Origin of the sequence: Mesorhizobium zhangyense (assembly GCF_011045115.1) — a bacterium.
GTDB lineage: Bacteria > Pseudomonadota > Alphaproteobacteria > Rhizobiales > Rhizobiaceae > Mesorhizobium_M > Mesorhizobium_M zhangyense.
The window spans coordinates 1-57671 of sequence record NZ_JAAKZG010000020.1 but is presented as its reverse complement, the minus strand read 5'-3'; the positions used below and the strand labels follow the sequence as shown (position 1 = coordinate 57671).

51 protein-coding genes and 1 tRNA gene (1 of these 52 running past the window's edge) are annotated in these 57671 nt (G+C 61.7%); 26 read left to right on the top strand and 26 right to left on the bottom strand.

The window, feature by feature from the left end; all coding sequences use genetic code 11:
* From leuA to G6N74_RS27755, 4 genes are all read left to right on the top strand, one after another.
* Positions 1-1528, top strand: partial view of a 2-isopropylmalate synthase gene (gene leuA / locus G6N74_RS27770; RefSeq protein ID WP_165121243.1) — the 3' portion only. The gene continues 134 nt to the left of window position 1, outside the view; the window shows 1528 of its 1662 coding nt (coding positions 135-1662); its start codon lies beyond the left edge, outside the window; the stop codon is at positions 1526-1528.
* Positions 1529-1674: 146 nt separating this feature from the next.
* A complete protein-coding gene (locus G6N74_RS27765; protein ID WP_165121237.1) occupies positions 1675-3462 on the top strand; it encodes a tetratricopeptide repeat protein in 1788 nt (595 codons plus the stop codon).
* An 88-nt stretch (positions 3463-3550) separates the two neighbouring features.
* Complete coding sequence (locus G6N74_RS27760; protein WP_165121236.1) at positions 3551-4309, top strand: alpha/beta fold hydrolase; 759 nt, start codon at positions 3551-3553, stop codon at positions 4307-4309.
* A 110-nt stretch (positions 4310-4419) separates the two neighbouring features.
* Positions 4420-5028: a hypothetical protein gene (locus tag G6N74_RS27755; RefSeq protein ID WP_165121235.1), complete on the top strand. Its 609-nt coding sequence runs from the start codon at positions 4420-4422 to the stop codon at positions 5026-5028.
* On the opposite strand, the gene G6N74_RS27750 is transcribed toward G6N74_RS27755, so the two are convergent.
* The gene (locus G6N74_RS27750) at positions 5029-5955 is read right to left on the bottom strand and encodes a metallophosphoesterase family protein (protein WP_165121234.1); all 927 of its coding nucleotides are present in this window, start codon (positions 5953-5955) and stop codon (positions 5029-5031) included. It lies immediately after the preceding gene.
* Positions 5956-6008: 53 nt separating this feature from the next.
* Here G6N74_RS27750 and G6N74_RS27745 point away from each other — a divergent pair, with 53 nt between their 5' ends.
* On the top strand, positions 6009-6509 hold the full coding sequence (locus G6N74_RS27745) for an NUDIX domain-containing protein (RefSeq protein WP_165121233.1): 501 nt from the start codon (positions 6009-6011) through the stop codon (positions 6507-6509).
* Here G6N74_RS27745 and G6N74_RS27740 read toward each other — a convergent pair whose 3' ends face one another.
* The gene (locus G6N74_RS27740; protein WP_165121232.1) at positions 6510-7499 is read right to left on the bottom strand and encodes a glutathione S-transferase family protein; all 990 of its coding nucleotides are present in this window, start codon (positions 7497-7499) and stop codon (positions 6510-6512) included.
* Between the two features lie 269 nt (positions 7500-7768).
* Here G6N74_RS27740 and G6N74_RS27735 point away from each other — a divergent pair, with 269 nt between their 5' ends.
* The 6 genes from G6N74_RS27735 (at position 7769) to G6N74_RS27710 (ending at position 12625) form a co-directional block, all read left to right on the top strand.
* A complete protein-coding gene (locus tag G6N74_RS27735; protein ID WP_165121231.1) occupies positions 7769-8314 on the top strand; it encodes a GNAT family N-acetyltransferase in 546 nt (181 codons plus the stop codon).
* A 127-nt stretch (positions 8315-8441) separates the two neighbouring features.
* A complete protein-coding gene (locus G6N74_RS27730; protein ID WP_165121230.1) occupies positions 8442-9203 on the top strand; it encodes a 3-hydroxyacyl-CoA dehydrogenase in 762 nt (253 codons plus the stop codon).
* Between the two features lie 12 nt (positions 9204-9215).
* On the top strand, positions 9216-10364 hold the full coding sequence (locus G6N74_RS27725; RefSeq protein WP_165121229.1) for a CaiB/BaiF CoA transferase family protein: 1149 nt from the start codon (positions 9216-9218) through the stop codon (positions 10362-10364).
* 35 nt (positions 10365-10399) lie between these two features.
* The gene (locus G6N74_RS27720; protein ID WP_165121228.1) at positions 10400-11170 is read left to right on the top strand and encodes a HugZ family pyridoxamine 5'-phosphate oxidase; all 771 of its coding nucleotides are present in this window, start codon (positions 10400-10402) and stop codon (positions 11168-11170) included.
* 155 nt (positions 11171-11325) lie between these two features.
* A complete protein-coding gene (locus G6N74_RS27715) occupies positions 11326-11676 on the top strand; it encodes an ArsR/SmtB family transcription factor (protein WP_165121227.1) in 351 nt (116 codons plus the stop codon).
* A gap of 145 nt (positions 11677-11821) precedes the next feature.
* Positions 11822-12625, top strand: coding sequence for a TrmH family RNA methyltransferase (locus G6N74_RS27710; RefSeq protein ID WP_165121226.1), 804 nt, complete (start codon positions 11822-11824; stop codon positions 12623-12625).
* Between the two features lie 6 nt (positions 12626-12631).
* Here G6N74_RS27710 and G6N74_RS27705 read toward each other — a convergent pair whose 3' ends face one another.
* Positions 12632-13786 carry a coiled-coil domain-containing protein gene (locus tag G6N74_RS27705; RefSeq protein ID WP_165121225.1) on the bottom strand — a complete coding sequence of 385 codons (1155 nt, stop codon included), beginning with the start codon at positions 13784-13786 and terminating at the stop codon, positions 12632-12634.
* Positions 13787-13877: 91 nt separating this feature from the next.
* A complete protein-coding gene (locus G6N74_RS27700) occupies positions 13878-14414 on the bottom strand; it encodes a DUF1134 domain-containing protein (protein ID WP_244538086.1) in 537 nt (178 codons plus the stop codon).
* 373 nt (positions 14415-14787) lie between these two features.
* On the opposite strand from G6N74_RS27700, the gene chpT reads away from it, so the two are divergent.
* Positions 14788-15417, top strand: a complete 630-nt coding sequence (gene chpT / locus G6N74_RS27695) for a histidine phosphotransferase ChpT (RefSeq protein ID WP_091918307.1) — start codon at positions 14788-14790, stop codon at positions 15415-15417.
* A 210-nt stretch (positions 15418-15627) separates the two neighbouring features.
* A complete protein-coding gene (locus tag G6N74_RS27690; protein WP_165121224.1) occupies positions 15628-15993 on the top strand; it encodes a response regulator in 366 nt (121 codons plus the stop codon).
* 57 nt (positions 15994-16050) lie between these two features.
* Here the strand turns inward: G6N74_RS27690 and ctrA are convergent, their stop codons facing one another.
* Positions 16051-16746 (bottom strand): response regulator transcription factor CtrA, encoded by a 696-nt coding sequence (gene ctrA / locus G6N74_RS27685; RefSeq protein WP_091918305.1) that lies wholly within the window; start codon positions 16744-16746, stop codon positions 16051-16053.
* Between the two features lie 452 nt (positions 16747-17198).
* On the opposite strand from ctrA, the gene G6N74_RS27680 reads away from it, so the two are divergent.
* Together G6N74_RS27680 and bla are read left to right on the top strand one after the other, a co-directional pair.
* Positions 17199-17576 carry a flagellar export protein FliJ gene (locus G6N74_RS27680; protein ID WP_091918304.1) on the top strand — a complete coding sequence of 126 codons (378 nt, stop codon included), beginning with the start codon at positions 17199-17201 and terminating at the stop codon, positions 17574-17576.
* A 177-nt stretch (positions 17577-17753) separates the two neighbouring features.
* Positions 17754-18635 (top strand): class A beta-lactamase, encoded by an 882-nt coding sequence (gene bla, locus G6N74_RS27675; RefSeq protein ID WP_165121223.1) that lies wholly within the window; start codon positions 17754-17756, stop codon positions 18633-18635.
* Positions 18636-18667: 32 nt separating this feature from the next.
* Here bla and G6N74_RS27670 read toward each other — a convergent pair whose 3' ends face one another.
* Positions 18668-19072: a winged helix-turn-helix transcriptional regulator gene (locus G6N74_RS27670; protein ID WP_165121222.1), complete on the bottom strand. Its 405-nt coding sequence runs from the start codon at positions 19070-19072 to the stop codon at positions 18668-18670.
* 93 nt (positions 19073-19165) lie between these two features.
* Here G6N74_RS27670 and G6N74_RS27665 point away from each other — a divergent pair, with 93 nt between their 5' ends.
* Complete coding sequence (locus G6N74_RS27665; RefSeq protein WP_165121221.1) at positions 19166-20089, top strand: NADP-dependent oxidoreductase; 924 nt, start codon at positions 19166-19168, stop codon at positions 20087-20089.
* Between the two features lie 66 nt (positions 20090-20155).
* Here the strand turns inward: G6N74_RS27665 and sciP are convergent, their stop codons facing one another.
* Positions 20156-20431 (bottom strand): CtrA inhibitor SciP, encoded by a 276-nt coding sequence (sciP, locus tag G6N74_RS27660; protein WP_006203587.1) that lies wholly within the window; start codon positions 20429-20431, stop codon positions 20156-20158.
* Between the two features lie 275 nt (positions 20432-20706).
* Between sciP and mnmA the strand changes: the two genes are divergently transcribed.
* Entirely contained in the window at positions 20707-21897 is a 1191-nt protein-coding gene (gene mnmA, locus G6N74_RS27655; RefSeq protein WP_165121220.1) for a tRNA 2-thiouridine(34) synthase MnmA, read from the top strand.
* A gap of 63 nt (positions 21898-21960) precedes the next feature.
* Here the strand turns inward: mnmA and G6N74_RS27650 are convergent, their stop codons facing one another.
* Positions 21961-22914, bottom strand: coding sequence for a Gfo/Idh/MocA family protein (locus G6N74_RS27650; protein ID WP_165121219.1), 954 nt, complete (start codon positions 22912-22914; stop codon positions 21961-21963).
* A 237-nt stretch (positions 22915-23151) separates the two neighbouring features.
* Between G6N74_RS27650 and G6N74_RS27645 the strand changes: the two genes are divergently transcribed.
* A tRNA-Met gene (locus G6N74_RS27645) sits at positions 23152-23228 on the top strand.
* 297 nt (positions 23229-23525) lie between these two features.
* Here the strand turns inward: G6N74_RS27645 and argE are convergent.
* From argE to G6N74_RS27595, 11 genes are all read right to left on the bottom strand, one after another.
* A complete protein-coding gene (gene argE, locus G6N74_RS27640; RefSeq protein ID WP_165121218.1) occupies positions 23526-24689 on the bottom strand; it encodes an acetylornithine deacetylase in 1164 nt (387 codons plus the stop codon).
* Positions 24690-24773: 84 nt separating this feature from the next.
* The gene (locus G6N74_RS27635) at positions 24774-26771 is read right to left on the bottom strand and encodes a pyridoxamine 5'-phosphate oxidase family protein (protein WP_165121217.1); all 1998 of its coding nucleotides are present in this window, start codon (positions 26769-26771) and stop codon (positions 24774-24776) included.
* A gap of 47 nt (positions 26772-26818) precedes the next feature.
* Complete coding sequence (locus G6N74_RS27630; RefSeq protein ID WP_165121216.1) at positions 26819-28453, bottom strand: ABC transporter ATP-binding protein; 1635 nt, start codon at positions 28451-28453, stop codon at positions 26819-26821.
* Entirely contained in the window at positions 28450-29280 is an 831-nt protein-coding gene (locus G6N74_RS27625) for an ABC transporter permease (RefSeq protein ID WP_165121215.1), read from the bottom strand. The genes G6N74_RS27630 and G6N74_RS27625 overlap by 4 nt, the downstream gene beginning before the upstream one ends.
* A gap of 11 nt (positions 29281-29291) precedes the next feature.
* The gene (locus G6N74_RS27620; RefSeq protein ID WP_165121214.1) at positions 29292-30269 is read right to left on the bottom strand and encodes an ABC transporter permease; all 978 of its coding nucleotides are present in this window, start codon (positions 30267-30269) and stop codon (positions 29292-29294) included.
* On the bottom strand, positions 30269-31468 hold the full coding sequence (locus tag G6N74_RS27615; protein WP_165121213.1) for an amidohydrolase: 1200 nt from the start codon (positions 31466-31468) through the stop codon (positions 30269-30271). The genes G6N74_RS27620 and G6N74_RS27615 overlap by 1 nt, the downstream gene beginning before the upstream one ends.
* A 125-nt stretch (positions 31469-31593) precedes the next feature.
* Positions 31594-33171, bottom strand: a complete 1578-nt coding sequence (locus G6N74_RS27610) for an ABC transporter substrate-binding protein (protein ID WP_165121212.1) — start codon at positions 33169-33171, stop codon at positions 31594-31596.
* A 65-nt stretch (positions 33172-33236) separates the two neighbouring features.
* Positions 33237-33368 carry a hypothetical protein gene (locus G6N74_RS31305; protein WP_281354044.1) on the bottom strand — a complete coding sequence of 44 codons (132 nt, stop codon included), beginning with the start codon at positions 33366-33368 and terminating at the stop codon, positions 33237-33239.
* Positions 33369-33538: 170 nt separating this feature from the next.
* A complete protein-coding gene (locus G6N74_RS27605; protein WP_165121211.1) occupies positions 33539-34312 on the bottom strand; it encodes an enoyl-CoA hydratase/isomerase family protein in 774 nt (257 codons plus the stop codon).
* A gap of 1 nt (position 34313) precedes the next feature.
* Positions 34314-35555 (bottom strand): CaiB/BaiF CoA transferase family protein, encoded by a 1242-nt coding sequence (locus G6N74_RS27600; protein ID WP_165121210.1) that lies wholly within the window; start codon positions 35553-35555, stop codon positions 34314-34316.
* 113 nt (positions 35556-35668) lie between these two features.
* The gene (locus G6N74_RS27595) at positions 35669-36559 is read right to left on the bottom strand and encodes a hydroxymethylglutaryl-CoA lyase (RefSeq protein WP_165121209.1); all 891 of its coding nucleotides are present in this window, start codon (positions 36557-36559) and stop codon (positions 35669-35671) included.
* A gap of 181 nt (positions 36560-36740) precedes the next feature.
* Between G6N74_RS27595 and G6N74_RS27590 the strand changes: the two genes are divergently transcribed.
* The 3 genes from G6N74_RS27590 to G6N74_RS27580 all read left to right on the top strand — a co-directional run bounded on the left by G6N74_RS27590 (position 36741) and on the right by G6N74_RS27580 (position 41070).
* Entirely contained in the window at positions 36741-38693 is a 1953-nt protein-coding gene (locus G6N74_RS27590; protein ID WP_165121208.1) for a helix-turn-helix domain-containing protein, read from the top strand.
* Between the two features lie 101 nt (positions 38694-38794).
* A complete protein-coding gene (locus tag G6N74_RS27585) occupies positions 38795-40093 on the top strand; it encodes a hydroxymethylglutaryl-CoA reductase, degradative (protein ID WP_312857936.1) in 1299 nt (432 codons plus the stop codon).
* A 353-nt stretch (positions 40094-40446) separates the two neighbouring features.
* A complete protein-coding gene (locus tag G6N74_RS27580) occupies positions 40447-41070 on the top strand; it encodes a GntR family transcriptional regulator (RefSeq protein WP_165121206.1) in 624 nt (207 codons plus the stop codon).
* A gap of 18 nt (positions 41071-41088) precedes the next feature.
* On the opposite strand, the gene G6N74_RS27575 is transcribed toward G6N74_RS27580, so the two are convergent.
* From G6N74_RS27575 to G6N74_RS27550, 6 genes are all read right to left on the bottom strand, one after another.
* Positions 41089-41940, bottom strand: coding sequence for a serine hydrolase (locus G6N74_RS27575; protein WP_165121205.1), 852 nt, complete (start codon positions 41938-41940; stop codon positions 41089-41091).
* A 91-nt stretch (positions 41941-42031) separates the two neighbouring features.
* Entirely contained in the window at positions 42032-43603 is a 1572-nt protein-coding gene (locus tag G6N74_RS27570) for an ABC transporter substrate-binding protein (RefSeq protein ID WP_165121204.1), read from the bottom strand.
* Between the two features lie 80 nt (positions 43604-43683).
* The gene (locus G6N74_RS27565) at positions 43684-45294 is read right to left on the bottom strand and encodes a dipeptide ABC transporter ATP-binding protein (RefSeq protein ID WP_165121203.1); all 1611 of its coding nucleotides are present in this window, start codon (positions 45292-45294) and stop codon (positions 43684-43686) included.
* Positions 45291-46103: an ABC transporter permease gene (locus G6N74_RS27560; RefSeq protein ID WP_165121202.1), complete on the bottom strand. Its 813-nt coding sequence runs from the start codon at positions 46101-46103 to the stop codon at positions 45291-45293. Before G6N74_RS27560 ends, G6N74_RS27565 begins: the two co-directional genes overlap by 4 nt.
* A gap of 4 nt (positions 46104-46107) precedes the next feature.
* A complete protein-coding gene (locus G6N74_RS27555; RefSeq protein WP_165121201.1) occupies positions 46108-47052 on the bottom strand; it encodes an ABC transporter permease in 945 nt (314 codons plus the stop codon).
* 13 nt (positions 47053-47065) lie between these two features.
* The gene (locus G6N74_RS27550; RefSeq protein ID WP_165121200.1) at positions 47066-48199 is read right to left on the bottom strand and encodes a C45 family autoproteolytic acyltransferase/hydrolase; all 1134 of its coding nucleotides are present in this window, start codon (positions 48197-48199) and stop codon (positions 47066-47068) included.
* Positions 48200-48838: 639 nt separating this feature from the next.
* Here G6N74_RS27550 and G6N74_RS27545 point away from each other — a divergent pair.
* Together G6N74_RS27545 and G6N74_RS27540 are read left to right on the top strand one after the other, a co-directional pair.
* Complete coding sequence (locus G6N74_RS27545) at positions 48839-49357, top strand: hypothetical protein (protein ID WP_165121199.1); 519 nt, start codon at positions 48839-48841, stop codon at positions 49355-49357.
* Positions 49358-49515: 158 nt separating this feature from the next.
* Positions 49516-49890: a COG4315 family predicted lipoprotein gene (locus tag G6N74_RS27540; protein ID WP_165121198.1), complete on the top strand. Its 375-nt coding sequence runs from the start codon at positions 49516-49518 to the stop codon at positions 49888-49890.
* A gap of 72 nt (positions 49891-49962) precedes the next feature.
* Here G6N74_RS27540 and G6N74_RS27535 read toward each other — a convergent pair whose 3' ends face one another.
* Positions 49963-51306 (bottom strand): trimethylamine monooxygenase, encoded by a 1344-nt coding sequence (locus tag G6N74_RS27535; protein ID WP_165121197.1) that lies wholly within the window; start codon positions 51304-51306, stop codon positions 49963-49965.
* 251 nt (positions 51307-51557) lie between these two features.
* On the opposite strand from G6N74_RS27535, the gene G6N74_RS27530 reads away from it, so the two are divergent.
* From G6N74_RS27530 to G6N74_RS27520, 3 genes are all read left to right on the top strand, one after another.
* Complete coding sequence (locus tag G6N74_RS27530) at positions 51558-53927, top strand: trimethylamine N-oxide demethylase (RefSeq protein WP_165121196.1); 2370 nt, start codon at positions 51558-51560, stop codon at positions 53925-53927.
* 150 nt (positions 53928-54077) lie between these two features.
* Complete coding sequence (locus G6N74_RS27525; RefSeq protein WP_165121195.1) at positions 54078-55280, top strand: HPP family protein; 1203 nt, start codon at positions 54078-54080, stop codon at positions 55278-55280.
* 267 nt (positions 55281-55547) lie between these two features.
* Positions 55548-57254, top strand: a complete 1707-nt coding sequence (locus G6N74_RS27520) for a trimethylamine N-oxide permease (protein WP_165121194.1) — start codon at positions 55548-55550, stop codon at positions 57252-57254.
* Positions 57255-57671: the final 417 nt, after the last annotated feature.

Sequence of the window (57671 nt, the reverse complement as noted above, 5' to 3'; positions counted from 1 at the left end):
CGACCCGATGGGTCACGACCGCAAGGTGCGCATGTTCAAGCTGCTCGTCGACATGGGTTTCAAGGAGATCGAGATCGGCTTTCCCTCGGCCTCGCAGACCGATTTCGACTTCGCCCGCTGGTGCATAGAGGAAGGCGGGGTGCCCGACGAAGTCGACCTGCAGGTGCTGGTGCAGTGCCGGCCCGAGCTGATCACCCGCACCTTCGAGGCGCTCCAGGGCGCGAAAACGCCGATCGTGCATTTCTACAACTCCACCAGCGAGTTGCAGCGCCGCGTCGTCTTCGCCAAGGATGTCCCAGGCATCAAGCAGATCGCCACCGACGCCGCCAAGATGATCACCGACATGGCGGCAAAGGCCGGCGGCGACTTCCGCTTCCAGTATTCGCCCGAAAGCTTCACCGGCACCGAGCTGGAAGTGGCGCTGGAAATCTGCAACGCCGTCACTGAGATCGTGAAGCCGACGCCCGAGAACAAGCTGATCATCAACCTGCCCTCGACGGTCGAGATGTCGACGCCCAACATCTATGCCGACCGCATCGAGTGGATGATCCGCCATCTCGACAACCGCGAGAACCTGATCATCTCGCTGCACCCGCACAACGACCGTGGCACCGGTATCGCCACCACCGAACTCGGCCTGCTGGCCGGTGCGGATCGCGTCGAAGGCACGCTGTTCGGCAATGGCGAGCGCACCGGCAATGTCGACATCGTCACGCTGGCCCTCAATATGTTCACGCAGGGCGTCGACCCGGAACTGGACTGCTCCGACATCAACCGCATGAAGGACGTCTACGAGTATTCGAACCAGCTGAAGATTCCCGAGCGCCACCCCTATGTCGGCGAACTGGTCTATACGGCGTTTTCGGGATCGCATCAGGACGCGATCAACAAGGGCATGAAGGCGATCAAGACCGCCAACAAGCCGTTGTGGGAAGTGCCCTATCTGCCGATCGACCCGCAGGATGTCGGCCGCAGCTACGAGGCCATCATCCGCATCAACTCGCAGTCCGGCAAGGGCGGCATCGCCTATGTGCTCCAGGCCGACTATGGGCTGCATCTGCCGCGCCCGCTCCAGGTCGAGTTCAGCCAGGACATCCAGGCGATCACCGACTCCGAAGGCAAGGAAGTCTCGTCGAACCGCATCCACGAGCGTTTCCTCGAACGCTATGTCGACCAGCCCGGCGCGCGGCTGAAATTCGTCGACCACCAGACCTTCCCGGACACCGAGGTGAAGGGCCGGCGCATCGTCGAGGCGACGATTATCGACCAGGGCAAGGAGGTGACGATTTCCGGCACCGGCAACGGTCCGGTCGACGGTTTCGTCGATGCCCTTTCGCGCCATATTGGCGTGTCTTTGTCGGTGCTCGACTATTCCGAGCACTCGATCCAGCGCGGCTCCAACGCTTCGGCCATCTGCTACATGGAGATGGAGCATCCGGGTGGGCGGATTTTCGGTGTCGGCATCAACACCAACATCGTCGCCGCCTCGCTCGAGGCCGTGGTGTCGGCAGCCAACCGCGTGGTGTGATCGTCCACCGCAATTAACCATGCCGCGCCTTGCCCGGGGATATCGGGCAAGGCGAAGGCATCCCGAATTCTGCGTACTTGTGAGTTGACGCAAGCACGCTATGATTGAGTTCCATAACGGCGCCGCTCTCAAAAAAGGTCCGACGCTTGCCCCAGAATAAGCCTGCTGCCCCCGCAGTGCTCGAAACGCTTGAGAAGCTTCTCGCCAGCGAGACCTTTGGCCGTTCGGAACGCGCGCGCAAACTGCTGCGCTACCTGGTCGAACAGGAGCAGGCCGGCCGTGCGGACCGCCTGAAGGGCTTCGCGATCGCGGTCGACGTCTTCGGCAGGGATGCCGGCTTCGATTCATCGGCTGACGCCGTGGTCCGGGTGCAAGCCGGCCGCCTGAGGGAGCTTCTGGGGCAGTATTTCGCCACCGAAGGCGCAGCCGACCCCATCCGCATCACCATTCCGCGCGGCAGCTACGTTCCCGCCTATGAAATCGCATTTGATGCCGAGGCAAAACTCGCTCCGAAAATCCCACCGCTGGACGAGCCGATCGTCCTTGCGCAACCGCAGAAAATCCAGGCCGATACACCACCGGCAGATGCCGGCCAGCCGCCGGCTTTCATCGCTGCCACCCAGCCTTTGCCTCCAGCGTCGCAGGTCATGCGGCACCTCTGGTTCTTTTGGGGAGCCATGGCGGTCATCATCGCCATGCTCGGTTTCCTCGTGTTTCGCATAACCGAGCCGGCAACGCTGGATGACGTTGCAGCACTGGCGGGCACTTCTTTCACCGAGACCGGCAGCATCACAAAATCGTCCGTGATCGAGGCCCTGCCGCCCGTCTACATCACCAACACTTCGGAAGATGCCGACGCAACACGGGTCGCGACGGTGCTGCGGGCCGGGCTTTCCGGCTTCGACACCGTCGACTTCATCGCCAAGGATGTTCCGGGCGGCGCAGGCCCCGTCAATCCCAACCAGTTCGTCTTCAACGTATCACCGGGCACATCGGACGGAACGGTGGCGGTCGAGTTGCAGCACAGCGGCACCGGAAAAATCCTCGTCAGCCGTACTCTTTCGTCCGAGGACCTCGATCCAAAGGTGCTTGATGACCGCATCGCCGACATATTGAGCGCCACGATACCCGTCTCCGGGGCGATTTACGGCTTCATCGACCAGAACGATACCGATACCGGGCTCACGCGCTGCCTGCTGCTCAACGACAATTACTATCTCGACCAGACCCCGCAGAAACACGAGGAAGCCTATCGCTGTTTCGAACAACTGCTGGCTGAAAATGCCAAATCGCCGCTGATCTACAGCGAACTGGCCTCTCTCCATCTGGAAGCAGTCACCGACCACCACCCCTACCCGCCCGGCGCAACCGCCGAACAGGCTCTGGCGCTGGCGCATCGCGGTGTCCTGACCGGACCAACCAGCCCCTATGCCCACCGCTCCTACGGCTTCCTGAATTCGCGCGTCGGCGACCCGACCGAAGCCATCCGCTTTATGCGCAAGGCCTATGAGCTCAACACCTATGATCTCAGCATGGCAGCCGCCTATGGCTATGCGCTGATCTTCTCAGGCAATTACACTGACGGCGCGCCCATTATGGAGCACGCCGTCGAGGCCTCCAGCGCCCATCCAATGTGGTGGGACTATGGGCTCTTCTTGGCCAAGCTCATGACCGGTGACATGGAACGGGCGGCACGCGCCACGGAATCATTAGCGGCAACGAAAAAATCGCATTATCTGGCCGCGCGCCTGATAGCTGCCAGTGTCTCAGGCAAAACCGAACAGGCCAAGGCGATCGCAACCGAACTCGCCGTCGATTTCCCCAAGTTCGCCGCCGATCCACGTCCTACGTTCGAGAAAGCCAACTATCCCGCCGACCTGACGGAAAAGCTCGTCAATGCGCTGCGCGCGGCAGGGCTCGGCGGGTCAAGCTGAACCAAAGCAGCGCCCGGATCGTCGACAATCACTTTTTGCAGCGGCAGTGCCGCCGCAAAAAACAGTCCTGCCGGAGAGATCGCTTCAGATGACCCAACAGCTTTTCGCCGCCGAGACAGGCACCGGCTCCCGCGTTGTCGTGCTTATCCATGGCTTCGGCGGGTTCCATGGCATTTGGGATCGTATAGCGACCGAGCTTGCTTCGGAAAATCGCGTCATAGCTTATGACCTGCCCGGCCATGGTAGCTCGCTTGGCTGGCCCGACGCAGGGCCTGCAAAAATTGCCGTGCGCGCAATTCTTGCCGATCTCGCCGCGCGTAGCATCAAAAAGGCCCATCTCGTCGGCCATTCGATGGGCGGGGCGATTGCGGCATTGGCTGCCCTTTCCGACCCTGCCCGTATCGCCTCACTGACCTTGCTGGCTCCCGGCGGCTTCGGAGAAGAAATAGCCGGACCCTTGCTGCGCCGCTTTGCGGAGGCCAGATCGCAGGCCGAGATGCGCGACTGCCTCGATGCGATGTCGGGACCGGAATTTCACCCCGCAGACGATTCCGTCCTGGCACTGGAGACGGTGCGCAGCACGGACGGCCAGCGCGAAAAACTGATCGAAATCGCCGCCTCCATTACTGAAAACGACAGGCAGGGCGTCATCCCGCGCGAAATGCTGGCAAAGCTGACCATGCCGGTCGCAGTCGCCTGGGGAACGGAGGATTCGGTCTTGCCCTTCTCGCAGACTACCGGCTTGCCATCAGCCTTCAGGCTTTATCCCTTGCAAGGTGCCGGCCACATGCTGCCGGAAGAGGCACCTGAAACCGTGCTGGACATCATCCGCCGCACCATGGGCTGAACGGGTCGCGGACGGTCAAACCCGCCGAATTTGGCGCTGGAACAGATGCAATCCCACATTCGCTATGTTAAGAGTTCGTTAACGTAGCCGCGGGTTTGGAGCCACTGCCCATGAGCGATGCAGGGGAAAACGTCACGCCGATCGACCAGACGCACCGGCTTGCCGACGTCATTCGCGACGTCAAGAACGCCGCCGCCGACCGCGAGGATGTCGTCGTGGAGCTGCGCGAGGCGAGCCGCATGCGGCTCGATCTGCTGGCGCAGGAGCTGGCCCCCGTCTTTGCCGACGTTCCCGCCGATATCGACATGTTCGACTTTGCCGTGTCCTCCGGCCTGCAGCCGCGGCTGTGGATCGACGCCGTCAGCCATGTCGGCCTCGGCCGTGACCGCCGCACCTATCGCTTTCTCCACGACACGCGCATCGGCCGTGTGGTGCTTGCCGAATCCACCAGCATCAAGCCGGTTGCCGATCAGGTAACCCGCTACATCGCCGAGCGCATCGTCGAGCGTCAGCGCCTGATGGATGGCGGCGTCGGGCAGAGTTTTGCCCGCAGTGCGGATGTTGCCGAAGCGGCTCCCGCCCTTCGCACCTCCGGCTCCGACGGCTGGAGAACATTCTTTTCAGGACTTGGCATCATCACGGCCGGTGCGCTGGTCGGCGTTGCGGTTGCCGCCATCCTGTTCTGGGACCGCCTCTCCGCGATCAAGATTTCGTTCTGATCAGCGCCCAACGGTTTCGTGCGCATTGGTCAGGTCCAGCGCCATGATCTCGGACGGAGGCATTGCCGCACCGGTCAGACCGTGACGGCTGAGGCGAATATCCCATGCGCCCGCCTCGCCCGAAATATCGATGAGATTGTACTGCGCCGCAGGCTTGCTGCCGCCCGGTGCCTGGCCGGCGGCGGCGACGCCCACCACCGGCACGCGTGTCGACCCGCGCTTGCCGATCCAGAAGAGCGACGGCTCGTGCGAATGCCCGTGCAGCACCAGTTCCGCGCCGTGACAGGCGATGATCTTCTGGAAACGCCTTATGCCGAACAGGCGCTTGTGCTGGGCAACGGCGCTTCGCACCGGCGGGTGATGGATCATCACAACCCTGCACAGCCCGCGCTTGCCGGCATCGTCAAGCATGCTACCAAGCCTGTGAGCCTGCTCCTCACGGAAAAAGCCATTGGCCATGAAGGGTGCTGTCGCCCGCGCAGAGGAAACGCCGATCAGGGCGACCTGACCGCGCACGCGCAAATAGGGAAAACCATGACGGTCGACCGGCGCGTTCTGCCCATCGCCGGCCATCCACGGACCCCATGCGCGGCAGATTTTGTCGAAGGCGCCGGGCACATAGGCGTCGTGGTTTCCCGGCACCACCGAAACATCCTCCGGCTTGCCGACCATCTCAAGCCAAAGCTTCGCCAGCTCGATCTCGCCATCCAGCGCCAGATTGACGAGATCACCCGTCACCGCCAGATGGTCCGGATTCTTGGCCTTCAGATCGGACACGATCGCGTCGATCACGCCGTCATGAAGGTAACGGCGACGGTTGCGTTGCCAATTGACATAGCCAACCGCCCGCTTGGAGGCGAGTTCGCGATAGGTTACAGCGGGAAGAGGTCCCAGATGGATATCGGAAATATGCGCAAGCCTGAACATTCAACCCTTTTAGGATACGCGCTTGCAGCTTTCCAGAAGCCGGTTGCCGCAGGATGACAATCAGCGAGCGCGAAACGCAACAGGGAAAGAGCGCATGGGCGCGTCTGCGCTCCAACATCTTTCATTTCTATTTCCTGCTGCGCCGCCCGATGACGCTTGGCGTGCGCGGACTGGTCTACGACCGTGCGGAAAATGCCGTCTTTCTGATTCGCCACACCTATGTTCCTGGCTGGCAGCTACCGGGCGGCGGGGTGGAAACAAGCGAGATCATGGCCGACGCGTTGGCGCGCGAACTGGTCGAGGAAGGCAACATAGAGATCACCGCGCCGGCGGTGTTGAAATCCCTGCATTTCAACCGCCAGGCAAGTCGGCGCGACCATGTCGCCATGTATCTAATCGAAAGCTATCGGCAGACGTCGCCAAAACAGCCCGATTACGAAATCGCCGAGGCCGGCTTCTTCAAGCGCGATGCCCTGCCCTCTGAGACAACCCCGGCAACGCTGCGACGCATCGCCGAGGTTCTGGATGGCACGGAAGTGTCGCCTTACTGGTAATCAGGCAGCCTTCCTGAACCGGTTGCGGTCATGCGCCGCCAAATGATCGACCTCCGGCCCGACGGGAATTATGCGCGTCGGATTGATCGTGGCATGGCTGCCGTAATAATGCGCCTTGATATGCCGCATGTTAACGGTCTGCGCCACGCCGGGAACCTGGAAGAGATCGCGCAGGTAGTTCGACAGGTTCGGATAGTCGGCAATGCGCCTGAGATTGCATTTGAAGTGGCCGACATAGACCGGATCGAAACGCACCAGCGTGGTGAACAGCCGCCAGTCGGCTTCGGTCAGCCAGTCGCCGACCAGATAGCGCCGGCGTGACAGGCGATCCTCCAGCGTGTCGAGCGCGCCAAAGAGCTCCTTGAATGCCTCTTCATAGGCCTCCTGCGTCGTCGCGAAGCCGGCCCGGTAGACGCCGTTGTTGATCGCTGGATAGACGAGATCGTTGATCACATCGATCTCGCCCCGCAGCGCCTGCGGGTAAAGGTCGAGCGATGCGTCACCCCATTCATCAAAGGACGAATTCAGCATCCGGATGATTTCAGAAGACTCGTTCGAGACGATCGTCTGTTCCTTTTTGTCCCAGAGAACCGGCACCGTTACCCGGCCCGAATAGGCGGGGTCGGCCTTTGTGTAGATCTGATGCAGGAAGTCGAGGCCATAGAGCGTGTCGCCGGTGGCGCCATCGTCCGTCAGGAACGTCCAGCCTTTCTCGCCCATGAAATGGTGCACGACCGAAACGGAAATGACATCGTCGAGCTTTTTCAAGGCACGGAATATCAGCGTGCGATGCGCCCAGGGACAGGCGAGCGAGACATAGAGATGATAGCGGCCCGGCTCGGCCTTGAAGCCGCGTGTCCGCCCCGGCGCAGGCTTACCGTCGGCCGTGATCCAGTCGCGCCACCCCGATTGCTGGCGCACGAAGCGCCCGCCGGAATCCTTGGTATCGTACCAGCGATCCACCCATTTTCCGTCGACCAGCAGTCCCATGGCGATGCTCCTTTTGTGAAGCCCAATGTAGGGACCGAGGTGGCAGGCAGAAACCCTTGTTGTCTGAACAGTTCGTCAACGCGATCGTTTCATTGAAGAATTCCGGTGGACGGGGTCGAAATTTGATGGTAGCGGGTCACCTCAATGGCAACACACTTTGCACATATTCGGTTCGACCGACGACGAATGGGCGCCCGCGCTTAAACAAGCGCTGATTCCCGACCGCTGCCATACGCTGCGGATAGTCTCCTCGACCGGATGCAAAGACCATGACTCTCGCCGTGACCTACCTGCCGGAACTGCCGGCGCATGATTCTGAAATCGACGCGATCAATGAAGAGGCCTTTGGCCCGGGCCGCTTTGCGCGCGCCGCCTACAAGATCCGCGAAGGTGGCCCCCACGAACGCAAAATGTCCTTCGTCGCGACCTATGACGGCGCGGTGATTGCGTCGGTACGGATGACCTGGATTGCCGCCGGAGAAGGCCGCGCCTTGCTGCTCGGACCGCTTGCAGTGCGCCCTGCCTTCAAAAACATGGGCATCGGCCGCAAACTTGTAGCGATGTCAGTGGACGCCGCGAAGAAGGCCGGCGCGCCTTCGGTCGTTCTGGTCGGCGACGAACCCTATTATGGCCCGCTCGGCTTCAAACGTATCCCGCGCGGGCAGATAACGATGCCGCGCCCGGTCGATCTCGACCGGATTCTCGCAGTCGAAATTCAGCCCGGCGCTGTCGCGACGCTGACGGGTGAGGTTTGCCACGCCGACCTCGCGGGGCTCCAAATCGATTGCGTGGCCGAGCAAGCCTCCGTAGCATGATGTTGACATCCCGCTTCCGCGAAGGTGAAAACCCTGCGGAACGGTTTGATGTTGAAACAACGGCCCGAAGCATGAACCCGCTTCGGGCTGAAATTTATTTGCTTGGAATCCAGGAGGAAATTCGCCCATGAACCCCAACGGCCAGATAGCACTTGTCACAGGCGGCAGTTCCGGCCTCGGCGAAGCCACGGCACGGGCGCTTGCCGCACGCGGCGCAAAGGTCGGGGTTCTGGATATCAGCGTCGAGCGTGCGCAAAGGGTCGCGGGCGACATCGGCGGATATGCAGCCGAATGCGATGTCAGCAATGCCGAAAGCGCTGAAGCCGCCATTGCCGAGATAGCCGCGAAACTGGGCGAGCCGCGCATCCTCGTAAACTGCGCCGGCATCGCCATCGGCATGAAGACGGTCGGCAAGGACGGCCCTCATCCGCTCGACCTCTACCGCAAGGTGATCGAGGTCAATCTGATCGGCACCTTCAACATGATACGACTTTTCGCCGACCGCGCGGCCAAGCTCGATGCGCTGGAAGGCGGCGAGCGCGGCGTCATCGTCAGCACCGCTTCCGTCGCCGCCTATGACGGGCAGATGGGACAGGCCGCTTATTCCTCCTCCAAGAGCGGCATTGTCGGCATGACCTTGCCGGTAGCACGCGACCTCGCCCGCTCCGGCATCCGTGTGATGACGATCGCGCCCGGCATCTTCAAGACGCCGATGATGGCCGGCATGCCGCAGGAGGTGCAGGATTCGCTGGGTGCGGCGGTGCCGTTCCCCTCGCGCCTCGGCGAGCCTTCGGAATATGCCGCCCTTGCCCTTCACATCGTCGAAAACCAGATGCTCAACGGCGAAACGATCCGCCTCGACGGCGCGATCCGCATGGCGCCGAAATAGAGCCGGCAATCCATGACCGCGAAGCCGGGACCGCTTTCAGGCCTGACCGTCGTCGAGATGGCCGGGCTTGGTCCGGTACCGCTGGCCGGCCTCATCCTGTCGGAGATGGGTGCGGACGTCATCCGCGTCGAACGCCTGCGGACGGACCGGGCATTCCTGTCACTGCCGCCCGAATATGACCTCGACCGGCACGGCCGCGAAATCCTCCGCGTCGATCTCAAGCAGGCCCAAGGCGTGGAACTGGTGCTGCGCCTTGTCGAAAAGGCCGACGCGCTGATCGAGGGTTTCCGGCCCGGTGTCATGGAAAAGCTGGGGCTGGGGCCTAAGATCGCCTGCGCCCGCAATCCCGGCCTGATCTATGGCCGCATGACCGGCTTCGGCCAGACCGGACCCATGGCCCAGCGCGCCGGCCACGACCTCACCTATCTCGCTTATACCGGCATACTTCATGCCATCGGCCAGAAGGGCGGCAAGCCGGTGCCCCCGCTCAACCTCGTCGCCGATTATGGCGGTGGCACGATGTTCTTGATCACCGGAATTCTGGCAGCGCTGTTCGAGCGCTTCAAATCCGGCAAGGGCCAGGTCGTGGACGCCGCCATGGTCGACGGCACGTCCATGCTGGCGACGCCCCTCTTCGGCTTCATGGCCGCCGGGTTCTGGCAGGATCGCCGTGGCGAGAACCTGCTCGATTCCGGTGCGCCCTTCTACGACACCTACGAAACCGCCGACGGCAGGCACATCGCAGTCGCCTGTCTTGAGCCGCAGTTCTTCGCCGAGTTCTGCCGGCTGCTGCCACTCGACCAACGTTTCGCCAAGGCCCAATATGACAAGTCGCTTTGGGATGAGATGCGAGGAGCGATCACAGATCGCTTACGGATGAAAAGCCGCGATGAATGGAGTGCGCTGTTCGAAGACACCGATGCCTGCGTGGCGCCTGTCCTGTCGCTCAAGGAAGCGCCCCACCATCCGCACAACCGCGCACGGCAAGCGCATGTCGAGGCTGGTTCACTGCTACGCCCCGGCCCGGCACCACGATTTTCGCGCAGCGGCACGCAGGCAGCAATGCCCGTCGACAGCACACCCGCGACCATCCTCTCCCGCTTCGGTATTTCAGAGACCGAGATCGAGACCCTTGCCAAGGAAGGCATTGTCGGCAAATAAGTGGATATCGATAGTCATGATTTGGTGAGGACGGGGTGGAGACGAAAAAAGATGTCATTCGCGAAACGGACGCCGAGGCGATCACACTCGCCAAGACGCTGATCCGCACCGCGCGCCATGGTGCCATCGCCACCCTCGATCCCGAAACCGGCGCGCCGCTGGCAAGCCGTGTCGGCACCGCCACCGACGTCGATGGAACGCCGCTGATTCTGGTTTCGCTGCTTGCCGCCCACACCCGAGCGCTTATCGCCGATCCACGCTGCTCGCTGCTGCTCGGCCAGGCCGGCAAGGGCGATCCGCTCGCCCACCCGCGCATTTCGCTTTATTGCCGGGCAAGGCAACTGGAACGCGGCACACCCGCCCACGCCCGGGCGCAACGCCGCTATCTGAATAGCAATCCCAAGGCAGAACTCTATGTCGGCCTGGGTGATTTCTCGTTTTTCCGGCTGGAGATCGATGGTGCCAGCCTGAATGCAGGTTTCGGCAAGGCTTACAATCTGACGCCGGCCGATCTCTTGACCAACAGCCCCGCGCTTGAAGCGCTTGCCGACAGCGAGCAGTCGGCGCTCGACCACATGAATTCCGACCATCTCGACGCGATCGCGGTCTATGCCCGCCGCTATGCAAAGGCGGAGGGCGACGGCTGGATCGTCACCGGCTTTGACGCCGATGGTATGGATATTGCAACAGGCGACCAAATTCGACGTGTTTTCTTCCCGCGTAAGTTGACGGAAGCCGGCGAATTGAGAAAGATGCTTGTCGAAATGGCCAAGAGCGGACGTGAAGCAGATCACATACGGCGCTAGCTCTGGTCTTTAAGGAAGCAGCAGGGCCTCGAATTAGCAAAATTGCTTTTAGGCTTTGCTTTTTTAGAAATTGTTGGTTTCAGGTGAAACCGACGCGCGTTTCTCGACGTTATTGCCCCCATGACGTCGAGGGAAAAGTTACCGTGGGGGAAAGTATGACCGCCAATCCGCTTATCGATAATGCAGGAGCTGCAGCCACGCTGCTCAGCCTCTTGGGTAATGAGAAGCGTCTCGTCATCATCAGCCATCTGCTGGAAGGTGAAATGTCGGTCGGTGCGATTGCCGAGAAGGTTTCGCTCAGCCAGTCCGCACTCTCGCAGCATCTGGCGAAATTGCGCAGCATCGACATAGTCGAGACGCGGCGCGACCGGCAGATGATCTACTATTCATGCAATTCCGCCGCGGTGCGGCAATTGATCGGCACGCTCGATGGGATCTTCAACGGCGCAGACGAGGTCTACGAGAAATCCTACGCTCAGAGCCCGGCCCTCGCTCAGAAGTCTTGACCGGCAACGGTTGGCGCTCTTTAAGAAATCCATCGCTGGATCGCGGTGCGAACCCACAAGCGATCCAACACCTTGAATGAGCGTCGGAATATTTCGAAAGCCGGATTCCGCTTTGGTCCGATGCTCTGGCAGACTGACGAGCCCGATGGACCCGATTCGCATCGACGACCCCGCCGACCCTCGCGTCGCGCCTTACATGGACATTCGCGAACGCGATCTGGCCGGCCGGCAGGGCCGCTTTGTCGCCGAAGGCAAAGTCGTTCTCAACGTTCTGTTTTCAGCGCGGCGTTTCGAGGTGGAATCAGTTCTGCTGCTTGAAAACCGCCTCGCCGGCATGGCCGAAACACTGAAATCCGTTCCGGCCGATGTGCCGGTCTACGTTGCCTCCAGCGATGTTCTGGACGGCATCGCCGGCTTCCACATGCATCGCGGCGTGCTGGCGATAGGCCTCAAGCGGCCGCCCGAAACAATCGAGACGATTCTGGAAACCCTGCCGGAACGCGCATTGGTGGTGGTCCTGGTCGGCATCGCCAATCACGACAACATCGGCGCGATCTTCCGCAACGCCGCAGCCTTTGGCGCGGATGCCATCCTGCTCGACGAAACCTGCTGCGACCCGCTCTATCGCAAGGCGATAAGGGTCTCCGTCGGCGCAGCACTCAAAGTACCCTTCGCCGTCGCAAGCGAAACCGGTAGTCTTGTCGACACCCTCGGAAAACACGGCTTCGAGCAGATCGCCCTGTCGCCGCAGGGCACGGTCGACTGCCGCGACATGGCGCGGCCACAGCGGCTCGCTTTGTGGTTCGGCACCGAAGGCGAAGGCCTGCCGGAAAAGCTGATGCGGCGGCTGAAAACGGTGAAGATCGCCATGGCGGGCGGCTTTGACAGCCTGAACGTGGCGGCTGCGTCTGCAATCACCTTGCATCACTTCACCGACCATCGCGTTTAGGGTTGCTCAGTCCGCAGACGTCGCCGTCTGCAGTGCCCGCACGCGATCGGCAAGGCTGACCGTTCGGCCTGCACCCTCGCCTGTCTCGGCCGCCAGTGCCTTGGCAATCGGCGAATCGGGACCATCCAGCTTCGCCGCCAGATTGACCACATGGGCCGCCAGTTCGTTCATCTGCTCACGCAGCCTGGCGTTTTCGTCATCGTCGCCGGGGCTATCCGGCGACGCGGGAGTGGAATTTTCCGACTTCAGCCGCTTGTTCTCGCGCGCCAGCGTGGTCAGCCGCTCTTCCAGACGCTCGCGATCGGCTGACAATTTCGCCAGTCTTCTGTCGATATCGTCATCCGCGTCCGCATAGGCCAATGCCGATGCTTGCGAAGCTGTGCCGGCGGGCTCATTGCCCTTCGACGCATCACGCAGCCGCGCCAGTTCCCGCTCACGCCGTTCCAGCCTGTCGTCACGGTCGGCAAGCGTGGCGGTCAGCGTATCCACCTTTCTGGCAAGGTCGCCCGCCCGCTTCTTTTCCACCGTCAGGCCTTCGCGCGCTGTCCTGGTTTCAAGAGCCATGGCCTTGGCCTGCACGTCAGCTTCCTTGCGCTGCGCCTTCAGCTTCGACAACTCGCTGGTGAGCCTCTCAAGCTCGCTTTCCCGCGCCACCAATTCGATCTGGCGGCTGCTGGACGAAAAACTCGCCTCATCATACATGCGGCCAAGCTTTTCCAGTTCATCGGCGCTCATCGTGCTGGTGCCTTCAATCTCGGCAAGCCTTTCGCTGAGGCGCTTCAATTCCTCGTCGCGCTTGGCGAGATCGGCGGTCATGGCACCGACCCTCACCGCCAGCGCGTCATGCGCCTTGACCTTCGCATCGCGCTCGGCGGCAAACTTTTTGACCTGTTCCTGGGCGCGGCCGACATCGACGAGCTGCGACGCATTCTTTGCCTGCAGGCTTTCGGCCTTCATTTCCAACCGGCGAATCGACATCGCCGCTTCGGCGCGGATGCGATCCTTCTCGGCCTGGATTTCGCTTGGCGTCAGCGGCATCGAGCCTTCGATGCGCTTGCGCGTCAGGTTGACAGCCCGCCGCCAGGCAACCGGTGTGATCAGCACGGCAATGAAGCCGGCACACAGGAAGCCAAGCACAAAGAACAGGATGGACTGGATCACATTACACTATCCGTTGCCGGTGGGCTCCGCCCGCCCTCGGCCTATCTGCCACAGGGCGGTGTTCGGGGCAACGCAATGGTGGTCCGTATGCTTAAAACGGGTTCCACGTCGCCCGCTGGGTCAGCTTCAGATACCCCATATTGATGCCAAGCCGCGCACCGACACCGGTTCGCACCGGCACCAGCAGCATGTTGCCGTTCTTCATGACGTTGAAGCCGACGCCCGCAACGACATAGGCGGAACCTGCGACACCGCCAAAGCGGTTGTAGAGGTTGGAAACGTCATCGAGATTGTACACCAGCATCATGGTGCGCGAGCCTTCGCCGCCGAAATCCCAGCCCAGCGACGGACCCTGCCAGAACACTTTGTGATCACCCGCGTTCTTCGTGTAGAGCGAGCCTTCACCATAGGTGAGCCCGCCGATCAGCGCGCCGGAACCTTCCTCGCCGAGGATATAGCCGTTCGGCAGGCCGTAGGACGAGAATATCTTCTCGATCACCGTCGCCAGCCCACCGGATGTGGCGCCAAAGAAGCGATGGCCGGAGTCCACGATTTCCTGAGCGGAATATTCCTGAGCCCGCAAGGCCGATGAAGAAAAAGCCACGATGCTCGAAACGGCGAACATCATTGCGATCAGCCGGAACAGATTCCGGTTGTATAGTCGGGAAAACATGCTTCCAATCTCCGTCCGGGAGCACACTCGCCGACGCCTACTGCCTGTCGCGGCTCTTTGTTGGCCGCTTTCAGGGTCACTCACCCGCAAATTATGCCGTAATCCTTTTTCAACCATTAAGCTTTCACATGAAGATGGCGGTTCGAAGGCTGGCGACAGCGTTGGTGGCCGTGCAAACGCTGATTTTAAAGACGAAAATGCTGGAACTTTTCGCTGGCCGGACGATGCCTGTATGATCGCGGCCTGAGAGCCAGACGTGATTCGTTCGGGCTGGCGCGGTAGAACTGCTTCGCACTGATTCGTTAATTGATGTTAGGGATACCGTTCAATGTCCGATCTCTTCGCGCTGTCCGCACCAGATCTCGCTGCCCTGCTGTGCAGCCGCGTGTGCCATGACATCATCTCGCCCGTCGGCGCAATCAACAACGGGCTGGAACTGCTTGATGAAGGCGGCGCCGACGAAGACGCCATGAACCTCATTCGCGCCAGCGCCCGCAATGCCTCGGCGCGGCTGCAATTCGCCCGCATCGCCTTTGGCGCGGCAGGCTCGGCCGGAATGCTGATCGACACCGGCGATGCAGAAGCCGTGGCGACTGCCTTCCTGAAAAACGAGAAGCCGGAGTTGACCTGGACTGGGCGACGCGCACTGCTGCCGAAGAACAAGGTCAAGCTGCTGCTCAACCTGGTTCTGGTGGCCAACGCCGCGATCCCGCGTGGTGGCAAGATCGCCGTGACGCTCGACGATGTCGAAACCGAGCCGAAATTCACGCTCTCTGCAAGCGGGCCGATGCTGCGCGTGCCGCCGAAATTCCTCGAGCTTCATTCCGGCCACCAGCCGGAAGAGGCAATCGACGCCCACGCCGTCCAGCCCTATTACACATTGCTGCTGGCGCGCGAGGCAGGCATGACGATCTCCATCCACGCTACTTCGGACGAGATAGTCTTCACCGCCGCTTAGTTTCCGGCAGAAGCAGGTTTCGCACTGCTCCATTTCGGGGATCATGCGCTGAACGCGTATCCCTGAAACGCTTGGCTGCGGGGCCTAAGCCACTATTTTTACGAAAACTTTACCCAACGGATTTTCAGCTTTTTTACATCGCCGGGCTAACTTGCATCCGCACGGTCCGGTTCTCTGGCTCGCGCGGGGGATGCAAAGAGAGACGGGCTCATGAAACGCTGCATGTTCATCGACGATTCGAGCGTCATCAGGAAGGTCGCGAAGCGCATCCTGAGCGGCCACGACATGCTTGTGATCGAGGCCGCCACCGGCTCCGAAGCCATCGACATGTGCGCCGCCGACATGCCCGACATCATCGTCGTCGACGGCGCGCTTCCCGATATGGCGAGCGCCGACGTGATCCGCCGTATTCGCGCCATCGACAGCCCGGTCACGCCGAGGATCGCGATATGCCTGGTCGAGTTCGACATCGGCGCGATCATGCGTGCCAAGCGCGCCGGCGCCCAGGATTACCTCCTGAAGCCTTTCAACCGGTCGCAACTGCTATCGCGCTTCCGCGATCTGCGGGCAGCTTGAGTCCCAAAATGAAAAAACCCGGCAAAAGCCGGGCCTTTTCAATCGCTTGCAGAAAACTCAGGCGCTTTCGCGGATTTCCTCGGGCTCGCGCAGCACATAGCCGCGGCCCCAGACCGTTTCGATGAAGTTCTGGCCGCCGGAAGCGGTGTCGAGCTTCTTGCGCAGCTTGCAGATGAAGACGTCAATGATCTTCAGTTCAGGCTCGTCCATGCCGCCATAGAGGTGGTTGAGGAACATTTCCTTGGTCAGCGTGGTGCCCTTGCGCAGCGAGAGCAGTTCCAGCATCTGGTATTCCTTGCCGGTCAGATGCACGCGCTGGCCGCCGACTTCAACGGTCTTGGCGTCGAGATTGACCACCAGGTCGCCGGTGAGGATGACCGACTGGGCGTGGCCCTTCGAACGGCGCACGATGGCGTGGATGCGGGCGACGAGCTCGTCCTTGTGGAACGGCTTGGTCATATAGTCGTCGGCGCCGAAGCCAAGCCCGCGAACCTTGTCCTCGATGCCGGCCATGCCGGAGAGAATGAGGATCGGCGTCTTTACCTTGGACAGCCGCAGCGTCCTCAAGACTTCATAGCCGGACATGTCCGGCAGGTTGAGGTCGAGGAGAATGATATCGTAGTCGTAGAGCTTGCCGAGATCGACGCCCTCTTCACCGAGATCCGTCGTATAGACGTTGAAACTCTCCGATTTCAGCATCAGCTCGATGCTTTGTGCTGTCGCACTGTCGTCTTCAATCAGCAGAACGCGCATTTCATTCCCCTTTTCTGCCGCCGGACCGCATCGTGAGCCATCCGGTACCGGAGCAGTGATTGCCTAGGTCGCAGGCTGCCATCGAATGGTTAACAAATCCTAATTCCGCTTGGCAAGCAGTAACAGAATTTTTAACCCCTGGATACACCCTCTTGAATCTAATGAAGAATCCCCGCTCCATTTATTAACAAGCCACGTTAACAATTGGCGCTAAGTGATTCTTTTGACTCTTGTTGTGGTCGTTAGGCTTCGCAGCCAAATTTTTACCGCCCCTTAAGTCCTGCCCCTTATGATTAACAATGCCCGTAAACGAATGGTTACCGGCGGCGAAAATTTTAGGGATTTGTTTCCTTTTTTGCCGGGAAACCGTGGACGCGTGTGTTGGTCGGGCCTTTTCGGGCTGCAAGGGGGCGGTTTGATGGGAGAGTGTGCGTGAATTGGAGTATCGAATCATGAAATCACGTGAAAACCTGGTTCGGCTGAAGCAGTTTCAGGTGAATGAGAAACGCCGCCAGCTGCTGCAGCTCGACATGATGATTGCCGAATTCGATCGCATGGCCGGAGAACTGGAGTTCCAGATCAACGCCGAGGAAAAGAAAGCCGGCATCACCGATATCAATCATTTTGCCTACCCGACTTTCGCCAAGGCTGCCCGCCTCCGCCGCGACAACCTCAAAAATTCGCAATCCGACCTGCTTCAACAGCGAGCCGCAGCCGAATCATTACTCGGCGAAGCTGAAGCGGAGCTTTCCAAGGCGGAAATGCTCGAATCACGCGACAGCAAGAGCCGCGAGATCGAAAGCGACAACCGCAGCGCCATGATCGGCTGAGGCAGCCGGTCCTATCCGGTCGACCGGCAGCGCTTCCTGGACGCAAAACAGCGTCCGGGCTGGCACAAAAAATACGTTTTCCGTCACAAAATCGCTGCCTGAGCAGCAACAAAGCGCCCGCATTCTATGGCGGATTGCTGCCCGGACGGGCTGCTTTTCGAATCGGGAGACGACTTCATGACAATTTCGCTGACACGGCGCTCGATACTGGCCGGCTCGCTTCTTGCTGCCCCTGCCCTCACGGTGGCACGGACGGCGTGGGCCGACGTAAAAGACGCCGCAGCGCAACTGCGTGCCCTCGAGAAGAAATATGGCGGCAGGCTTGGCGTCGCCATTCTCGACACGGCAAATGGAACCAGGATCGAGCACCGCGCCGACGAGCGTTTTGCCCTGTGCAGCACCTTCAAGGTCCTGGCATCGGCAGCCGTTCTGGCCCGCGTCGACAAGGGCGAGGAAAAACTGGACCGCCGCATCACATATGAGAAGAAGGATCTCGTCACCTACTCACCGGAGACTGAAAAGCATGCCGGTAAGAAAGGCATGACGCTTGCCGAACTGTGCGAAGCGGCAATCACCCTCAGCGACAATACCGCCGGCAATCTTCTGCTGGCCAGCTTCGGCGGACCGGCCGGGCTGACTGCTTATGCGCGTACGCTTGGCGACGAAGTGACCCGGCTCGATCGCATCGAGACTGCACTGAACGAAGCAAAGACCGGCGATCCGCGCGACACGACAAGCCCCGCAGCGATGCTGGCGGACCTGCAGAAACTGGTGCTTGGCGATGCCCTGTCGCCTGCCTCGCGAGACCAACTCAAGACGTGGCTTCTGGCCAACAAGACCGGTGACAAGCGCCTGCGCGCTCACCTGCCCAAGGATTGGAAAGTCGGCGACAAGACCGGAACCGGCGACAATGGCTCGGCCAACGATGTCGGCATCCTGTGGCCGCCGAAGCGCGGGCCGATCATCGTTTCGTCCTACTTTGCCGAATCATCGGCATCGACGGACGAGAAGAACACCGTTCATGCCGAGGTTGGCCGCATCGCGGCGTCCCTCGTCTGACGAGGCATCGTTCGGCAGCCTTGCAGGCAAAGCTACAAGGCTGCCGAGGCGCCCTCTGAATCCGGAGACGCCTGCTTGCGGGCTTCGACGATCTCGGGAACGTGTCGTTCCGACCAGGCCCTGATCTCGTTGAGCAGGCCTGCCAGATTGCGACCAAGTTCGGTCAGTTCATATTCCACCCGGGGCGGGATTACGGGAAAAACCTCACGCAGCACCAGCCCGTCGCGCTCCAGCACGCGAAGCGTCTGCGTCAGCATCTTTGGCGTGATGCCCTCGACCTTGCGGGCAAGCTCGCCATGCCGGCGTCGTCCGAAGCTTAACGCACCGACAACGAGATAAACCCATTTGCTCGACAGCATTTCGAGAACCGTATGCGACATGCATTCACGGCGGAATGCGTCGTAGCCGAAGGGCTTGTCCGGATCATTGCTATACATAAGGTACCTATATATCCAAATTGTGCATACTGGACAATGGATAATTACTATCCAAATGATAGTGACGTGATCGTAAAAACAGGAGATTGCATCATGCGCGCTATCACCCAGAAGACTGCCGGCGGACCGGAAGTCCTTGAAATCGAAGACCGCCCCTCACCCGACCTCAGCCACGGCGAGGCAGTCGTCAAGGTCAAGGCGGCCGGCATCAATCCTGTCGATATCGCGGTGCGCGGCGGCTTCTACCCGCTGCTTGGCGAACCGCCCTTCACCATCGGCTGGGACATTTCCGGCATTGTCGAGAGAGCTTCCGAAGGTGGCCGTTTCAAGGTCGGCGATGAGGTATTCGGTCTCTCGCGCTTTCCCAGGCAGGCAGCCGCCTATGCAGAGGAAGCCGCGATCTCGGAAGACGAGTTCGTCCGCAAACCCAAAACGCTCGATCATAATCATGCAGCGGCCCTGCCTCTTGCCGGCCTGACCGCGTGGCAAGGGCTGGTAGGCGCCGGCGGCCTGAAGGAAGGGCAGCGCGTGCTGGTCCATTCGGGAGCCGGCGGCGTTGGCCATCTAGCGGTGCAGATAGCCAAGGCGCGCGGCGCTTATGTCCTGGCGACTGCCAGCGCGGAGAAGATCGATTTCGTCCGCTCGCTCGGCGCCGACGAGGTCATCGACTACAAGGCTTCCGATTTCACCAAGGAAGCGCGCGACATCGACATCGTGTTCGAGACCATCGGCGGCGACCATGCCGCACAGTCGCTCAAGTCGCTGCGAAAGGGCGGCGTACTCGTGTCGCTGCTCGATCCCGGCGAAAAGACGCGCGCCGAGGCGCCGGCACTCGGCGTGCGCGTCGAACGTATTTCCGTCGTTCCCGATCGTGAGGGTCTTGAGGAACTCGTCCGTCTCGTCGAGACGGGCAAACTCACCGTCCACGTCGAAAAGACCTTCCCGCTCGAACAGGCGGGCAAGGCGCATGAATTCCTCGGCACCCGGCCAAAGGGCAAGGTGGTGCTCGCGGTCTGATCGATACGATCGACAAAGAAAACGGCCGGACCTTGCGGTTCGGCCGTTTCGCTGGTGCCTAGAAAATCAATGTCGATATTGCTGGATACGGGTGGTCCGCAGCCCGGCAAGGCCGTATTCGTCGATCGATGCCTGCCAGGACAGAAATTCTTCGGTTGTCAGTTTATAGCGCTGACATGCTTCTTCGAGGCTTAAAAGCCCCCCGCGAACGGCCGCAACAACTTCGGCCTTGCGGCGAATGACCCAGCGACGGGTATTCGTCGGAGGAAGATCGGCAATGGTAAGCGGGCTGCCGTCAGGCCCAATAACATATTTGACACGCGGTCTAACCAGATCGGTCATAGTACTCTCTACACAAAACTTAAAGACCCAATCACAACCACATTACCGCCACAGCTTTAAAAATTGCCTAAACCGATGGTAAGCCTTGAGTAATGTTCGTGAACCTTTTGTTAACCATGAAGCGGCCCACTGGTGTTGCTGCATGGTGCCAATGAAAGTGTTAAAAACCTCATCTCATGTGGCACAAACGCCAACTGTGGCGCTTTGCGGCGGCTTGACCTATATTCCCGTCGTTGGCATGAAGCGCCCGAACAGCTGAAACGGACCATCCTTTTATGAACAGCCTGGACCTTCCCGGACGTCCTGAAGATACACGCGTCGTGGTTGCGATGTCGGGTGGCGTCGATTCGTCTGTCGTGGCAGGCATCCTGAAACGTGAAGGCTACGACGTCGTCGGCGTGACGCTTCAACTCTACGATCATGGCGCAGCCACCCACCGGGCCGGCTCGTGCTGCGCCGGTCAGGATATCGACGACGCCCGCCGCGTCTCCGAGACGCTCGGCATTCCGCATTATGTGCTGAACTATGAAGAACGCTTCCGCAAAGCGGTCATCGATCCCTTCGCCGAGAGCTATGTCTCCGGCGAAACGCCGATCCCCTGCGTGTCGTGCAACCAGACGGTCAAGTTCGCCGACCTTCTCGAGACCGCGCGCGAACTCGGCGCCGACGCACTGGCGACGGGTCATTACATCCGCTCACGCGCCAATGGCGCCCACCGCGCGCTTTACCGTCCGGTCGACGCCGACCGCGACCAGAGCTATTTCCTTTTCGCCACCACGCAGGAACAGATCGACTATCTGCGCTTCCCGCTCGGCGGCCTGTCGAAGCCGGAGGTACGCGCCATCGCCGAGGATCTCGGGCTTTCGGTTGCCACCAAGCAGGACAGCCAGGACATCTGCTTCGTGCCGCAGGGCAAGTATTCGGACATCATCGCCAAGCTGAAGCCGACCGCCGCCAATCCCGGCGACATCGTCCATATCGATGGGCGCGTGCTCGGCCGCCATGACGGCATCCTGCGCTATACGATCGGCCAGCGCCGCGGCATCGGCATCGCCTCGGGCGAACCGCTCTACGTTGTTCATCTCGACGCCGAGCGCGCCCGCGTCATCGTCGGCCCGCGCGAGGCGCTGGAGACGCACAAGATCTACCTGCGCGACATGAACTGGCTGGGCGACACGCCGCTGGGCGAGATCGGACCGGAAGGCATTGAGCTTTTCGCCAAGGTGCGTTCCACCCGCCCGCCGCGTCCAGCAGTGCTTCACAATCGCGACGGCGCAATCTTCGTCGAACTCGGCGATGGCGAATCGGGCATCGCACCGGGCCAGGCCTGTGTGCTCTATGTCGATGACGGCAACGACGCCCGCGTGCTCGGCGGCGGCTTCATCGAGCGTTCCGAACGGGGTGCCGAGGCCGAAGCCATGCTGACGAAGCTCGCCGCGCGCTCGAACACGATCGCTGCCGAGTAACAAGCTCCGGATAAAACAAGACAGGGCTGGCGGCGGCGTATCACCGCCGGCGCGCCAATAGGCTCAACCGTGCGTGACTGTCCCGGCAGTCAGGATGCGAAGAACGGTGATTGCTTCCTCACCGCTGGTGCGCGGCTCGGCCCGCGTCTGGATGCACGACAGGAAGTGTTCCAGTTCGCGCGTTAGCGGCATGCCGCCTTCCACCGGAATGTAGGTCGGCTCATTGGCAGTAAACGCCCATTGGCCGCTATCCTGCCAGACGGCATGGCGATAGACGGCAAGCTTGCGCTCCCACGGCTCGACATCATCGAACACCGCCATTGCCCGCGTGCCGACCACAGTCAGCCGCCGCTCGCGGTAGGGATTGAGGCGCGAAGTAAACAGATGACTGCGCAGCCCGTTGGGGAAACGCATGTGCAGATGGGCAAAATCGCTCTGGTGATCCAGAAGGGCAGCACCCTCGCCGCGTATTTCCGTCGGCGCCGAACCGGTGATCGCCAGGATCATCGACAGGTCGTGCGGCGCCAGGTCCCACAGCGCGTCGTTTTCGGTATGGAACTTTCCGAGCCCGAGACGGTGCGAGTGAATGTATTTCACCTCGCCCAGCTCGCCATTGTCGATCAGTTCCTTGAGCTTCTCGAAGGCGGGATGGAAGCGCAGCACATGGCCGGTCATGAAGATGCGCTTGTTGGCCTTTGCCGCCGCAACCGCGCGCTCTGCATCCGGAACGGTCAGCGCGATCGGCTTTTCGACCAGCACGTCCTTGCCGTTTTCCACAGCCTTTATCGCCGCTTCGGCATGAAACTGCGGCGGCAGCGCCATGACGATGGCGTCGATATCCTTGCGGGTGAACAGGGCGTCGGGCTCGATGGCAAGGCAATCCTGCTCCGAGGCAAAGCCTTCGGCACGCGCCTTGTTGGCGTCCGAAACCGCGTGGAGGACACCGAGGGCCTTTAGAGTGCGGATATGGTTCGCACCCCAATATCCGCATCCCAGAACTGCAATTCGCGGTTTCATCAAATTATGAACTCAATAAATAGGTGGCGGAGACATAACGGCGCACCGTTTCGAACTCAACCCCGCCCACTGAATCAAATGGAATGCCAGAAAGGATTTCTTTGCATCAATTCTTGAAGTCGCACCGGCTCTCGGTGCTTGACAGCCCTACCGTCGCGACCTTATATCCGCCCGACCTTCGGCGAAGGCTTCGAAATGCCCGCTCAATTGCGGCGAATTTTCGGACTTTCGCTCCGTGGCGGGATAGCTCAGTTGGTTAGAGCACGGGAATCATAATCCTGGGGTCGGTGGTTCGAGTCCACTTCCCGCTACCATCGCTCCCACTGAAACCAGTGGGACTGCTCCTTGGAGCAGTGGCGGAACAAAATCGAGTTCGGCTTGCAGACGATTGCGCTCCGCCTTAGCGACTTTGATCCTATCCCGATTTCTTCGGCTTCCATTAGACCTTTCGCTACCGCGTCCACGATACGATCGATCTCGCGCTGCCGGGCCTGCGATATCCCGTTCTAGTCGAGTTCAACAAGCGATCGTGCATCAACGCCACGGCGATCCAAGCCACGGGCGCGCCGATAACAAGAACGACCCGCCGCTTCAGGTCCAAGGCCCAACACCTATCGGGCGAGGTCCGCGATCAGTCGCCGGATAAACCGCTCTCCGGCTGCCAGTTGCTCAACCTCGATATACTCATCGACCTGATGGGCCTGTGCGATGTCGCCCGGTCCCACAACGATCGTCGACCAGCCTGCATTCTGGAAAATGCCGCCTTCCGTCGCATAGGCAACGACCGCCGTATCGTTTGCGCCCGTCAGCGCAAGCGCGAGTGCCTCCGCATTGCCGTCCGGTTCCGGTGCAAGGCCCGGAACGGATGAGAGATCCTCAATCTCGATGCCTGAATTCGGGGCAATAGCTTTCATCGCGGGCTCGATCTCGGTGCGCGCGTATTGCTCGAACCTGTCGCGGAAACCCTGTCCGGTCTCCTGCGGAATGGCGCGGATATCCGTGACGAAGCTGCAGGATTCGGCCACAATGTTGCCAGCCACACCGCCATTGAACACGCCGCAATGCAGGGTCGTATAGGGCGGTTCGAAAGCGCCCGGCGCGGGATGACGGCTGTTGTCGGCCAGCGTGTCGTCCAGCCAGGTCACAAGCCGGGCCGCGATCATGACGGCGCTTACGCCGGTATCGATTCGGCTGGAATGGACCGCGTGGCCGCGCACATGGGTGTTGAAAGCGACGATCCCCTTGTGCCCATTGACCACGCGCATGCGCGTCGGCTCGCCCACAAAGACCGCCCGAGGCGTGGCCACCTTCTCGATCATCCTCTCGACCATCGACGGTGCGCCCTTGCATCCGACTTCCTCATCGTAGGAAAGAGCGATGTGGATCGGTGCCTTGAGGCTTGCCGCAAGCATGTTCGGCACTGCCGCCAAAGCGAGCGCATTGAAGCCCTTCATATCGCATGAACCCCGGCCGTAGAGCCGGCCGTTGCGTTCGGTCAGCGACCACGGGCTGTTCGTCCAGCCCGCTTCAAGTGCCGGCACGACATCGGTATGGCCAGACAGCACCACTCCGCCGGGCGCCATCGGGCCGATCGTCGCGAAAAGATTGGCCTTCGAGCCGTCCTCGTTGAAGATCACCGTCGAGGACACGCCGTGTTCGGCCAGATAAGCTTTGACGAATTCGATCAGTTCAAGGTTGCTGTCCGACGAAACGGTAGGGAAGGCGACCAGCCGTTCCAGCATCTCCTTCGGCGTAAAACTCCGGGGTGAGGACATGCGAATCCTTTCAGTCACTAACAGCTTTGGGAAACGATCATCCTATGCGGCACACCAGATGCGGCAGGAACATCAATCGAAGGCTCAGCAGTCGAGGACGAGATCGCCGCGCGGGATGGCCTGGCAAAGCATTACCTGGCCGCGCGCCAGAAGCGGCTCTTCGCCGGTGGGATAGTCGGCGCTGCCGCTGACGAAGCGCTGCACACAGGACTGGCATTCGCCGTTGCGGCAGGAATACTGGACCTCGATGTCGTTCGCCAAGGCGAGATCCAGCAAGGATCCGCTTTCGGGTTTCCACGTCAAACTCTTGCCCGAACGTGCAAACTCCACCTTGCGGGGCGCACGGCTAGCCATCCCGCTCGACAAGGCTCCCGCCAGACCGCCGCTTCGCGGCTCGAATGCCTCGATCCTGATGCTTTCGGGCGCAGCGCCAAAATCGATCAGGCCTTGCCTGAGCGACGACATGAATTCATCCGGGCCACAGATGTAGAAATCGGCATCGGCAACCGGCACCAGCGATACCAGCGTTGGAGCATCGATGCGGCCTGAATGATCGCAGACGTCATTGCTTTCAGGTTGGGAATAGGCCGTGAATAGCCTGATGTTGCTGCTCGCGTCTCTTGCGATCTGCCGAGCCTCTTCCGCGAACAAATGATGTCTGGCGTTGCGGGCCACGTGAACGAACCAGACATCGCGCCCCACAGGCTCGCGCGCCAGTTCCTCCATCATCGGCAGAAGCGGCGTGATGCCGACGCCTGCACTGACAAGCACCACCGGACGCAGCGGCGCGCTGTCGAGCACGAACTGTCCGCCCGCGGTGCCGAGGAACACTTCATCTCCGACATCGACCGTATCGTGCAGCAGATCCGAGACGCCGCCACCGCCGATCCGGCGCACGGATATGCGCAGCGATTGCGCGTCGGGAGTGCCGGAGACGGAATAGCAACGCCGCCGCTGCGCCTGATGCTCGTCCTTGGGCAGGGACACGGTCACATATTGCCCGGGCGCAACCGCTCCGATCGGCGCATTATCGCGTGGCTTCAGCACGAAAGACACGACGTCGGGGCTTTCCCGTTTTCGGGCAACGCAGGTGAAGCTGCGCCGGCCACTCCAGGCAACCGGGCGCGAATCCGTCCATATCCGCGAGCGGGCAAAAGCGGCCGAGCAGTGGAAGTAGATTTCTTCGGGATGCACACTCAACCGGCGTTGCCCGTCCGGCTGGGTGCTCACCTCGCGATAGGCGCCGTTGAGCCGTATGTTGTCGGACCGGCCCGGCTCGGCAGCCAAGAGCGCGAATGGGGCGGAATGCGGCGTGGCGGACGCTACTGAGCCTTCGTGGCTGACATCGAGCAGGAGGGACTGTGTGTTCGTATCGGGATCGAGTCGAAGGGGCGACCCGCCCACAAGGTCCATCAGGATCTCGCCCGTATCGCTTTCATGCGCAAAGACGATGAACTGCGCATCGTCGATAAATCCCATGAAGCCCGGGCCGGCGGTGTTGTAGACCTTGGTCTGCACCAGCGGGCTCGGCGTCCCGTAAAAGTCCCGCAGGCCGGCCTCGGCAAGACGGCTTTCAGCGGCAGCGTCATAGAGAACCGGCTTGCGCCCGCCCTCGGCTTGCCATCGGCCGTCCCTGGCATAGATATCCAGGACGTCCAGCGGCGGCTTCCTGTCGGCCGGATCGATCCAGAAGCCGCTTCTGGCGAAGGCCTTGCTTGGCACCAACTCCATCCGGGTCGGCGTCAGCACAATGACGCTGAGCGGACGGTTCTCGTCGGCGGGGAAGGCGGCGATGTCTTCCCCGCTTTGCGACACGCTCGCGCGTGCGGCAATCCGCAGATACTCCTCGCAACGCCGGGTGAGCAGGACCAGCGCGACATCGGGATTGCTCAGCAGATTGCCGATGGTGTCGAGCCTGCGGTTGCCGACATAATCTGGAAGCAGCAGGCTGCCATCGTCGCGCAGCCGGACCACCGAAGGCTGGCCGCCGCGCGGCGAGACATCCATCGCGCCCTCACCATTGCGTGAGGCAATGAACAGCAGCGTCGACTTCTCGATGAAGGAACGCGTGTGGTCATCCATGGTCGTCATCCACATTCATGTTCGCTACGCTACAGGCTTCGCATGCCCTAGACGGCAGCGCCGGCCCTTTCCCTGCTTGCAAAGAACTCCCTGCCTGGAACGGCTTGGAGCAGTCGTCTTGTATAGTCGGCGCGTGGTGTGTCGAAGAGTTCGGCTGCGGGTGCCTGTTCGACGATGCGGCCGTGCTGCATGACGACGATGCGGTCTGCGATCTCGCGGGCGACGCGCAGGTCGTGGGTGATGAAGAGCATGCTGAGCCCCATCTCCGCCTTGAGCTCTGCGAGAAGCTGCAGCACCCGCGCCTGCACCGAGACATCGAGCGCCGAGACTGCTTCGTCGGCGATCAGGCAGATGGGGTCGAGCGCCAGAGCCCGCGCAATGCAGATGCGCTGGCGCTGCCCGCCGGAGAATTCGTGCGGGAACCGGTCGAGGGCGTGAGCGCCCAGGCCGACCCGTTCCAGCCAGCGTTTGGCGATGGCCTCGGCATCGCTGCGCGGCGTGCCGAAGGCCATGGGCCCCCGGACGATGCTCTCGCCGATCTTCAGGCGCGGATCGAGCGAGGCGTAGGGATCCTGGAACACGATCTGCGTGCGGCGGCGGAACTGCCGCAGCGCCTCGCGGCCCATGGCGTTGACGGGAGCGCCGTCGAACAGGATCTCGCCGCCGTCGGGCTCGATCAGCCGCAACACCATGCGCGCCAGCGTCGACTTGCCCGAACCGCTCTCGCCCACCACCGCCAGCGTGTCGCCCCGGTTCAGGACAAGGTTGATATTCTCGGCCGCAACCACCCGGCGCGGGGTGGCAAAGAAACTCTGCCTGGTCGTGAACACCTTTTGCAGGTTTTTGATCTCCAGCAGCGGTGCCTCGCGGCTTTCTGCCTTGCGCACAGCCCCCCGTCCCGGCACGGCATCCAGCAGCTCGCGCGTATAATCCTCGCGCGGTGCGCTCAGGACCTCGGCTGCCGGGCCTTCCTCGACCACCCGGCCATGACGCAGCACGATGACGCGGTCGGCGATGTCGGCAACCACGCCGATGTCATGGGTGATGAACAGCACCCCCATGCCGCGCTTTTCCTGCAGGCTGCGGATCAGGTCGAGGATCTGGCGCTGCGTCGTCACGTCGAGCGCAGTCGTCGGCTCATCCGCGATCAGCAGCCGCGGGTTGTTGGCGAGCGCCATGGCGATCATCACGCGCTGGCGCTGTCCGCCCGAAAGCTGGAACGGATAGGCAGCCGAAAGTGTCGCCGGATCGGGCAGGCCGACCTGGCCGAACAGCTCCTGCACGCGGCCATCGACCGCCGCCGCATTGGCTGACGGATCATGGGTTCGGATTGCCTCGGCCACCTGCGCGCCAGCGCGGGCAAGCGGGTTCAGCGCAGTCAGCGGCTCCTGGAAGATCATCGCGATCTCGCCACCGCGCAGCGCGCGCATCTCGCGCGGCGAAAGCTGCAGCAGGTCGCGCCCACTGAGCCGGATCGCTCCATTGAGCGCCTTCACCTTGTTCGGCAGCAGCCCGAGGATCGCATGCGCGGTCATCGACTTGCCCGAGCCGCTTTCGCCGACAAGGCAGACGATCTCGTTGGCATTGACGGTCAGGCTGATCCCGTCCACGGCATGGGCGCGGTCGGCACCGTCCGGCAGTCCGAGAACGAGGTTTTCGATGGCAAGCAGGGTTTCGGTCATGCCCGCGATATCCTCGGGTTGAGCGCATCGTTCAGCGCTTCGCCGACAAGGTTGATGGCGACAACCGTCAGCAGGATGGCAAGACCGGGGAAGACGCTCATCCACCAGGCTTGTCGGATGACGGTGCGCCCGGACCCGATCATGTAGCCCCAGCTCATATAGTTGGGATCGCCAAGCCCCATGAACGACAGCCCGGCCTCGATCAGGATCGCCGCCGCAACCGTTAGCGAGCCGGCGACGATGATCGGCGAGATGGCGTTCGGCAGCACATGGCGCACGACGACCGACAAAGTGGACTGGCCCTGGCAGCGCGCCGCCTGGACGAACTCGCGCTGCGCCACGGTGCGCACCTGCGCCCGCGTCAGCCGCGACAGCGGCGGCCAGCTCACCAGCCCGATCGCCAGGATGATGGTGCCGATCGACGGCGTCAGGATCGCCACCAGAAGGATCGCAAGCACGAAGCTCGGGATGGTCTGGAAGATCTCGGTGAAGCGCACGATGACGGCATCGACCGCACCGCCGGCATAGCCCGAGATGCAGCCGAGAAGCACGCCGATGCACAGTGCCGTCAGCGTCGAGGCCAGCCCGATCAGGATCGAGACCCGCGCGCCATGGACGATCCCGGACGCGATATCGCGGCCGAGCGTATCAGCGCCCAGAAGCATGCCGTTCTCGCCCGGACGGCTGAAGGGTATGCCGGTCATCTCCCACGGCGAAGCGGGATAGACCAGGGGTGCGACCACCGCCATCAGGCAGACGAGGCCCAGAAGCACCAGCCCGACGATGCCGGCGGGGCGCCGCAGAAAGGTGCGGATGATATCCTTCATGTCGACACTCCCTAATGCGCGCCGACGCGCGGGTCGATCAGCCGGTGCAGGAGATCGGTCAGCAGATTGACCGCGATCACCATGACCGACATCACCAGGAACAGGCCGAGCAGCACCGGATAATCCCGCGCCGTGACCGCGTCGAAGGTCAGGCGGCCAAGCCCCGGCCATGAGAACACCGTCTCCACCACCACCGCGCCGCCGATCAGTGCGCCTGCCTGAAGTCCGGCAAAGGTCACCACCGGCACGGCAGCGTTGCGCAGCATGTGGCCGCGCAGGATCCGCCCCTCGGTCAGGCCCTTTGCGCGGGCGGTGCGGACGTGATCCTCATGTGATATCTCGATCAGCGAGGACCGCATCAGCCGCGTGTAGACAGCCATATAGATCGCCGAGAGCGTCACCGCCGGCAGGATCAGATGCCGCGCCACATCCATCGCATAGCCGAAGGTGCTGTAGCTCGCCGCCCTGATGTTCGCATAGCCAAACGCCGGCAGCCACTCGAGCTGGACCGAGAAGATCAGAACCAGCATCAGCCCGAGCCAGAACACCGGCGTGGCGTAGAGCAGCAGCGACACCAGCGAAATCGCCAGATCCGACCATTTGCCGTGCCTGAGCCCGGCAAATGCGCCGAAGAACACGCCGCCGATCAGCGACAGGAAGAACGCCGTCAGCGTCAAAAGCAGCGTCGGCCCGAGCCGGTCGAGGATCAGGTCGCTCACCGCCCGGCGTTGCCGGTAGGAGTAACCCAGGTCGAACCGCACAACCTTACCCAGATAGGTGCCGAGTTGCACCAGATAGGGCTGGTCGAGCCCATACTCGGTACGAACCTGCTCGATGAACTTCACATCCGTATCGCCCGACTGACCCGCAATCACCAACGCAGGATCGCCAGGCGCCGAATGGACGAGCACGAAGTTGATCGTCGCGATGACGAGGATCGTCAATATGATCCCGGTAAGCTTGGCTAAAAGACTGGAAATGATCGGCATCAGACGTATTGCGACCTTTGAATTTGCTGTTCGCCCTGCTGCGCGAACCCCAGCAACTGGTCGAGGACGCCAAGAAACAGCCCGGCCCCGACCGGGATCAGTTCGTCGGGAAAATCATAATCGGGATTGTGAACCATCGGCCGGTCCGTGCCGGAGCCGATGAACAGGAGCGCCGACTTCGAGCAGGATCCGAAAAGCCCAAAATCCTCCGCGCCCCTGATCGGCACATAGTCCGTCACGCGTGAGAGGTTCATGCGCGTTGCAGCGTTATCGAAGACTGCCGCAGCCTCGGGGTCATTCACGCAGGCCCGGAAGAAGTTATGCGTCGAGTGCGTGAGCGTAAGACGCTCTTCGGCGGCGACCGCGCGCACCATCTCCAGCACGTCCTCAACCAGAGCCGGCATCCCGTCGCTCTCGGGCCTGCGGAGGGTCATGCAGATTTCGGCCGAACCCGGGGTGATGCCGAAAACAGGCTTTCCCATCTGGACGCTCGTCAGTGTCACCCGGCGGAAGCCCTGCGCGACGACATCGCCCGCCTCGAAAGTCTTCAAGGCCGTGATGATGCGGGCGACCGCTGCCGCCGGCGAAATGCCGGTTTCAGGCATCGAGGCGTGGGCGGTCTTGCCGACGAGTTCGATGCGCAGGCCCATCGAAGCGCAGGTGATCTGGCCCGCGGCGACAGCAACATGGGCGAGCGGCAGGCCGGGCATGTTGTGGATCGCGAAGGCGTGGTCCGGGGTGATCCCGGCGAATTTCGGATCGGCGAGGACTGCCTCGGCGCCATGGGCCGTCTCTTCGGCGGGCTGGAAGAGCAGCACGGCCCTGCCCCGCGCGGGCCTGTGCCGGGCAAGGTGGCGGGCAACGCCAGCCATCATCGTCATGTGACCGTCATGGCCGCACATATGCGCCTTGCCGTCGTTGCGCGAGCGGTAGGGAAGGTCCGAAATCTCTTGGATCTGAAGCGCGTCCAGCTCGCAGCGCAGCAGGACTGTCGGTCCCGCCTCGGCACCCTCGTAGACCAGCGCAACGCCGTGACCGCCGAGCTCCGTGACGACCTCGTCGGGTTTGGTGTCGGCCAGGAAGGAGACCACCTCGCGGGCGGTCTCTACCTCTTCGCCGGAAATTTCCGGAAACTGATGCAATTTGTGTCGCCACGTCTGCAGAACGGCAATTTCCGCGTCGTCAAAATATGGGGTCATGTCGGCCAACGGCCTCCTTTATCGCGGCAGCCAGCCGCATCGGACGAATGAGCGCGGGACCGACCGGACCCGCTGCACGGCCATGCGCCGGCACCCTTCCGGGCGCCGGCGCATCGCCAGAATGATCAAGCTGCGAAGTGGGTCGTGCCGAAGTTGGCGTTGACCCCCGTCGACGAGGTTACGACCTCCTTTAACCGGTTGTCGTAGATCGTCGGATACTTCTGCTCGCACAGCCAGAGGACCGGCATCTCCTCGACGAGCAGCTGCTGGACTTCCGTGTAGTAGGCCTGACGCTTTTTCTCATCGAGCTCCACGGCCGCCGCTTCGAATAGCTCGTCCACCTTCGGATTTGAATAGCCGGCGGTGTTGGAGAACATGACGCCCTTGCGGATATTGGAAGAGATGTAGGTGCGTGCCACGCCAAGTGCGGGATCGCCGTTCTGGTAGAGCTGGTTGCCGCTGATGTCGAAATCGCCGTTGCTCACGCTGGCGACCCAGCCGGCGAGGTCGTTGCTCTGCAGCTCGATATTGACCCCCGCCGCGCCGCAGGCCTGGCGAACATATTCCGCGATCCGCGTCCAGACCTCGCCCGCTGGCACCATCGTGAACTTCAGGGTGACGCGCACGCCGCCAGCGCCGGGCTTCAAACCCATTTCATCAAGCAGCGCGACCGCCTTCTCGACGGAGTGCTCATAGGTCTTCACGTCCGAATCGTAGAAGCGCATCGAAGATGCAATCGGCCCGGTGGCCGCATTGGCAAGACCGAACAGGATGCGGTCGCGCACGAATTCACGGTCGATCAGATGCGTCAGCGCCTGGCGGAAGCGCTTGTCGTCCATCGGCGGACGGCGGCAGTTCAACTCGATCCACACCATGGGCGAGAAGTACTCGTAACCGTCGGTCGTCATCTCGAGATGCGGCAGCGCAGACAGGCGCGCGGCGTCGAAGGGCTCGATGTCCTGCCACTGTGCAAGCTGCGTCTCGCCCTGCTCGAGCGAGACAGCGCGCGAGGCCGCGTCTGGAATGACGCGATAGTAGATCTCCTTCAGCTTCGGCTGGTCCGGCCGGTAGTAGTCATCGACCGCCGTGAGGTGGATGTGCGAACCCTTGACCCATTCATTGAGCCGGAACGGCCCGGTGCCGATCGGCGGCTGTTCGGCGCCATCCTTGCGATAATCCTTCCCTTCCAGAAGATGGCGCGGCACCATCGGCGCGGAAGCCGTCTCGAAGGCCATGATGAAAGCCGGGAAAGGCTGCTTCAGCTTGAAGACGACCGTGAAGTCGTCAGGCGCCTCGATGCTTTCGCAACGGTCGAAAACGGCCTTTGCGCGGGGATGCGTTTCAGGCAGAAGCGACTTGCAGGAGAAGATGACGTCCGCTGACGTGAAGGGCTGGCCGTCATGCCATTTCGCGTTCTGAACCAGCTTGAACGTATAGGTCAGGCCGTCCTCGGAAATGTCCCAGGTATCGGCGAGCAATGGCTGCGGCGTGAGATCCTTGGCATAGGAAAGCAAACCCTCATAGAGCTTGCCGCCCACGACGCCGGTCGGCGTCTGCTGGTTGATCCCCAGGTTCAGGATCGGTGGCTCGGGCTGGATGATCGCCGTCAGCGTCTCACCCACCTCCTGACCGAAAGCCTGCCCCACGAAAGCGGTCGAGCCAAGGGTGGCCGCCAGCATCATGTTGAATTCCCGCCGATTCATTTCATCTCTCTCCTTTTTCAATCAAAACGCTGCCGGTGTACGGTGCGCTGCGGTTCCCCGACCGCTTATTTCTTCGTGACGGTCTTGTTCTGGTGGTCTGCAAACAGCACCTCGACGGACTTGCCGAGGATTTTGCCGCCAAACTCTTCGACGGCCATCTGAGCCGCGTTGACCGCAACTCTTCCGGGATTATTCATTCACGCTCCTCCCTCATCCGTTCTGGACGACCAGCATGAATGCGTGTCGCCGAAACGGTATGTTCAAGACCTTAGGTAACGCATGCTCTGGTGTTCAATGTCTCGGACACACACCCGCCGAGACCAGCAGTGTCGGTCATCGACAAATCGGCTCGCACCACGGTGTGGGATCATCTCTGTCTCCCGCCCGTGTTTGCCGAGCGTTCGGCGAAAGCCTGCAGCCCGCGCTTGGCGTCGTCGCTGGTGAAGGTGCGGTGCCCGAGCCTGGCTTCCTCGGCAAAGGCCTCGTCCAGAGGCAGATCCTGGAGTGTCAGCACCGCTTCCTTGATGGTCTGGATCGCGGTCGGGCTCAAGGCGGCGATCTGCGCGGCGATCTCCTGGGCGAGCGGCTCGACCTGATCTGGTGCAACAACCTGGTTGATGACGCCCTTCGCCGCCATTTCGTCGGCTTTGAACCGCCTCCCCGAGAGCAGGATCTCCATCGCGTGGGCGTAGCCGATCTGGCGAACCAGCCTCACCAGCGTACCGCCTGCGGGCACGAAACCGTGGGTGGGTTCGGGAAGCTGGAACACGGCGTCGGTGGAGGCGATGCGGATGTCCGTCGCAAGCATGATCTCGAAGCCGCCGCCGATGCACAGACCGCGCACGGCGCAGACGATCGGCTTGTAGAATTTCAGCCCCTTGAGATGAGCCGGATCCCAGGCGCTGATGTCAAAACGGTCGCTGGCCAGCGCCGGGATGGACTCCGTCAGGTCCGCGCCGACACAGAATGCGCGTTCGCCTGCGCCCGTCAGGACGACCGCCCGGACATCATCGTCGTCCCGAACAGCCATGAAGGCTTTGCCCAGATCCTCGTACATGGCAAGCGAAAGGGCATTGAGCTTTTCGGGACGAGAGAGGCGGATCGTCGCGACGTGACCGGAGCACTGCAGTTCGATCGCCATCTCAGATCGCTCCATCCTCGGCGAGCTTGCTCAGCTCTTCGGGCGTAAGACCCACCAGCCGCGAATAAACGAAAGTGTTGTGCTCGCCGGGGTTGGGCGCTTTGGCGCAAGCGTTGCCGGGCGTCCCGGAAAGCTTGATCGGCAGCCCGAACATGCGCACGAGCTTGCCGCCGACCGGTACCTTGACGATCATGTCGCGCGCCGCGATGTGCGGGTCCTCCACCACCTCCGCGATGGTCTTGATCGCGCTGAGCGGGATGCGGTCGCCAGCCAACTCCTCGAGCTCGACCTTGGTGTATTTGCTGAACCAGCGCTCCAGGATGGGCTTGACGCGCCGCTCGGCGACACTCTGGTCGAAACGCTTTTCCATCGTGTCGATCTCGGGATCGTTGGCGACTTCCGGCTCGCCGAAAAGCTCGCAGGTAATCCTCCAGAACTTGTCCGTGTAGCCGCCGAAGAAGACGTAGCCATCCTTGCAGGGAAACTGGCCATAGGGACGAACGAAAGGATGCTCGTTGCCGAGCGGCGTGGCAACGTCTCCTTCCATGGTGTAGCGGACCACCGCATTCTCGGTCAGGGTGAGCACCGAATCCTGCTGCGAAATATCGACCACCTGCCCCTCGCCGCCGCGCTCGGCTTCGCGCAGCGCCGCAAGCGTCCCGATCGCAGCGTAAAGCGAAGCCGCCAGATCGCCGATGATCGTGCCGACCCGCACTGGCGGCCGGTCGGCATAGCCGTTCATCGACCACAGGCCGCCGGCAGCCTGGCCGGTGTTGTCATAGGCGGGCCGCGAGGCGTTCGGACCGGTGCGGCCGAACCCGCTGATCGCCGTGTAGATCAGGCGCGGATTCTCCTTCTTCAGCACCTCGTAACCGAGACCGAGGCGCTCCATGGTCCCAGGCCGGAAATTCTCCACCAGCACGTCCGCCCGACGCACCAGCTTGCGAAGCAGCGTCTTGCCCTCGGCAGACTTCATGTTCAGCGTGATGCCGAGCTTGTTGCGGTTGAATTGGGTGAAGAAGGCGCTGAATTCCTCGTCATCTCCAGACACGAAGGGCGGGAATGTCCGCGCATAGTCGGGGTCGTCGGGATGCTCGACCTTGATCACCGTCGCGCCCAGATCGGCCAGCAGCATGGAGCAGAACGGGCCGGCCACCACCCGCGTTATGTCGAGTACGGTGACGCCCTTCAGGGGACCGGATCCGGTGACCCCGGCTCCGGTGGCTGCAAATTCTTCCGACATTTATTTCTCCCTAAGGGGCAATTCTTCGCGATGATCCCGGCGCTAACAATATCTCGCCGCCACATCAACCAATGTCATAGGCGTGGGTTTCTCACATAGTCGGCTCACAACCGCTACGCGATCATCGCCTGCGCCACTTTCGAGCCCGTGGATCGCCCGAGTTCGGCCGAGATAAAGAGGCCCGCATCAATGACGGAGCCAAGATCGACGCCGGTCGTCACGCCCATTCCGTGAAGCATGAACAGCAGATCTTCGGTCGAAACGTTTCCGGTCGCGCCGCGTGCATAGGGACAACCACCGAGCCCGGCGACCGCGCTGTCCACGACAGCTACGCCTTCTTCGAGGCATGCGAGAATATTGGCCATTGCCTGACCGCGCGTATCGTGGAAGTGGACCGCTAACGCGTCGATCCCGATATCCTGAGCGACGGCACGGACGGCCGTGCGGGCTTGCAGCGGCGTGCCGATGCCGATGGTATCGCCGAGCGAAATCTCGTAACAGCCAAGCTGTGCGAGCCTCTGCGATACGGAAACCACCGCATCGATCGGTACTGGTCCCTCATATGGGCACCCGAGTACGCATGATACGTAGCCGCGAACTGCCACATGGTTCGCATTTGCCATCTCGACGACCGGGCGGAACCGCTCGATGCTCTCAGCGATCGAGCAGTTTATGTTTTTCCAAGAGAATGTCTCCGATGCCGATGCGAAGATTGCTATCTCTCTTGCGCCGGCGTCGATTGCGGCGGCCATGCCTTGCTGATTGGGGACCAGCACCGGATAGCGGACTTCATCGTCCATCGGCAACTGCCTGACGACCTGATCGGTACCGGCCATCTGAGGGATACGCTTTGGGGAAACAAAGCTGCCCACCTCGATTGAGCGAAGCCCCGCCGCAGCGAGGCGCTTGATGAGTTCGAGCCTTGTCGTGACGGGAATGGCGACTTTTTCGTTCTGAAGACCGTCTCGTGGTCCCACCTCCACGATACGTACACTCTCCGGCATGTCTCTTCTCCGATAATTTCGGAGCGACACTAGGCCGAACATGCACGCCGAAAGAATGTCATTCTCCACATAAGTTGCCGGTTGTTATGTAAATAAAATACATTCTCGGCAGTACGTAAGTGTGTCAGTGCAGTGCGAGGCCCACATGAGCAGAAGAAGAGCCGCCAGAATGGAGGAGCAAATGTCCAGTCGTGCCGGCACTATCTCGGCCAGCCCCCGGACGAGTGGAAGTGCCGAGGCTGCCGTTTATTATCGACGCCTCCTGGAGCTTCTCGACAGCAACGCACCGCTTTCGAGCTTCGAGCAACTGGCTAACGAGGCCAGGAATGTCACCTGGGGTGGGGAATTGGCCGACTCGATCGGCGATGCCGTCGCCACGGCCGTGCGGCTGCGCGAAAACTTCGAACTCAAGCGCAAGCGGGAGATCGAGCTCTCGGCCCTCTACGAGACCGCGCGCGATCTGTCCGCGCTTCGTGACACGGACCAGATCCTGCAGGCGATCGTCCAGCGTGCCAGGCAGCTGGTTGGCAGCGATATAGCCTATCTGTCAGCTGCGGACGAAGAGCACGGCGATTTCTACGTACGAACGACAGAGGGCGTTATCTCCCAGGATTTCGCGAGGATCCGGGTGCCCCGCAACATCGGCGTGTGTGGAAGCGTTGCCCGGACGAGGAGACCGTTTTATTCGAGCAACTATTCGGCCGATCGCAATTTCGACCACGACGCGAGCATCGATCGGGCCACTAGCGGTGAAGGTATCGTCTCCATCCTGGGCATTCCCCTCGAACTTGAGGCCTACGTCATGGGTGTGCTCTTCGTCGGAGATCGCTATGTCCGCTCCTATACGCCACAGGAGATGGCGGTCCTTTCATCGCTCAGCACATTCGCGGCACTTGCGATCGAGAACGCGAGACTGCTCGAAGAAGCGCAACGCGCGCTTCTCCTGGCGAGGGAAGCCAATGCGGCCCTCAGAACCAAGGCGGATGACATCGAGCAAGCCGCGGTCGCGCATGAGCAACTCACCGAGTTGATCGCGCGGGGCGGCTCACTGGATGATCTGGTAAATCGCGTTTCGAATTTGCTGAAGGGTCAAGCAGGCGTTGTCGACGAGAGCAGGAACCTTATTTCGGGAGCCTTTGCCGACCATCTCACAGATGAGGCCCTCGCCAAAGCCGTACGCGAGAGTGACCGCGTAGGTCGATCGGTCTCGCTTCCGGCCGCGGATGGAAGCGTCACGGTGGTTACCGCAGTCATGGGAGGCTCGGCTCGGCTGGGCGCACTCATCTTTACACGTAACAGACCTCTTTCGGCGCCGGAGACGCGCACGCTCGAACGCAGTGCAATCGTAACGGGCATCGTGCTCCTGTCCTTCGACAGGATCGCGCAGATCGCGCATCGCAACGTTGCCGATACTGTTTCAGCGCTCCTACGGGGAACCACCGATCCGTTCTCGCCTGAAGGGGCGCGGCGGCTGCCACCGGGGATTTCCCTTTCATGGCCGGTGACGGTGATGCTTGTGGAACTGGTCACGGTTACATCAGCCCAGGCGGCGTCGGCGCTGCGCTCGATTCTGGCCGGTCGCGATACAATTTTCGCAGAGTTCAATGGGGATCTGGCGATCGTCACGAATGCTCCAGATCCAGGCAGTCTCGCCAACCGAATATCGGAAAAGCTAGAGGAAGCATTCGGCCACAGGTCCAGTATCGTGATCTCCGATCCGATTGCCACCTTAGACAAGGTGCCGGTCGAATATGAAGGATTGCGTCGATGCTTTGGCCTGATGCGCGGTCTGAAGCAACAGGGCCGGGTCGTGTTCGAGAAGACTCTGTCGGTTTATGCGCTGTTGTTTCACAACAAGGGAGAGAACGCCGTCGACTTGTTTCTGCGCTCCTCGATCGGCTCCCTTGTTGAACATGACGAAAGACGCAAGAGCCAACTCGCGGCCACGCTGCTTGCTTATCTCGATACGGGGCGCAGCGCACAGAAGGCCGCTGAGATGTTGGGCATTCACGTCAACACGATGCGCCAGCGGCTCGATGCGATCTCGCTGATCAACCCTGATTGGGCCGATCCTTCGAGAACGTTGGAAGTCCATATCGCGCTACGCCTTCATATCCTCGGACAGGCTACCTGATTTTGCGCATTACCCCTGTGATGAAGCCACAAGGAAGCGCGGCCCAAGTGTAAGCCATGCACATTGTTCCCGGGGCATAGACCCACTTAGGTTCTGAGAAAATACTCAGTGGGAGACTCGTTTTCATGTCCGTCAACAGCCGCATTCCGGGGTTCTACAAGCTCACACCGCCGGAGCGCTTCAAGACCATAGTCGAACGCAGCGGCTTGTCCGAAGGCGATCTCGCAGGCTTGGCCGCAACGGACGGGAAAATGCTGGCGATCGCCGACCGCATGGCCGAAAACGTCGTTGGAACCTTGCCGATACCGCTCGGCGTAGCGGCCAACTTCACCATCAACGGCCGCGACTACCTGATCCCGATGGCTACGGAGGAGCCCTCCGTCGTTGCGGCGGCAAGCAACATGGCCTCCGTCGCGCGCATCCACGGAGGATTCCATACATCAAGCGATCAGCCCATCATGATCTCGCAGATTCAGGTGGTCGGCGCGAAAGATCCCCAGGCCGCCCGTCTCAGGCTCTATGAGCGGCGGCAGGATCTGCTCGATCTCGCCAACGAGCAGGATCCTCTGTTGGTCAAGCTCGGAGGCGGAGCGAAGGACATCGAGGTGCGCATCGTCGAAGCCGCTTCTAAGACCTATGTCGTCTTGCACCTTATCGTCGATGTTCGCGACGCCATGGGAGCAAACGCGGTGAACACCATGGCCGAGGCGCTGGCGCCGCTTGTCGAACAGATCACCGGCGCGCGCGTTCGCTTGCGTATTCTGTCCAACAAGGCAGACCGGAGGCTTGCACGGGTCCGTGCCACTTACGACTGCCAGGCTCTTGGCGGGCCGGATGTCGTGGACGGTATCATCGATGCCTATGCTTTTGCAGCGGCGGACCCCTATCGCGCGGCAACGCACAACAAGGGGATCATGAACGGGATTATCGCCGTCGTGCTTGCGACCGGCAACGACACGCGCGCCGTGGAAGCCGGTGCGCATTGCCATGCGGCGGCGGGAGGTCGCTACACGTCGCTATCCCACTACGAAAAGGACGACGCCGGCAACCTCGTCGGCACGCTGGAAGTCCCCATGGCCGTAGGGTTGGTCGGGGGCGCCACCAAGACCCATCCGGTTGCCCAGGCGGCCGTCAAACTGCTGGGCGTCCAAGGTGCACAGGAACTTGCTGAGGTCATTGTTGCCGTCGGGCTTGCCCAGAACACCGGCGCCCTTCGCGCCTTGTCCGCCGAGGGGATACAGAAGGGTCACATGTCGCTTCATGCCCGTAACATCGCCGTTGCAGCCGGGGCTGACGGCGATGAAATCGAGAAAGTGGTGTCCCGCCTGAAGGATGGGGGGCACGTCCGGCTCGACAAGGCACAGGCTGTTCTTGCCGAGCTTAGGCAATCCGGCGGCTAACCCCGGAGCCGCAGATGGGCTCCATCATCCGGTGCACCAATAGAGTGGCCGGTACACGATATCATTATTTTACCACCCGTTTTGGCCGGTCCAGACCGTGCTGCGAAGGGTGGAGTTGGCCGGAAGGCCCGTCGGTTCTGGTGTGATGCTGTTCTGTGCGGGCGGCGCATCAAGCTTCATCGTCGCATCAGTGATCGCCGCTGAAGGAGGCGCAATGGCCCGCTGGCGCCAGATCGTCCCGGAGCAGATTTTCCGTTGTTCCGCTTCAGCTCCAGGACCGTATTTGCTTCAGGCGTGCTGGCCTTCATCGGTCGTCGCACATACAATGCGCGAAGCGAAGCAATGGACCTGCGATGGCGAAGTCTCGAGAAGCGGCTGAACAACTGGCGCAGCTTACAATCACTATCCGCAGGGACATCATCTTTGGCGCCTATGCGCCGGGTACATGGTTGAAGCTGAGTGATCTGCAGCAGCGATATGACGCGAGCGCGTTCCACATCCGCCGCGCGCTGGATCAGTTAAAGAACGACAAATTGGTCGACCATGTTGCCAATGCCGGATTTCGCGTCGCCACGCTCGACGTGACCGCCCGCGCCGAAACGCTGTTCGTGCGCACGGTGCTCGAACGCAGTGCGGCTCATCTGATCACCGCAAGGGCCAACACGGACGACATCGTGGAACTGCGGCGGCTCGCCCAACTGTTCGACGCCAGCATCACCGAAGAAGGGCGCCAAGCGCAGGCGAGCGCCAACCATAATTTTCACGCCTATCTATATTCGATCGCGCGCAATGTCGTGTTGAGCGAAACCATCAACGAAATGCGCAATCGCAGCGGGCAGTTCACCGCCGGCCGCTGGCGTTCGGTGGAAGGGCTGCAGGCGAGCAGCCGTGACCATTTCGCAATCATCACGGCCATTGAGGAGCGCGACCCCTATGAGGTCGAGCAGGCCATCGTCAACCACATCAAGGCATTCTGACGGCGCTCCAGCGGGAACTCAGCCCAGCGCGTCCCAGCAGGCGCGGGAGAGTTCCGCGATCGCGACGGTCGAGGCGACACGGCCCGGCAGGCCATTAGGCATGACCTTCGGCACCTGGTCGGTGGTCACGCTCATGATGTAAAGCGGTGCGTCGTCCTTGAAGACGATCGCCGCGTCCATCCAGCCACGCTCCCCCCAGCCCGTCTTGTTGGCCACGGTCGTCATTGTCGGCAAATGGCCAGGAATCATGCTGCGAAAGCGCTGCCAGGTGAGAAAGCGCAGCGCCATCGCGCAGTTGGCGGCGTCGACGCCGAGACGCTCGGTTGCCGCCGCATCGCCATTGGCGCCCGCGAGGATCAGTTGCAAGAGCAACACCTGATCACAGGCTGTTGTCGTCGTCACATGCTCGAGCGCGTGGGCGGGCGACAATCCGACCGGCGGCAGGCGGGTGCGGTGGGTGGTGTTTTCCATGCCGATGCGGTGGCAATAGGCGGTAAACTCGGGAATCTCCAGATCCTTCATCACCTCGTAGGTACAGATATTGTCGCTGGTGATGATCATCTGCAGGATGGCGTCGCGCATCGGGAATGTCAGGCCGGGCGTCATATACTGACATACGCCCGATAGGATTCCTGGCTGCTGCTCCTTCCTGATGACGACGGTCTGGTCGAGGTCGAGGCGCCCTTCGGCGGCGGCGTTCAGGGCCGCCATCATGACCGATATCTTGCGGACGCTGGCCGACGGCATGATGATATCGCCGCCGCGCGTCAGCTCTTCCCCGCTGGCCGCCAGCCGGACATGCCAATAGATATCGAAGCCGCGATTTTCGGACAGCGCCTGAAGCCGGGCATTCAGTTGCGATGCATTCATTTCATCATTCCTCAAAACCGGTCCTGGACCTACCCACGTCGATGGCGTGTTGGAAGGGCGTGCGCTCGACAGGTAAGCGCACGCACGCATGTCACTTGATGGAGACATTCCACAGCGTCGGGGCATCGAAAGGCGATGCTTCGATGCCTTGCAGACGCTTGTTGAAGCCGTTTGCCTGCGTCATGTGAAAGAGACTGACGGCGGGAACTTCCTCGATGAACAGGGCGTAGATTTCATCGGAGATCGCACGAACCTGATCCGGATCGGTCGCTGCAAGACCCTTGTTGAGAAGGGCAATGGCGCGCTCATCCTTCCAGACCTTGCGCGATTCCGGTCCGATGATGCGTTCCCAGGCACCCATCGGGTCAAAGCGGCCCGAATAGCTGAACGACTGCGCCTGATAGTTGCCCTTGGTATAGCGTTCGAGCTGCAGACCCCATTCCAACGTCTCGATCGTCACATTGATGCCGGCCGCCTGCAACTGGCTTTGGATGATAATCGCCTGGTCGAACATCGACTGGAAGCTCTTGTTGGCGATGATGGTGATGGGCTCGCCCTTGTAGCCCGCTTCCGCCAGCAGCTCGCGGGTCCGGTCGGGATTGGCCGCTATAGGCTCGTCCTTGATCGGCGAATAATACCGGCTGACGCGCGGCATCGGCGTGGTCGTACCCTTGGACAGGCCGTAGGTGACGCCCTGCGCAACAGCCTCGCGGTCGACGGCCGATGCAATCGCCTGACGTAGCGCCTTGTTCTGGAGCAGCGGATCCGTCTGGCTGAGCAGCAGCGCATACCAGACGGTGGTCTCGGACAGCACCACGTCCAGCGACGGCTCTGCCTGAATCTGCTTCACCGACTGACTTGAGACCGAGGAGAGATCGAGCTCGCCCGAACGCAGGCCGACAATCCGCGCCGCCGGATCGGTGACGACGGAAAAGCGAATCTTGTCGACCAGGGCTTCCTTGCGGCCGGCACGGCCGCTGGGATCGCCGGGCGGCGAGGTATAGTCGGGAAAGCGGTTGACCTCGGCATATTCGCCGATCCGCCGTTCGCCGGCGGTGAACGGGCCGGTGCCGATGACCGATCCCCAACTGCCGTCGGCTTTAAGTGAGTCCCGGTGGAATACCGGCGTGCCGGCGCAGTCGGTGCGTGCCAGGGAATAGATGAACGAGCCTTTCGCCGCTTCGAGCCGATAGACCACGGTCAGCGGATCCGGCGTTTCGACAGACGCGACCTTGACGTTGCCTTCGAACACCGCCTTGCAGCGCCAAACCGAACCCTCCGCCATCAGATAGTCCCACGACCATTTGACGTCCGCGGAGGTAAGCACCTTGCCGTTATGGAATTTCACGCCGTCCCGCAGCTTGAAGACATAGGTCTTGCCTTCGTCCTCCACCGAATACGACTCCGCCAGAACGGGGGCGATCTCGAGAGTGTTGCTGTAGGCGACGAGACCCTCGACGATGTGCATGTGGACCGGATCGGACATGCCGTCGGTTTGGCGCGCCGGATCGACACCGCGGATGTCTTCGTTGAGCGCAACGCGGATGGTGCCGCGGTCCTGTGCAAGCGCTGGATCGGCATTCGCCATACCGGCCGAAATTATTGCAGCGACGGCGAACAGAGCTTTTGTTCTACTTGTCGATTTTTGGAAATTCCGAAGCATATCAATGTCTCCCATTGTGTCTTCATGGTTATGGCGGTCGCGATGAACGCCCGTCATTTCAGCCGATAGATTGCTGGTTCTCAGGCCAACTGCCCGTCCACCTCCAGTGCTTTGATTGAAACCGAAGCCGGGTTGATGACCGGCGCAGCTTCCACAAGCCGGCGGGTATAGGGATGGCTTGGGCGGTCGAGGACCGCGGCTGTCAGGCCCTCCTCGACGACGCTGCCATTTTCCATCACCACGATGCGCTGGGCGATGCGGCGCACCGCGGAGAGGTCATGACTGATGAACAGGCACGCGAAGCCGTAGCGCGCCTGGAGCGACAACAGCAGCGCCAGCACCTGCGCTTGAATCGTCATGTCGAGCGCCGAGACCGGCTCGTCCGCGACCACGAAGGCCGGGCGCCGCACGATCGCCCTGGCGATCGCGATGCGCTGGCGCTGGCCGCCCGACAGTTCGTGCGGGAAGCGGCGTTCCATGCCGGAGAGTCCGACATCGGCCATGGTCTCGGCCAACCGCGCATCTTTCTCCACGCTGGTCATATCGCCGACATGGCGCAACGGCTCGCGCACGATCGCGCCGATGCGCTGGCGCGGATCGAGCGACGAATAAGGATCCTGGAACACCATCTGGCAGGCTAGGCGGGCGTCGCGGTCGGCCGCGCCGCCTAACGTGATCGCACGACCGCGAAAGGTCACCTTCCCCGATGCCAGCGGTAGAAGACCGAGGATGGCCCGGCCCATCGTCGTCTTGCCCGAGCCGCTACCGCCAACCAGCGCCACTGTCTCACCTTCCCCGATCGACAAATCGACGCCGTTGACGGCGTGGGTGCTGCGTCCGGGAAATGTCACCGCGACGGCCTCGGCCCGCACCAGCTCGCGCGGCGATTTCCCCGCAGGAGCCGAAGGCGCGCCGCCGCTGCGGCGGGCCGCAGCCACCAGTTCCTGCGTATAGGGATGCCCGGCCTTCTCGATGATGCGTGCGGTCGAACCACGTTCGACCACATCGCCGGCCTTGAGCACCGTCATCTCCTGCGTGTAGCGGGAGACAAGGCCAAGATTGTGCGTGATGAGCAGCACCGCCGTGCCATTCTCGCGCGCCAGTTCCACCATCAGGTCCAGCACTTCGCGCTGGGCCAGCGTATCGAGCGCCGTCGTCGGTTCGTCGGCGACCAGCAGGCGCGGCTTCAGCAGCATGACCGAGGCCAGCAGGATGCGCTGGCGCATGCCGCCGGAGAACTGATGCGGAAAGGCGCGCAGGCAGGCTTCGGGATCGGCGATGTGGACCCGTTCCAGCATGGCAAGGGAGAGCGCCTTGATCTCCGCCCGCGACAGGCGCCTGTGCTGCGCCAGACCTTCTGCCATCTGGGATCCGATGGTGATCGCCGGATTGAGCGAGACCATCGGTTCCTGGAACACCATGCCCGCGCCCGGGCCGCGCAAGGCGCGCATGCGGCGCTCACTGGCGAGGGTGATGTCTTCACCGTTCAGGCGGATCGAGCCGCCGGTGATCCGCAGTCCACCTGGCAGCAGGCGCATAACGGCGCGCGCCGCCATGGTCTTGCCGCTGCCCGATTCGCCGACAAGGGCGGAGAGCTGGCCCGCAGCGACGGAGAGGTCGATGCCATGCAGCACTTCGGCGTGGCTGGTGGCGACGCGCAGGCCGCTGATTTCAAGAACCGGCGCGCTCATATTGCCGCCATCCGCGGGTCGAGGCGGTCACGCAGCGCATCGCCGAGCAGATTGGTGCCGAGCAGTGCAATCGAAATGCAGATGCCGGGCGCGAGGCTGAGCCAGAGCGCCTGTTCGAAGAACGGCTGGCTGGAGGCCAGCATGTTGCCCCAGGTCGGAGCGGGCGGCGGCACGCCGAGCCCGAGGAAGGAGAGCGCGCTTTCAGACAGGATCGCCCAGCCGAACATCGAGGTCCCGAGGACGGTGATCGGCGCCAGGCAGTTGGGCAGGATGTGCGCGAGCATCGTGTAAAGTTCCGAGTTGCCGATGACGCGCGACGCCTCGACATATTCCTTCTCGCGCGCCGAAAGGACCGTGCTGCGGACAACGCGCATCACGCCGGGCAGGTAGGCGATGGCGAGTGCGATCACGATGCCATTGCGGCCCGCGCCGACAATGACGATCAACGTCAGGGCGAGCAGGATGCCGGGGAAGGCAAGCAGCGCATCGCTGACAGCGGAGATGCCGCGCGCGGTCCAGCCGCGGGCGCTGCCGGCAAGCATGCCGATGATGGTGCCGGCGGTTATGGCCAGCGCCACCGTCACAGCCGCGATGCTCAGGCTCGCCGTTGCGCCCGTCATGAGCCGGCTCAGCACATCGCGGCCAAATTCGTCGGTGCCCAGCCAGTGCACAGGCGACGGTGGACCCAGTCGGTTGAGCATGTCGAGACGCAGCGGATCGTACGGCGTCCAGAAGGCGCCAATGATGGCTGCAGTCAGCAGCAGGCCCGTCAGCGCGCCGCCGGCAATGAGATTTGCCTTGTTCATCATCGTGCTACTCCACCGTTATGCGCGGATCGAAGACCGGGTAGAGCAGGTCGACAACAAGATTGATGAGAACGAATACCGTCGCCGTCAGCAGCAGGCAGCCCTGCACGACGGGATAGTCCCGGGCGAAAATCGATTCCACCAGCAGGCGGCCGATACCCGGCAAGGTGAACACCGTCTCGAGCACGGCAATGCCGCCGAGCAGGTTCCCAAGCATCAGTCCGATCAGGGTGAGCGTTGGCGCGAAGGCGTTGGGGAAGACATGGCGCAACAGCACCCGCCATTCGGGAACGCCCTTGGCGCGGGCGTGGGTGACATATTCCAACCGTAGCACTTCGATGGTGCTGGCGCGCGCCATGCGGATGAGCACGCCAGTTTCGATCAGAGCCAGCGTGATGACCGGCAGGATGATGAAGGAAGCAGCGCGCAGCAGATTCTCGTCGAAGCCGACGAAGCCGAGAACCGGGACCCAGCCCAGCTTGAGGCCGAAGATCAGCAGCATGATAAGCCCGAGCCAGAAGCTCGGAATGGATAGCAGCAGCGTTGCAACCGAGACGGCGACGATGTCGATCAGGCTGTTCTGCCGCCAAGCCGCGATCATGCCGGCCGGCACCGCGATCGCCACGGCGATAAAGACCGCCAGAACGACAATCGACGCAGTGACTGCGAAACGGTCCAGAATGAGTGGCAGGACGACCTGCCCTGTGCGGGTGGATATGCCGAAATCGCCCGACAGGACACTGGCGAGCCAGTAGCCGAACTGGATCGGCAAGGGCTGATCCAGCCCCCAGCGGCTGCGCAGGATCTCGAGCTGCGCGTCGGTCGCCGACTCGCCCAGCATCAACGACGCCGGATCTCCGGGTATCATGCGCATGATCAGGAACACGGCGATGCCAACCAGCGACAGCGTCACAGCTGTCATCGAGGTTCGGCGCAGAAAATAGCGAAACATCGATACTCCGATCTCAGGCAGCCGCGGCGGACTGTGGTGTGAGACTATAGGTCGTCGACGCCCGGTTCAGCGCCGGCAGCGGTGTTATCTCGATCGTTCCGGCGGTGCTGTCGATCATCAGAGTGGCGACCGTCGCGGTCAGATTGCCGCGGCTGTTCGGCAGCGGCGCACGGCAGACGGCATAGGGCGCGCCGAAATCGTCGCGCAGCGCCGAAACGACGTCCTCCGGCGTGATCTTGCCGATGCTCGGCTCGAGCAGGCTGCGCACGCGGTGGTCGCGGTAGAGGCTGTCGGGCGTGTTGCGAATGCCGACATCGCGATACTTCGCCAGCGCCGACGCGTTGGTCCAGTGGTTGGCATGCACCAGCAGCCCATTGTCGGGATAGATCGCAAAGGCTTCGCGCGGGGCGCATTCGAAGTCGATGGCGACACCGTCGCGATGGCTGAGGATGAGATTGTTCGAGGTCAGCTTGTCCGTCGCTACGATGACGCCGATCGCTTGGGCATAGGTCTCGGCCTCCAGCGCCTTGCGGCGCACCAAGGCGAGCGGAATGCCCGGTGACTCGAAGTCGCGGTCGGACTCAATGTAATTGGCGGTGATGGCGATGCCAGCCGCGTTGAGCCCGGCGCGCGACAGCGCCCCCGCCTCGGCGAAGGTCAGCACGTCCGGACCGTCATCACGGCGGACGAGCATGACGATCGAGGTCTCGGCGCATTCGGCTTTCCAGTCCCAATTCAGGGCATGAATGAGGCGGCCGTCGCGGGTTGCCTCCGGCAGGATCACCACGCCGGTGCAGCCGTCGGGCGCAGCGCTTTCACTGGTGCGCGCCGCGTCACGGACTTCGCGCGCCTCGTAGAGCAGCTCGGTCCGCGCGTTGAGGAGAACGATCGCCTCGAAGTCGACCGCGGCGCCCTCCGCGATCCCCCGCATCTCTTCGACCATGCCTGCATCAAAGGCCTGTATCCGCGGCAGATACCCTTCGACATGCCGGCCGATCGCGGCGCGGTCGAGGCCGTAAGCTGCGAACTGCGACAGGTAGTGGCCGATGCCGCGCTTGATGCGTTCCGCAGCCTGTTGCCCATGCATGCGGCCACGCTCTCGCGGCGAACCATGGATCTCGATGAAGGGGAACTGCGACACTGACATGCAAACCTCATTTTTATGTACATAAACAATATGCGTACCTCGGAATAAAAGGCAAGAGCATTTGTTAATTATGAGTTTGCGGTCAATTCACACGCATTTTCCGATATTTTATGCGCAAAAAATGACAAAATTAACCGACGAGTGGGAGCTTTTTCGGGACAAAGAGCCGCTTTCATGGGGGGAAACATCGCGAAATTCGCGAGAATAGGTGGTCGAGAAGGTTGGTAGAGAGGTTTTCAGTTGCAGCCACTCTGGTCGGGTATCTGACCGGTGGCTGGAGGGTCCAATCTGGACGTTCGATCGGGCAGCCAATGCCGTCTGGCAGGTTGGCGCCGCTTCCTATGTCGCTGTGCTCCGCGCTAGGTAGCAGAAGGGATTATTTCAGAGTGATGGGAAAACTGTAGCGGGTTCCCGCCACCAAATCTTCCAGACAGGCATTGATCGCCGCCTTGCAGCGCAAGCGCGCAAGGCTTTCCGATTGCCCAATCAGCCTAAACTCCCTTTGCAGCATGGAACTTTGTCCGGCATAAAAGGCCTGATCCTGACGGATCGCGGGCAACTCTGGGGACTTGGATTGGCATGACGACAAACAACAGCGCTGGAAGACGCGTTCTCACGTGGACAATTGCAGGCGCAGCGATGCTGGCCGCTCATTCGGCCCGAGCCGATACGATAAGCGAAGTCGTCGGCGACTGGACGGCCAGCGTTGCGGACGTCAACACCGGTCAGGACCAGCGCAAGACCTGCACTGCAACCGCATCGGCCAAGGATCCCGACGACACCACCTGGATGCTCAAGGTCGGCATTTCGAACGGCGACGTGCTGCCGCCGGAAGCCTATCCCGCCGTCACGGTGAGTGCCGAGAAAGGCGATTTTCCCGAGGGCGAAGGAATTCCGGCCGTGTTCGATGTCGATGGCACCAAAGTGGAGGTGACCGTTCTCGGCGAAGTCACCGACACCGGCCATCAATGGGTCATGGAAAACGACAGCGACACAAGCCAGGCCCTGTTTGCGGCGATGAACGATGCCGATGCGGTTACCTTCGAGCTGCAGGACTCGCCTGTCGCTTCCCTGCCCATCGGCGGCTTCGACGAAGCCTATCGCCAGCTGGGCGAATGGTGCGGCTTTCCCACCGAGGACGTGGCGCCCGCCGAGTAAACTTCACGTGTACGAGCCCGGATGAGGCCGCGTTGCGTCTTCCTGGCCGCGACCTCTCCTCTATCTCTCCTTCTGCCCGGGACGAAACCGGGTGCGAAAGGCGTTAGCGAGACAGGAAGCCAGTTTGGCTTTCGACCACGCCATTCAGGGAGAGAAACATGAAAACGATCATCGGACTTGCCGCGCTGTTCATTGGCACCGCGTCGGCGATGGCTGCCGAACCGGCCATGACAACCGATCATGGCGGCATGAAAGTCTATACGGATATGAAGGGCATGACGCTCTACACATTCGACAAGGATGCGGCCGGCAAATCGAACTGCAACGCCGAATGCGCGATGAAATGGCCGCCCTTCAAGGCCGAAGCCGATGCCAAGGCGGAAGGCGAATGGTCCGTTGTCAAGCGCGAGGACGGTTCGATGATGTGGGCCTATGACGGCAAACCGCTCTATTATTTCGCCCAGGACAAGGCTGCCGGCGACATGAAGGGCGACGGCATGGGCGGCGCCTGGCATCTGGTCAAGGCGGACTGACGCTCGGCTTTAGACAGGGAGCTTTACCCGCGTGAAAATCGAGCCGGCGACCTGCGTCGCCGGCGATCTAGCTCATTTGTTGTGGAGATAGGCTTCGAGCGAATCGTCCAGCGCGTCCAGCCATGGCGTGTGATGCTTGGGTGCCATGGTGCCGGTCATCAGCGATTTATAGCCGTGGTTGCGGAAGCCCATGATGTCTTCCATCTTGTGGTGCTCCCACTCCATGAAAGTCTTGTTGACGGCCTCGATATCGAAATCGGGATAGTCGGTCGCGTCGATCAGTTCCTTGGTGTAGTCGCCCTGGAACCAGATCATCTGCTCGGCGTCTTCCAGCTTTTCCTCGCGCTCGCGCCATTTCTGGCCGTCGGCCGCCATTGCTTCCTTGGACGGCAGCTTGATACGCCCGAGAATGACATCGCGGGCATACCACGCCTGCGCGTCGAACATGTTGAAGGTGTAGAACTGGTCCTGCATGCCGATATAGAACAGCTTCGGATTATGCTCCCAGACCACGCCCTTGTAGAGATCGAGCGGCCACAGCCGGTTCGCGGTCTTCAGGCGCAGGTCGTCGGTCAAGAACGGGAAATGGTGCAGATAGCCGGTGCACATGATGATGGCGTCGACGTCGCGTGACGTGCCGTCCTTGAAGTAGCAGGTCTTGCCCTCGACCCGCATCAGCAGCGGCACTTCCTTCCAGTTGTCCGGCCAGTTGAAACCCATCGGCTTCGAGCGGTAACTGGTCGTGATCGATTTCGCACCATATTTGTAGCACTGCGAACCGATGTCCTCGGCCGAGTAGCTGCGGCCGATGATGAGGATGTCCTTGTCCTTGAATTCGAGCGCATCGCGGAAGTCATGCGAATGCATGACACGGCCCGCGAACTTGGCGATGCCCTCGAAATAAGGAACGTTCGGCGACGAGAAATGACCGGACGCGACGACGACGTAATCGAATTCTTCCGCATAGACGATGTCGTTGGTGCGGTCATGCACGGTGACGGTGAACTTCTGTGTCGCATCCGAATAGGTCACCATGCGAACCGGGCTGTTGAAGCGCACCCATTTGCGCACGTCGGCCTTCTCGACACGGCCCTTGATGTAATCCCAGAGCACGGCGCGCGGCGGATAGGAGGCGATCGGCCGGCCGAAATGCTCTTCGAATGTATAGTCCGCGAATTCCAGGCACTCCTTCGGCCCGTTCGACCAGAGGTAGCGGTACATGCTGCCATGAACGGCGTCGCCATGCTCGTCCACGCCGGTGCGCCAGGTATAGTTCCACAGGCCGCCCCAATCCGATTGCTTTTCGAAGCAGACGACTTCGGGGATTTCCGCACCCTTTGCCGCCGCCGACTGGAACGCCCGAAGTTGTGCAAGGCCGGAAGGTCCGGCGCCGATGACTGCTACCCTCTTGCTCATGCAATCCCCTCCAGGACTCTTTTTCTTGTGCGAAAGAAATTTCACTGACAGTAGATTATTGGGTTCTGCGTTGCTGTCAACACGTTCCGTTCGGCAGGCGGATGCTCCTGCAAACAGCCGCCGGCAATTGTCCTTAAGCCTCTCCTCTGTGCTAGGTTGAGACAAACGGGCCTTGCCTTCAAGCATCTGTCTGCGTATTCTTTTGATTGAAATAATTTTACAGGCAGGAAACATTCGGTCGGGAGGCCGTCATGCCATCAACCCCCTATCCCACTGTCGTCTCCGGCCCTCCGCGACCGAGCGCGATCCTGACGCCTGGGCTGCTTGCGCTGCCTGCGGGGATGGAGCGCTATCAGGTGGCGGGTGCAGGTGCTGTCTTCATCAGCATCGAGGCTGGCGATACCGTCACCATTCGCGATGTCGAGGGTGGACAGGCCTGTGAACTGGTGGCTGCGGACGGTTCGGGCAAGACCGATGCCGGCATTCTGGGCACCAGCGCCAACAGCAATGCGGCAGGGCTGAAGGCGCTGCTGCTCGACGACAATGAGAGCCTGCGCGCATTCCGTAGCAGCCTCGAGCGGCGCAAGATCGATCTCGCCGAGCCACAGGCGGTGCGCCTGTTCGGCAGCGCCAGCCTTGCCGGCTCCGAGGAGAGTTTTACCATCGCCCGCGACGGCAGCCTGATCATTGCCGCACCCGGCGGGCCGATGGCAGTCGACAGCCATGATACGGCAACGCCGCTGCTGGTCGTGGTCCAGCGCGCCCGCATCCGGCCGGCGGGCAAGTCCGACCTGCCCGAGCCGCTGGCCGACCCGGTTCTCGACCTGCGCGTCAAATCGAAGACGGCGCAGAGCTATTTCGTCAAGGCCGGCGACTTCATCCAGATCATCGATGTCGACGGACGCCAGTGTACCGATTTCCAGTGCTTTTCGGCCCGCAAGCTCGACAAGGGCAAGGACCACCCACTCGACGTGACGGTCACCCGCTCGCTGATGGGCACCAGCTATCCCATGCCCGGCCTGCACTCGAAATACTACGACCAGGACATGGAGCCGCTGGTCGAGGTGGTGCAGGACACCTGCGGCCGCCACGACGCCTTCGCGCTCGCCTGCTACGCCAAATATTACGACGACATCGGTTATCCCGGTCACCTCAACTGCACCGAGAACTTCAACGGCGCGCTTGCCGACAAGGGTGTTGCACCCCGCGGCGGCTGGATGGCAATCAACTTCTTCTTCAACACCGGCATCGACGCGCATGGCGTGATCTATTCAGACGAACCATGGTCGCGGCCCGGCGACTATGTGCTGTTGCGGGCGTTGACCGACATCATCTGCGTCTCGTCCGCCTGTCCCGACGACACGACGCCGTCCAACGGCTGGAACCTCACCGACATTCATGTGCGCACCTATTCGGGCGCGCAGAAATTCTCACGCGCCATCGCCACACGACCGACCCCGGATGCCGAGCCAAAAATGACCCGTGAAACCGCCTTCCATTCGAGCTTTGCCAAGCACACGCGCGACTTCGTCGAATATCGCGGCTACTGGCTCGCCAATTCCTTTGCCAAGGAAGGACCGCTGGAGGAATACTGGGCCTGCCGCGAGAAGGCCGTCGTCATGGACCTGTCGCCGCTGCGCAAGTTCGAGGTCACCGGCCCGGATTCCGAGGCGCTTTTACAATACACGCTGACGCGCGACATCAGGAAGCTCGCCGTCGGCCAGGTCGTCTACACCGCCATGTGCTACGAGCATGGCGGCATGATCGACGACGGCACGCTGCTGCGTCTCGGCAAGGACAATTTCCGCTGGATCGGCGGCGACGACTACAGCGGCACCTGGCTGCGCGAGACGGCACAAAAACTCGGCCTGAAAGTGCTCGTGCGCTCCTCCACCGACCAGATGCACAACATCGCCCTGCAAGGCCCGAAAAGCCGCGACATCCTGAAGGAAATCGTCTGGACCGCGCTCACCCAACCCTCGATCGCCGAGCTTGAATGGTTCCGCTTCGCTGTCGCCCGCATCGGCGACGCGCAGGGCGTGCCGATCGTCGTCTCGCGCACCGGCTACACCGGCGAACTCGGCTACGAGATCTGGTGCCATCCACGCGATGCCGAAAAGGTCTTCGACGCGGTCTGGCAGGCCGGCCAGCCGCACGGCCTCAAGCCGATGGGGCTGTTGGCGCTCGACATGGTGCGCATCGAGGCCGGGCTGATCTTTGCCGGCTACGACTTCTCCGACCAGACCGACCCGTTCGAGGCCGGCATCGGCTTCACAGTTCCCTTGAAGAGCAAGACCGACGATTTTATCGGCCGCGACGCGCTGATCCGGCGCAAGGAGCATCCGGCGCGAAAGCTCGTCGGCCTCGACATCGACGCCAATGTGCCGGTCGGCCATGGCGACTGCGTCCATGTCGGACGCGCCCAGATCGGCGAGGTCACCTCCAGCATGCGCTCGCCCGTCCTCGGCAAGAACATCGCACTCGCCCGGCTCGACATCGCCCACGCCGATATCGGCACACAAGTCGAGATCGGCAAGCTCGACGGCCACCAGAAGCGCCTGCCGGCCAAAGTCGTACCCTTCGCCCACTACGATCCGCAAAAGACAAAACCAAGGTCGTAGGAAAACCGCAGTCCAGGCGGGTTCGAATGAGCCCGCCCCGCGCTGCAAAACCGTTCATTCCCGAAACGCGACCGTCCGCGCAAAATCATTCCTTGCGCGCAGGGCGTTTCACGGCGTAAGTGCCGCTGCTTCGAGAGCTATCGCCGCATAATGCCCGAGTTCCTGTCAGTCCTGAAACGGTTGCTTCCCGCCCTGCCCCCCGTCAGCAATGCGGAGCGGCTGCGCATCTGCGTGGGCGCGCTGATCGGAATTTTCTTCACCGGCATCGCCACCAAGATCGCCTTCAGCTCCTCCGGTGCTTCGCCGCTGCTGATCGCCCCTATGGGCGCCTCGGCCGTGCTGCTCTTTGCCACCCCGTCCAGCCCGCTGGCGCAGCCCTGGTCGATCATCGGCGGCAACCTTGTCGCCGCCCTCATCGGCATCACCTGCGCGCGATGGCTTGACGATCCCCTCATTGCCTCGACGATCGCGATCACCGCCTCGATCGGCACCATGCTGTTGCTGCGCTGCCTGCATCCGCCAAGCGGCGCGGTCGCACTCACCGCCGTGCTCGGCGGCCCGGCAGTGCATGCCGCAGGCTATGGCTTCGCGCTGTGGCCCGTCGGCGTGAATACATTGCTGCTGCTGGCTGCGGCGCTGGCCTTCAACAATCTGACCGGCCGCCGCTATCCGCATCTCACACCTGCGCCGGCGGCCAATCCGCACAAGACGGCTGATCCCGTCCCGACAGCCCGCGTCGGCTTCACGTCCGCCGATCTCGAAGCTGCCCTGAAGCGCTATGACGAGGTCGTCAATGTCAGCACCGACGACCTCGACGCGCTGCTGCACGAGACCGAGATGCAGGCCTATCACCGCCGCTTCGGCGTCATCCGCTGCGCCGACATCATGTCCCGCGACGTGGCGACGGTGTCGCCCCAGACCTCGCTTCGCGACACCTGGAAAGAGCTTTGCGACCATCGTATCAAGGCCCTGCCAGTGATCGACGCTGCCCGCAATGTCGTCGGCATCGTGACGCAGACCGACTTCATGCAAAGCGCCGATTGGGGTCCACGCGGAGAACTGCATCTCGGCCTCGGCAAGCGCCTGCGCCATGCCGTCAAACCCCGGCGCAGTTTAAACAAAACCGTCAGCGACATCATGAGTGCACCGGTGCGTTTCGTGGCGCCCGAGACGCCGGTTGCCGAGCTTGTGCCGGTCATGGCCGATGCCGGCCTGCACCACCTTCCCGTCATCGATGCCGACAGGAAGCTCGTCGGCATCATCACGCAGTCGGACCTGATTGCAGCGCTTTATCATGGTGCTCTTTCCGATCGCCCCGAGGCCGCGGCACCGGCCCTCGCCGCCGCGCAATAGCCGGCAGTCGCCGTCCCTCGTAGAGCTTTACCGGCGTGACGTGCCGGCCCTTTGCCGTCTGATCGCGGCTGAAATCCGCGCGTCTGCGAATGTGATCGGCGCGGTCAAACAAAATACTTGACGCCACCTACGGCTGTGTCAATCTTCACTGTTAGGAAAAAAAGAAAACTAAGCGGAAAAGCTGATCAGGCCCGTGGAGGCGCACGCCGATCAGTCCAAAAAGAAATCCTACCGGGAACACAACATCAACAATGGGGAACTTCGACAATGAGTTCGACGGTTAGCTATGCGCCTGCGAGCGATGGCGAATTGCACAGGACGATCGACTGGCGTGGCGCCTTCTGGGTGGCCAGCGGCGTCCCGCCACTTGTTCTCTTCTCGATCGGCGGCATCGCCGGCACAGCCGGAAACGTCGCCTTTCTGATCTGGATTTTCTCCATGCTGATGGGGTTTCTCCAGTCTTTCACCTACGCCGAAATCGCCGGCCTGTTCCCGAACAAGTCGGGTGGCGCCTCGGTCTATGGCGCGACCGCCTGGCTGCGCTATTCCAAATTCGTCGCCCCGCTTTCAGTCTGGTGCAACTGGTTTGCCTGGTCGCCGGTCCTGTCGCTCGGCTGCTCGATTGCAGCAGCCTATATGCTCAACGCGCTTGCGCCGATCCCAGGCTTTACCAAAACCTCGCCGGAGGTGCTGAATTATATCGCGGCCAACGCCGGCACCAGCGCTGCCGATGCCATTGCAGCGGTCACCACTGCTGCAACCCCCGGCATCCGCACCTGGACGCTCTACAGTCATTCGCTCGGCCCGGTCGGCTTCTCGCTCAACGCCACCTTCTGGATCGGCGCGGTGCTGATGCTGATCACCTTCGCCATCCAGCATCGCGGCATCCTCGGCACCGCCAATGTACAGCGCGTTGTCGGCCTGCTCGTCATCGTGCCGCTGCTCATCGTCGGCATCGTCCCGATCCTCACCGGCCAGATCAACTGGGACAACTATTCGCCCATCGTCCCGCTCGCCGCCGCCTACGCGCCGGAAGCGGGAGCGTGGAACATATCGGGCTGGACGCTGATCCTCGGCGGCATGTTCATCGCCGCGTGGTCGACTTACGGCTTCGAGACTGCCGTCTGCTACACGCGGGAATTCAAGAACCCGGCGACCGACACCTTCAAGGCCATTTTCTACTCCGGCCTGCTCTGCATGCTGCTGTTCATGATCGTGCCCTTCACCTTCCAGGGTGTTCTGGGTCTCAACGGCATGCTGGCAACCCCGATCGTCGACGGCTCCGGCGTGGCCGACGCGCTCGCCGGCATGGTCGGCGGCGGTGGACTGGTGAAAAGCCTGCTCATCATGCTGATGATCCTGGCGCTGCTACTGTCGATCATGACCGCCATGGCAGGCTCATCGCGCACCCTCTATCAGGGTTCAGTGGATGGCTGGCTGCCGAAATATCTCAGCCATGTCAACGCGCACGGCGCGCCGACGCGGGCGATGTGGACCGACCTCGTCGTCAATCTCATCGTGCTGGCCATCGCCTCGACCGATGCGACGAGCTTCTTCTTCATCCTCGCCGTGTCGAATTGCGGTTATATCATCTTCAACTTCCTCAACCTGAATGCGGGATGGATTCACCGCATGGACAATGGGCATATCGCCCGGCCATGGCGGGCACCAACCTGGTTGATCGTGGTCGGCGGCGTCTTCGCCTATGTGAACGCAATCTTCATGGGCGCCGGCGCCAAGGTGTGGAACCCATCGGCGCTGTGGGCCGGACTGTTCACCGCGGCACTCATCATCCCGGTCTTCTGCTTCCGCCACTACATCCAGGACGGCGGCAAATTCCCGGATCACATGCTCGATGATCTCGGCATGAAGCAAAGCGACCTGAAGACGAGGAAGGCCGGCATCCTGCCCTATCTGACGCTGGTTGCCGGCCTGGCCGTGGTGCTGATTGCGAACTGGTACTTCGTGATCTGAAGATCGAGCAAGCAAGTCTCGGCCATCGAAAGCCGGCCTACGGGCCGGCTTTTTCCATCACGGGAAGCCAAATTTTCGCCGTCAAAAATAATTCTTACTGTGAAATTTTCTTTCATACAGGTTGACGAGAAGCCCTCGAAATGGCTTATTGTCAATCCTGAAAGAAAGGGTGGAAATCAGGATTTCCGGGCCTTGAAGAGCCGTTTTCGTGCCGGTTGTCTGCGCCCGGCCAGAGATGGGTTTTCCCGCAATTTCCCGCCTCGTTCAGCCCACTGCGACCACACAAGAATTCAGTATGGAGGACACGATTTCATGGCCGACGTAAAGAGCGACATCGAGATAGCGCGTGGTGCAAGCAAGAAGGTGATCCAGGAGATCGGCGGCAAGATCGGGATCCCGACGGAGCATCTTCTGCCC

Coding starts and splice junctions, on each gene's coding strand:
- G6N74_RS27760 (WP_165121236.1), top strand. CDS start 3,551: ATGACCCAACAGCTTTTCGCCGCCGAGACAGGCACCGGCTCCCGCGTT.
- G6N74_RS27755 (WP_165121235.1), top strand. CDS start 4,420: ATGAGCGATGCAGGGGAAAACGTCACGCCGATCGACCAGACGCACCGG.
- G6N74_RS27750 (WP_165121234.1), bottom strand. CDS start 5,955: ATGTTCAGGCTTGCGCATATTTCCGATATCCATCTGGGACCTCTTCCC.
- G6N74_RS27745 (WP_165121233.1), top strand. CDS start 6,009: ATGACAATCAGCGAGCGCGAAACGCAACAGGGAAAGAGCGCATGGGCG.
- G6N74_RS27740 (WP_165121232.1), bottom strand. CDS start 7,499: ATGGGACTGCTGGTCGACGGAAAATGGGTGGATCGCTGGTACGATACC.
- G6N74_RS27735 (WP_165121231.1), top strand. CDS start 7,769: ATGACTCTCGCCGTGACCTACCTGCCGGAACTGCCGGCGCATGATTCT.
- G6N74_RS27730 (WP_165121230.1), top strand. CDS start 8,442: ATGAACCCCAACGGCCAGATAGCACTTGTCACAGGCGGCAGTTCCGGC.
- G6N74_RS27725 (WP_165121229.1), top strand. CDS start 9,216: ATGACCGCGAAGCCGGGACCGCTTTCAGGCCTGACCGTCGTCGAGATG.
- G6N74_RS27715 (WP_165121227.1), top strand. CDS start 11,326: ATGACCGCCAATCCGCTTATCGATAATGCAGGAGCTGCAGCCACGCTG.
- G6N74_RS27710 (WP_165121226.1), top strand. CDS start 11,822: ATGGACCCGATTCGCATCGACGACCCCGCCGACCCTCGCGTCGCGCCT.
- G6N74_RS27700 (WP_244538086.1), bottom strand. CDS start 14,414: ATGATGTTCGCCGTTTCGAGCATCGTGGCTTTTTCTTCATCGGCCTTG.
- chpT (WP_091918307.1), top strand. CDS start 14,788: ATGTCCGATCTCTTCGCGCTGTCCGCACCAGATCTCGCTGCCCTGCTG.
- G6N74_RS27690 (WP_165121224.1), top strand. CDS start 15,628: ATGAAACGCTGCATGTTCATCGACGATTCGAGCGTCATCAGGAAGGTC.
- ctrA (WP_091918305.1), bottom strand. CDS start 16,746: ATGCGCGTTCTGCTGATTGAAGACGACAGTGCGACAGCACAAAGCATC.
- G6N74_RS27680 (WP_091918304.1), top strand. CDS start 17,199: ATGAAATCACGTGAAAACCTGGTTCGGCTGAAGCAGTTTCAGGTGAAT.
- bla (WP_165121223.1), top strand. CDS start 17,754: ATGACAATTTCGCTGACACGGCGCTCGATACTGGCCGGCTCGCTTCTT.
- G6N74_RS27670 (WP_165121222.1), bottom strand. CDS start 19,072: ATGTATAGCAATGATCCGGACAAGCCCTTCGGCTACGACGCATTCCGC.
- G6N74_RS27665 (WP_165121221.1), top strand. CDS start 19,166: ATGCGCGCTATCACCCAGAAGACTGCCGGCGGACCGGAAGTCCTTGAA.
- sciP (WP_006203587.1), bottom strand. CDS start 20,431: ATGACCGATCTGGTTAGACCGCGTGTCAAATATGTTATTGGGCCTGAC.
- mnmA (WP_165121220.1), top strand. CDS start 20,707: ATGAACAGCCTGGACCTTCCCGGACGTCCTGAAGATACACGCGTCGTG.
- G6N74_RS27650 (WP_165121219.1), bottom strand. CDS start 22,914: ATGAAACCGCGAATTGCAGTTCTGGGATGCGGATATTGGGGTGCGAAC.
- argE (WP_165121218.1), bottom strand. CDS start 24,689: ATGTCCTCACCCCGGAGTTTTACGCCGAAGGAGATGCTGGAACGGCTG.
- G6N74_RS27635 (WP_165121217.1), bottom strand. CDS start 26,771: ATGGATGACCACACGCGTTCCTTCATCGAGAAGTCGACGCTGCTGTTC.
- G6N74_RS27630 (WP_165121216.1), bottom strand. CDS start 28,453: ATGACCGAAACCCTGCTTGCCATCGAAAACCTCGTTCTCGGACTGCCG.
- G6N74_RS27625 (WP_165121215.1), bottom strand. CDS start 29,280: ATGAAGGATATCATCCGCACCTTTCTGCGGCGCCCCGCCGGCATCGTC.
- G6N74_RS27620 (WP_165121214.1), bottom strand. CDS start 30,269: ATGCCGATCATTTCCAGTCTTTTAGCCAAGCTTACCGGGATCATATTG.
- G6N74_RS27615 (WP_165121213.1), bottom strand. CDS start 31,468: ATGACCCCATATTTTGACGACGCGGAAATTGCCGTTCTGCAGACGTGG.
- G6N74_RS27610 (WP_165121212.1), bottom strand. CDS start 33,171: ATGAATCGGCGGGAATTCAACATGATGCTGGCGGCCACCCTTGGCTCG.
- G6N74_RS31305 (WP_281354044.1), bottom strand. CDS start 33,368: ATGAATAATCCCGGAAGAGTTGCGGTCAACGCGGCTCAGATGGCCGTC.
- G6N74_RS27605 (WP_165121211.1), bottom strand. CDS start 34,312: ATGGCGATCGAACTGCAGTGCTCCGGTCACGTCGCGACGATCCGCCTC.
- G6N74_RS27600 (WP_165121210.1), bottom strand. CDS start 35,555: ATGTCGGAAGAATTTGCAGCCACCGGAGCCGGGGTCACCGGATCCGGT.
- G6N74_RS27595 (WP_165121209.1), bottom strand. CDS start 36,559: ATGCCGGAGAGTGTACGTATCGTGGAGGTGGGACCACGAGACGGTCTT.
- G6N74_RS27590 (WP_165121208.1), top strand. CDS start 36,741: ATGTCCAGTCGTGCCGGCACTATCTCGGCCAGCCCCCGGACGAGTGGA.
- G6N74_RS27580 (WP_165121206.1), top strand. CDS start 40,447: ATGGCGAAGTCTCGAGAAGCGGCTGAACAACTGGCGCAGCTTACAATC.
- G6N74_RS27575 (WP_165121205.1), bottom strand. CDS start 41,940: ATGAATGCATCGCAACTGAATGCCCGGCTTCAGGCGCTGTCCGAAAAT.
- G6N74_RS27570 (WP_165121204.1), bottom strand. CDS start 43,603: ATGCTTCGGAATTTCCAAAAATCGACAAGTAGAACAAAAGCTCTGTTC.
- G6N74_RS27565 (WP_165121203.1), bottom strand. CDS start 45,294: ATGAGCGCGCCGGTTCTTGAAATCAGCGGCCTGCGCGTCGCCACCAGC.
- G6N74_RS27560 (WP_165121202.1), bottom strand. CDS start 46,103: ATGATGAACAAGGCAAATCTCATTGCCGGCGGCGCGCTGACGGGCCTG.
- G6N74_RS27555 (WP_165121201.1), bottom strand. CDS start 47,052: ATGTTTCGCTATTTTCTGCGCCGAACCTCGATGACAGCTGTGACGCTG.
- G6N74_RS27550 (WP_165121200.1), bottom strand. CDS start 48,199: ATGTCAGTGTCGCAGTTCCCCTTCATCGAGATCCATGGTTCGCCGCGA.
- G6N74_RS27545 (WP_165121199.1), top strand. CDS start 48,839: ATGCTGGCCGCTCATTCGGCCCGAGCCGATACGATAAGCGAAGTCGTC.
- G6N74_RS27540 (WP_165121198.1), top strand. CDS start 49,516: ATGAAAACGATCATCGGACTTGCCGCGCTGTTCATTGGCACCGCGTCG.
- G6N74_RS27535 (WP_165121197.1), bottom strand. CDS start 51,306: ATGAGCAAGAGGGTAGCAGTCATCGGCGCCGGACCTTCCGGCCTTGCA.
- G6N74_RS27530 (WP_165121196.1), top strand. CDS start 51,558: ATGCCATCAACCCCCTATCCCACTGTCGTCTCCGGCCCTCCGCGACCG.
- G6N74_RS27525 (WP_165121195.1), top strand. CDS start 54,078: ATGCCCGAGTTCCTGTCAGTCCTGAAACGGTTGCTTCCCGCCCTGCCC.
- G6N74_RS27520 (WP_165121194.1), top strand. CDS start 55,548: ATGAGTTCGACGGTTAGCTATGCGCCTGCGAGCGATGGCGAATTGCAC.